This is a genomic window from Flavobacterium qiangtangense (genome assembly GCF_042658345.1).
GTDB classification, from domain to species: Bacteria; Bacteroidota; Bacteroidia; order Flavobacteriales; family Flavobacteriaceae; genus Flavobacterium; species Flavobacterium qiangtangense.
Window position 1 is genome coordinate 170,865 of sequence record NZ_JBHSQB010000005.1, and the last position, 57,671, is coordinate 228,535.

Sequence of the window (57,671 nt, forward strand, 5' to 3'; positions counted from 1 at the left end):
GCGATAAACTTACACTTGATGTAAATCTTAGACCGTCATATAGTAATAGAAGAAGATCGTCAATTTCATATTCAGATTTAACGCGTTCTTTAGGATTTATGCCGTCAAGACACAACGAATATACTTCAGCGTTGACGGGTTATCCGGTTGGTGAATACGCTCACGGAAGACATTTTAACAACGTGACTTTCAATTATGTTGATGAAAACGGCGAACAGCAAAATTTCACGACTTCATTATGGGGAACCAACAATAACAGCCCGATTTCAAGAATGGAAAACGAGACGAGAATCATTCATGATTATAGAATGTTAACCAATTTTGCTTTAGAATATAAAATTAATAAGCAGTTTACATTCAAATCTTCGGGTGGAGCAAACGTCGATTATTCAAATTATGAGCGTTTCAGAAATTCGCAAGCAGACCAAACTGGGCAAGCGATTGGTGAAGATGACAGTACTTTAAAAACCGATCTTCTTACAGAAAATACCTTAAATTTCAAGTGGAAAAACGACAACCACAGCATTGATGCATTGGGCGGAATCACGTACCAAAAAACAAATATTAAAGGAACCGGAATTTATGGAACGCAATTTCCATCAGATTATATCGAAACTATAAACGGTGCCAATGTAATTGACGCCAACGAAACCTTCACGAGAAAAGAACAAATCGGATTGCTTTCGTTTTTGGCAAGAGTAAATTATGCTTACAAAGACAAATATTTGGTTTCTATCGCGGCGCGTGCTGACGGTTCGTCTTTATTCGGACCTGAAAATAAATACGGAATTTTCCCTTCGGCGTCTGTGGGATGGAATGTAAGCGAAGAAAATTTCTGGAAAGAAAACATCGAGTGGGTAAACAGATTTAAGTTGAGAACCAGCTTTGGGGTTACCGGAAACAATGATATTACCAATTATTCTTTCACCAATTTATTATATTCTTCAAACTATTCTTTAGGTCAAGGCGCGGGAAGCGTGACTTCTGGTTTGGGAGAAACTGGGGATGTATTAGGAAATCCAGGAATCGGTTGGGAACAAACTTTAGAATACGATTCAGGTGCTGATTTGAGTTTCTTCGGAAATAAATTGAATGTGACTTTTGATTATTATTACTCAATTACCGATAAATTATTGTTGCAACAAAACGTTTCGTACATCACAGGTCATAACCAATTTTTCAACAACATCGGAAAAATACAAAACAAAGGTTTTGAGATTGAAATCTCAGGAAATGTTCGTGCCAAAAACTTCACTTGGAAACCAGGATTTAATATTTCTGCTAACCAAAACAAGTTGATTTCTCTTGGTGGAGAAGCACAATTCATCAGTCAAGGTGAAAGAAATGAAGAATATATTGCCAAAGTAGGCGAGGAAGCAGTTCAATTTTATGGTTATCAAATGATCGGAGTTTGGCAAAATGCTGAAGAATTGGCCAACAATCCACATTCTGCAGATGACGCTGTCGGAGGAATTAGAGTCGCAGATATCAACGGCGACGGAATTATCAACGCTTCAGATAGAACAACGCTTGGAAGTCCGTTTCCAGATTTTACTTGGGGATTTTATAACGCGTTCACTTACAAAGGTTTTGATATGAATTTCTTGGTTCAAGGTTCTGTTGGAGGCGAAGTTTTCTTCGGAGACGGATACTACAACGAGATGCGTTATTTATACAAAGATTTTGCCGAAGGAAGATGGTTCAGCGAAGGAACTCCTGCAACAAAACCTCGTGAAAACAACGGTAGAGCTTGGCAAAACACTTCTTATTTGGTTCAAGACGCAACATACATGTCATTACGAAACGTGACTTTAGGTTTCACCGCTCCAGAGTCGTTTATCAAACAAATAGGCATCACAAAAGCAAGATTTTATATGTCTGGAGAAAACCTTCTTTATGTAAAATCATCAGGTTTCTGGGGATTAAATCCAGAAGGAATCACAAATTCAGGAGTTTACAGCTCGCCATTGATTTCAGGTTACCAAAGAGGTGCTTTCCCAGTTCAACGAACAATTTCTTTCGGAATTGACATTAATTTCTAATAAAATAAAGGTTATGAAAAAATATAAATTGTCTATCAAAAGCTTAAAAGTCTTATTCTTAAGCACCGCTTTTCTTTTCGCAAGCTGTGATGAGACGCTTGATTTGCAACCGATTTCTGAAATTGGTGTAGGCGAATTTTACACAACTCCGGCAGAAGTAAATTTGGCTGTAATTTCAATTTACAACAGCCTTTACGGAATGCAAAACAGAGAATGGTTGCTGACAGAAATTCGTTCTGACAACACTTATATGAACCCAAATTCTACCGAAACAAAGGATTTGGCCATCAGAGAAGTGGATCGTTTTGTGCAAAGTTCGCAAAATATTTACCTTCAAGAATATTGGAAAGCGTGTTACAGAACCATCAATCTTTCAAATGTGGTACTTCAAAATTTAGGCGTAGTTGCTGATGAAGAACTTAGAAATCAATATGAAGGAGAAGCCCGTTTTTTAAGAGCGCACGCTTATTTTAACTTGGTGCGTCTTTGGGGTGGTGTTTTCATCGTTGAAACCCCAGTTTCTGGAACTCAAGCTAAAACAATGGACAGAAGTCCGCAAAGCGAAGTGTATGAATTTATTGCAAATGACCTTCGTTTGGCTTCAGAAATGTTGCCTCCGTCGCAATCAGGTGCAAATTTAGGCAGAGTTGCTTCTGACGCTGCAAAAACATTGCTTGGAAAAGTATTGCTTACCACAGGAAATGATGCAGATTTAGCCGAAGCAAAAACAGTTTTGACAGAAGTTGTCAGCGGAAATTTCAGTTTGCAAGCAACATACGGAGCGGTTTTTAATATCGGAAATGAATACAATAACGAAATCATGTTTGCAGTTCGTTACCAATCCGGAAGCGTTGGTTTAGGTTCGCCACATCCCAACTTTTTTGCGCCTTTGCAAAGTGATAATTACGTGGTTTTTGGAAACGGAGACGGTTTGAATGTGCCAACAGATAATATGTCGCAAGCTTACACAACTGGCGATCCACGAAAAGCGGCTTCAATGGCTGACACTTGGTTGGGCTTCAACGGAGCGGTTCGTCAAGACAAACACGTTACAAAATACAACTCGACTTTTAACGCAGTTGACGATGGCGGAAACGACTGGATTATCCTTCGTTATGCTGATGCTTTATTGTTATTATCAGAAGCAATTAACGAGCAAAGTGGTCCAAATGCAGAAGCTTTGGGATATTTAAACCAAGTGAGAACTCGTTCGTTAGGTGCAGATTCTGCTTTAGAATTGGCAAATGTTTCTACTTATTTTGATTTCAAAATTGCCTTAGAAAATGAAAGAAGATTAGAATTTGGTTTTGAAAACCACCGCTGGTTTGACTTGGTTAGAACCGGAAGAGCAGAAGTGGTTATGACACAGCATTTTGCTACAGAATTTCAATATAATGATCCAGCGCATCCTTCGTTAAACACAGGTCCGCTGCAACATTACCAAATTTTCTTGCCGATTCCGCAGTATGAAATCGACTTGAACCCAAACATTGCACAAAACACAGGATACTAATTTTTTAAGTATATGAAAAGTTTAAAATATTCAGTAACAGCTTATTTATGCTTGCTTTTTTTGGCCAATGCCAATGCCACGGAAATTAAAGTTTCTAACGGAGAAGAATTGACAGAAGCCATTTCAAAAGTAAAACCGGGCGACAAAATTGTAATGTCAAACGGAATTTGGAAAGATACAGCAATTGATTTCAATGCAAATGGTGCTTCAAAAGATTCTATTTTCTTAGAAGCTGAAACAGCCGGAAAAGTAATTCTTTCTGGAAATTCTTCCTTGAAATTATCAGGCGATTATTTAGTTGCAAAAGGGCTTTGGTTCAAAGACGGTTACAGCAAATTCGTAATTTCTTTTATGAGCAAAAGCAAAGTGGCTAATAATTCAAGAGTAACCAATTGTGCAATAACAGATTACAACCCAGAAACCAAGGCAGAATCAAACCATTGGGTTGAATTATGGGGAAAAAATAATCGTTTCGACAATAATTATATCGCAGGAAAAACAAACGACGGATGTACGTTAGTCGTTTGGTTGAAAGGCGAAGAAAACCACCAAAATCATCACAGAATTGATCATAATTATTTCGGAGAGCGTCCGCCGTTAGGTTCAAATGGTGGCGAAACTATTAGAATCGGAACAAGCCATAATTCTATGTTTCAGTCGAATACAATCGTGGAGTGGAACAAATTTGAAAAATGCAACGGCGAAGTGGAAATCGTTTCAAACAAATCTTGCAATAACATTTTCAGAAACAATTTATTCTTAGAATCGCAAGGTTCGATGGTTTTCCGTCACGGAAACGATTGCTTGGTGGAGAACAACGTTTTCCTTGGAAATAACCAACCATACACTGGCGGCGTTCGAATTATAAACGAAGGTCACACGGTAAAAAACAATTATTTCTACGGCTTGACCGGGCAAGATTTCAGAGGTTCTTTGGTCGTGATGAATGGCGTTCCAAACAGTCCGTTGAATCGTTACAATCAAGTGAAAAATGCTAAAGTGACGAACAATGTTTTTTACAATTCAAGTTCCTTTCAATTAGGAGCTGGAAAAGATGAAGAACGTTCATTAGCACCTATTACTTCTGTGATTTCAGACAATATTATTTACAATGAAAGTGATGCAGAAGCGGTAACTTTCTTTGATGACATGAAAGGAATTACGTTCAAAAATAATAGTATCGACAGCAAAAATTCTAAGAAAATTGAAGGTTTTACACCAAAGAAATTAACTTGGAAAAAAGAAGGGGAAATTTTTGTTCCAAATGAAAAAAGCGGCATTGATTTTTCAGTTTTTCCAAAGGTAATCGCCAACAAAACCGGAACTTCTTGGAACCCAAAAACGCCAAAAGTAGCCGTTCAAGAACAAACAATCAATGTAGAACCAGGAACAGGAACGCTTGAAAAAGCAGTTAAAAAAGCAAAAGGAAAAACAAAATTTGTTTTGGCTCCCGGAACTTATTTGTTAGATCGTTCGGTTGTGGTTGCTGACAATATTTCTTTCGTAGGTTCAACTGCTGAAAATACAATCATCAGTTTTAATCCTGATGCTGAAAAAATCTCAAATTATTTGTTCAGAGTGGAATCAGGAGCGAGATTGTCTTTTGAAAATGTGAGTCTTACGGCAAAAAATACTTCGGCAGTAAAATACGCGATTGTTTCTCCAAAGGAAGATACTCCGGGTTCTTACAGCATTTTTGTAAACAAATCAATCATCTCAGATTTCACAAATGCAGAAGGCGGTTCGGTAATCAAAGCTTCAAAAGGAACTTTCGCCGACACGATCAAAATCAGCAATTCGATCCTGAGAAATAATTTTCGAGGAATCAATCTTTCTTCAGAAAAAGATGATACCGGAAAATATAATTCAGAGAATGTAATCCTTGAAAACACGGTATTCACAGACTTTTCACAATGGGTTTTGCATTATTACAGAGGCGGAAATGACGAATCAACCGTGGGTGGAAATTTAGTGGTTGACCATTGCGTTTTCACTAAAATCGGAGCGACAGAAAAAGATATTGTTTTCCAAAATAAAGGAATCGTAAACGTGAAAATCACGAACAGCGTTTTCTTCGACAATTCAAAAGTCACAAATCCAGTCCGTTTGAACGGAAAAAATAACTCGATTAAAAATTCAGTAATCTATAATTCTGGCGAATTGAAATTAGCAGGAAAAGCGGTTTCTGAAAATATCATCGACAAAAATCCAGGTTATCAAGACGCCAAGAATTTTATCCCAAAAGATAAATCGCCATTAAAAGCAGCAGGAACAGATAAAAAAGACATCGGAATTTTAGTTGTTAAATAATTAAAACAAAAATTATGAAAAGCACAATACTTAAAAATATTTTCAAGTCGATCTGCCTGATTCTTGCAGTTGCGATTTTTGCCTGCGATGCTGAAACAGAAGTGGATAAAACTTTTGAAGAAATCTTAGGCGCTCAACCAACAGTCGAATCATTTTCGCCATCGTCTGCACCAATTCAAAGCTTGGTCACCATCACCGGAACCAACTTAAATTTTGTAACGCACGCATACATCGGCGACATTGAAGCTGAAATTTATTCTCGTGAAAATCAGCATACTTTGATCATCAAAGTTCCTGCAAACGCAACTGGCGGCATTATCAGATTGACAACAGATTCTGACAAAGAAGCGTCGTCTGTGGAAAGTTTGACAATCACGTATCCGGTTCCAGAAATTGAATCCGAAATCCCAACAATGTCTGTTGTAAACGAAGTAATTACCATCACAGGACAAAATCTTCAGGTAATTACCAGAGTAACTTTTGCAACTGTTGATGGCGTGATCGAATACCAAGATGATAGAACTTTAATCGTGAGAACGCCAAACACAGGACCAAGTCCATTAGCGTTGACTTACAGTTATAACACGGTTTCAGGCGAAGTTACGGTTCCGTTAGAAAGCAATTATACAATTGATATTCCAACTCCAGAGGTTTCTGGTTTCCCAAAAGCTGTCTTGAAAAACACACAAGTTGTTATTGGCGGAACAGATATGAATTTGGTTACAGCAATCACTTTTGGAGGAACTGCAATTGCAACTTTTGATGTAACACCAACAAGCGTTTCATTCGCACCGCCGGCTGATTTACCAACGGGTTTTTACGTAATTAATTTGGTTTATGGCGACGGAATGCAAGTTGCAAGTCCGCCGGTAGCTTACATAAATCGGGAGGTACAAACTTATTTCAACTTCGAAGCACAAGGAATGGAAGTAATCACAGCTGGTCAAGCAGCACAAATCACGGCAAACCAATTAAATGGAACTGTGGATCAAGCGCCGTTTCCAAGCAGCACAAATTACCATCATTTGCAAATGCTTTCGCCAACGGCAAACGGAAGCAGCATCGCTTACATGAGATTTTCTTTCGCCACAAATACCACTTGGAAAACCGCTTTTGACAACGGTGCTTTTAATAACAATCCGGTATTGCACTTTTGGTTAAATACAAATAATACAACGCCAACATTAAGATTATATGCAACTTCTGCAGCAAGCAAAAAATTGGTTCACTATAACACAAACGGCGAGTGGGTTTTGGTTGCAGTTCGTTTGAGAGATATGTTTCCAACGGTTACAGCTTCTGATTTTGTAAGCGGAAACTATATGAGAATGAATTACTTGACAGATAATCAAGCAAATGTGCCATTAGAAGTAAATGCAGATTGGTTCATTATAACTGACGAAGTTTTAACAGGAGTTGGTGCAGTCGATTTGACAAACTCATTTAATTAAAAAATACAAGAATGAAATTTAAAACAATAAAAGCATTTGGTCTAACAGCACTTTTTTTAGTGCTGTCAGATGCTGCTTTTGCCCAACAATATGAGCCTCTTTTGCTTTTGTCTAAGTCAGAAGCAAAGAATATCAGCCAACATTTAGGTGACTATAAAATTTTAGAAAAATCTTTTTCCAAAGTAAAAAAAGGCGCTGACAAAGCTTTAGAAAGTAAAATCGAAGTTCCAGTTCCGGTGGATAACGGAGGCGGTTACACGCACGAAAAGCACAAAAAAAATTACAGAGAATTGTATTATGCCGGATTGACTTTTCAAGTTACTGGCGAAAAGAAATATGCCAAGTTCGTTGAAGAAATGCTTCTTGAATATGCCAAAATTTATCCAGGTTTGCCATTGCATCCAAAGAGAAAAGCAGAGCAAAATTCAGGGAAATTATTCTGGCAAGGTTTGAACGATTGCGTTTGGTTAGTCCACGGAATCCAAGCTTATGATTTGGTCAAAGAAAGTATCGACCCAAAAAATCGTGAGATCATCGAAAGAGATGTTTTCAGAAGCATGGCTGCATTTTTAAGCGAAAGCGAAGGAGGGAAAGATACGTTCAACAAAATCCACAACCACGGAACTTGGTCTGTCGCCGCAGTTGGAATGACAGGTTATGTTTTGGGCGACAAAGACATGGTTGATCGCGCACTTTATGGTTCTGCAAAAGACAAAAAAACGGGTTTCTTGAAACAAATTGATATGCTTTTTTCACCTGACGGATATTATTCTGAAGGTCCTTATTATCAACGATATGCGTTGCAACCGTTTATGGTTTTTGCCGAAGCAATTAATAGAAACCAACCCGATTTAAAGATTTTTGACTACAGAAATCAGTTGCTTAAAAAAGCATCCAACACGGTTTTGCAATTGACAGATGCCAACGGTTATTTTTTCCCGATAAACGATGCTTTAAAGGAGAAAAATTACATGACGGAAGAATTGGTTTTTGCCACAAATATTGTTTTTGAAAATTACAACGATGCTTCGGTTTTGCCTGTAATTCAGCAGCAAAATGAAGTTTCAATTACCGGCGCAGGTTTAAAATCTTCAGAAGCTGTAAATGGTTTGAAGAAGCAAGAATTTGTAAAAAATCCGATGATTATCGCAGACGGACCTGAAGGAAAATCTGGCGGATTAGCACTTTTCAGAATGCATACGAAGAAAAAAGACGAACAATTAACCGCGGTTTTCAAATTCGCTTCGCAAGGAATGGGCCACGGACATTTTGATCGTTTGGGAATTCTTCTTTTCAACAATGACAAAGAAATTCTGCAAGATTATGGCGCGGCACGTTTCTTAAATGTAGAATCAAAAAGCGGCGGCAGATATTTGGATGAAAATAAAACTTGGGCACAAACTTCAGTAGCTCACAACACGGTAATTGTTGACGAAAAATCGCATTACGACGGAAACTGGAAAGAAGCAGAAAAGCAAGCGCCAAAAACGATTTTCTCTGATGTTTCGGCTCCAGAAAAAATTCAGATTGCAAGTGCTTCAGAAGCAAATGCTTATCCAGGAGTTGAAATGCAAAGAACGGTTGCTTTAGTTGGAGCTGACACGCCTTTTATCATCGACGTCTTTTCTTTGAAATCGAAAGAAAACCATCAATATGACTTGAATTTTATGTTCAGAGGTCATATTATGGAAACTGATTTTAAATATGAACCGGCATTGACATCGCTTTCTCCTTTAGGAAAAGACAACGGCTACCAGCATTTATGGAAATTGGCTGAAGCCAAAGGAAATCAAGGACTTTCAAAATTTACATGGTTGAACGACAGTCGTTTTTACACAATTTCGACTTTGACGGATGACACAAATAATTTGGTTTTGACAAGATTAGGAGCAAACGATCCAAATTTTAATTTAAGAAATGAATCGGGTTATATGGTGCGAACAAAAGACAAGAAAAATTACACTTTTGTCAGTATTATCGAGCCACACGGAAGCTTTGATCCAAAATTAGAATCGGTTCAAGATCCACATTCAAAAGTAGAAACGATCCAAATTTTAAAACAAGACGAAAATTACACGGTCGTTTTGGTGACTTTCAAAAACAAAAAATCATACACGCTAGCATTTTCAAATAAAGAAGCAAAATCAGATTCAAAACATAAGGTTTCCATCAACGGAAAAAATATGGAATGGAGAGGAAATTATACATTAATTACAAATTAAGACACGATGAATATCAGAACAGAAGCATTTTATGTAGAAAGCGAAAATCCTTGGGAAACAGTTGCCGAAGGTGTAAAACGACAAATCACAGGTTATGACGTCAGTATTATGATGGTAAAAGTAGCCTTTGAAACGGGAGGAATTGGGCCAATTCACCAGCATTATCATTCGCAGACTTCGTATGTTGTTTCAGGAAAATTTGAAGTGACAATCAACAATGAAAAGAAAATTCTTCAAACGGGAGATGCTTTTTACATCGAGCCAAACATTCTTCACGGAGCCATTTGCCTCGAAGCTGGAATGTTAATCGACGTTTTCAGCCCAATCAGAGAAGATTTTTTAAAATAATCCCCGCCTGCTGCAAGACGTTGGAGTAGGTAATAAATCAATACTTAATCGACAGATTTTTTAACTCTTAACTTATTTATTTATGAAAAAAATTACTTTACTCGCTGCGTTTTTTGTAGCATTCGCTTTCGAAGGAAAAGCACAAACTGCAGTAACTCTTGTTTCACCAACAGGTGACGGAGGATTTGAAACAGCAGATACTTTTGAAGGAAACGGTTGGACGCTTTTAAACCACACATATGGTTCAAGAAAGTGGCAAATCGGGACTGGACAAACTGGTTTTTCGGGAACAAGAGCTGCATTTATCGGAAGCAGTGCAACAGCTGTGGGAACAACCGCAGGGAGCAGAACCGTTCATATTTATCGTCCAGTTGTAATTCCAGCGGGAGCCACAAATGTTCAGGTAAAATTTAAATACAAACAAGAAGTTGTTTCAATCGATCCAACAACGGGACCAAATGATTATATGTATTTGTCATTGATGTCGGAAGTTCCTGTGAACGGAACGGCGGCAACGAGATTTTCAGATAAATTTCCATCAGCTGCAGCCGGATATTCAACATTTACAGAAATCACAGCGCCAGTTCCAGCAACTGTTATCGTTGAAGGAACGACGCAGTATTTGGTAGTGACTTTTAGATCAACAAATTTGAATGATGCGGCAACTATCGGCTGGGGAGCGATTGATGATATTGAAATGACATACCAACCAGCTTTGGGGACCGAGGATTTTAACGCTAAAAAAATTGCGGTATATCCAAATCCCGTGAAAGATGTTTTGAATTTTTCTTCCGAAGAAAATATAGATTCGGTAAGCGTTTTCAATTTATTCGGACAAAATCTTTTAAATAAAAATATCAATAATACTCAAGGAACTATTGATATGTCAGGCTTCGCAACAGGAACATATATCGTAAATGTGCAGTCTGAAAATAACGTAAAAACCATTAAAGTGGTCAAATAATAATCGGGCAAATTGCCTTTTTAAAGTAAATTATGAAAGTAAAAGGATTAAGATGGTGGATCATTACCTTAATTGGTATTGCAACAATCATCAATTACATTGACCGTTCTGCATTATCAATTATGTGGCCGGCCATGGGCAAAGATTTGGGAATGAACGATGCAGATTATGCATTGATTTTAAACCTTTTTATGATTGCTTATGCCGTCGGACAGTCTATCTCTGGAAAGCTTTTTGACAAAATCGGAACACGTCTCGGTTTTGTGATTGCCATATTCGTTTGGTCGCTTTCGTCCTTATTTCACTTTGCTGTAAAAGGCGTTTTCTCACTATCATTTGTAAGGGTAACACTCGGAATCTCTGAAGCCGGCAACTGGCCAGGCGCCGTGAAAAGTAATTCTGAGTGGTTTCCTTTAAAAGAAAGAGCAATCGCACAAGGAATTTTCAATGCTGGAGCTTCCATAGGATCAGTAATTGCGCCACTTTTCATCGCTTATATGTTCGCTGGTTATGGCTGGAAAACAACATTTATCATCATCGGTGCGATGGGACTGGTTTGGATTATTCCGTGGTTGATCGTTTACAAAAAACTTCCAAAAGATCATCCTTGGATTACTGAAGAAGAAAGAAGATTGATCCTTGACGGAAAAGCAGCGCCAACAGTCGAAGAAGAAGCTCAAAAAGGAATGTCAATTTCAGAAATTTTATCTTTCAAAGAAAGTTGGGGCGTGATTGTTTGCCGTTTTTTTATGGAACCAATTTGGTGGCTTTTCGTAGGCTGGATGCCATTATATCTTCAAAAAACTTACGGTTTTGATGTAAAACAAATCGGGCTTTTTGCTTGGGTTCCTTATGTTGGAGCCGCTTTGGGAAGTTTAGCTGGAGGTTGGTATTCCGGAATGATTATCGCCAAAACGCAATCGGTTGATAAAGGAAGAAAACAAGCTATCATTATCGCCGGAGTTATCATGTTTTTAGGACTTTTAGCGACAATATTTTACGGAGACACACCATTGAAGTTTGTGATAATTGTTTCTTTCGTATTGTTTGGATTTCAATTTGCAATTGGAAATATCCAAACGCTTCCAAGTGATTTGATGGATAAAAAATCGGTAGGAACTTTGGCAGGTTTAGGAGGTTCCATCGGAGTAATTTCGGTAATCGCAATGAACTTTTTGATTCCGGTAATAACCGAAACATCTTACACGCCAGCTTTCATAATCATCGCCGCATTCGTGCCACTCGGAGTCTTTTCAGTCTTCGCTTTAATTAAAAAAATACAACCAGTTAAATAGTTAGAATTAAAATAAATATTAAATACAATCAAAATGAAATTAAAAGGAAAAACAGCCGTAGTAACAGGAGGAGCAAGAGATATTGGAAGAGAAGTAGCTATCAAATTAGCTAAAGAAGGAGCTAATGTTGTTGTAAATTATTATCTGAGCCAAGAAGACGGTGACGCGACTTTAAAATTAATCGAAGAAGTAGGCGGAAATGCAATCATCGTGCAAGGTGATATGACAAAACAGGCTGATATCGATACATTGGTAAGCGAATCTAAAAAAGCTTTTGGCGAAGAAGTTCACGTTTTGGTGAATGTTGCCGGAGGTTTGATTGCGCGCAAAACCATTGAAGAAATGGATGTAGATTTCTTTGATACAATGATCGACGTAAACTTCAAATCTGTATTTTTGGTTACAAAAGCGTTCAAACCTTTGATGAAATCTGGCGCTTCAATCATCAATTTCGCTTCACAAGCGGGTCGTGATGGTGGTGGTCCTGGAGCTGCACTTTATGCTTCTGCAAAAGGCGCTGTGATGACTTACACAAGAGGTTTGGCAAAAGAATTTGGTCCACAAGGAATCCGTGTGAACGCACTTTGTCCAGGTATGATCGCGACGGCTTTTCACGATACTTTTACAAAACCAGAAGTTCGTACAAATGTGGCAAACGGAACGCCATTGAGAAGAGAAGGAAAAGCGTCTGAAGTGGCTGATTTAGTGGCTTATTTGGCTTCTGATGAATCTTCATTCTTGACAGGAAACAACATCGATATCAACGGTGGTTTGGCATTTAGCTAATAATTTTAGAATAAAAAATAAATGAAGAAAGTAGTCACTTTTGGTGAAATACTGGCAAGATTGACGCCTCCGGGATTTAAAAAAATGTCCCAGACGAATCAGCTTGAAATTTATTATGGAGGGACCGAGACAAACGTTTCGGCTTCCCTTTCCATTTTAGGTTGCAACGCCGTTCACGTCAGCCGAGTTTCAGATGATTTCTTAGGAAACGCAGCTATTTCCAACCTAAAAAGCAACGGAATCGATACTTCTTTTGTGCAAAAAGGTGAAGAACCTTTAGGCTTATATTTTGTAGAACCAGGAGCTGTTGTTCGTTCTGGAGTCATCTCTTACAACCGAAATCATTCGGCTTTCAGGGCTTTAGAACCAAATTCAATTCCGTGGGCTGCAATCTTCAAAGATGCCGATTGGTTTCACTGGACCGGAATTACGCCTGCACATTCTGAGAATAATTTCTTGGCTTTAAAAGAAGGCCTGATGGTGGCAAAAGAGATGGGAATTACCGTTTCTTGCGATCCTGCTTACCGCGCTGGACTTTGGAAATATGGCAGAAAACCTGAAGATGTTTTAAAAGGATTGGTAGCTTTGTCAGATGTTTTTATCGGAGGAGCAGAACAATTTAATGAACTTTTAGATACTGATTTTTCGCTTTCGGATGAAGATTTTAAATTAGGAAGCAAGGCTTTAATGGCAGAATTTCCTAAATTGAAAAAGATTTATGACAAGACCAGAACCGGAAAAAATGCGTCTTGGCACCAAATCGAAGCTAGAATGTGGAACGGCAAAAATATGTTTTCTTGCGAACCAATTGAAATCACGCACATCGTGGACAGAATTGGAACTGGAGATGCTTTTGCTGCCGGAGCTATTTTTGGCGAACTAAATAATTTTGCAGAAAAAGATTCAGTAGCGTTTGCCAATGCGGCTTGCGCCATAAAACACACGATTGAAGGCGATGCAAATTTGGCCGACTTCAACGAAATAAACCAAATTGCGGGAGGTAATACTTCCGGAAGATTAATACGATAAACAATGGCAAGATTTTCAAAATTGCAGGTTTTAAATACAATAAATGAAAACGGAATCGTTCCTGTTTTTTACCACGAAGATGTGAATATGTGCAAAGAAATTCTGAAAGCGGTCTATGATGGCGGTGTCAGAATTTTTGAATTTACAAATAGAGGAGATGGCGCACACAAAGTTTTTGAAGAATTAGTGGCTTTCGCCAAAGAAACGCTTCCTGAATTAATCTTGGGAATTGGTTCTGTAATCGATGCAGGAACCGCGTCATTGTACATTCAAAGTGGTGCTAATTTTATCGTGGCGCCAATTGTCAATTCAGAAGTTGCAACCACTTGCAATAGAAGAAAAATTCCATGGATGCCAGGTTGTGGTTCTTTAACCGAAATTAATTTTGCAGAAAGTCTTGGTGCCGATATCGTAAAGATTTTTCCAGCACAGCAAGTCGGAGGTCCAGAATTTATCAAAGCCGTGAAAGGTCCGTGTCCGTGGTCAAACATTATGCCGACTGGTGGGGTGCAACCCGAGGATGGAAATTTAAAAGAATGGTTTTCTGCCGGAGCACATTGCGTTGGTTTAGGTTCGCAACTTTTTGTAAAAAATCAAGAAGGCAACTTCGATTATGAAGCTATAAAAAATGCAACAAAAGGCGCTGTAGAATCTTTTACGAAATATAAAAAGTAGAAAAAAATCAACATCTAGCTTTGCGAAACTTTGCGAAACCTTATTTTTTCTTCGCGTTTAAATTTTTAACGCAAAGTTTCGCAAAGATTTTTCGCAAAGAAAAATAAAACACCAAGCACATGAAAATACTAAAAATTTCCCTGCTTTTTCTAACCCAGATTTCGTTAGCGCAAGTGACATTATCAGCCGACGGATCCGGAAATACTTACGAATTAATCAACAGCGTTCTCGCGCCAGGTTATGACGTGACAGAAACTCCAGATTGTGTACATAATGGTTTTGGTCGACATATTGAAGAAGTTTGGGACGCGCAATTGAACAAATATGTATTCAAATTTCACATCCACGTTTCTCCGGATAACGATCGTTGCATCAAATTTGACAGACAGCGAAACGAAATTAAAACTTACAATCAATCACCAGATAATTTGATCGGAACGTATGGCGAAACCGTGATTTACAAATGGAAATTCAAATTGGATGCAGGTTTCCAGCCTTCCAATAAATTTACACACATTCACCAGATCAAAGCTTATGGCGGGCCACACGAGAGTATTCCCGTGGTTTCATTGATTCCAAGAGGTGGAAGTAATCAAAAATTACAAGTGATGCATTCTGATAGTTTGGTTTCTAACGAAGTGGCTAGCGCAAGTTTGTCTTCCTTCAAAGGAAATTGGGTGGAAGTAACTGAAACGATTACCTATGCAGAAAATGGTAAATATGCCATAACAATCAAGAAAGTCAGCGATAATGTCACATTAATAAATTATACAAACAATAACATCAGAACTTGGCGCGATAATGCCGACGGAATCCGCCCAAAATGGGGAATTTACAGAAGCCTTTTGAGCCAGGAACAGTTGCGTGATGAAGAGATTTTATTTGCTGATTTTTCAATTCAAGAGCTTGCCACCACAGCACTTTCTGTTAAAGATAACCAAGAAGAAGTTGCATTTGTATTTCCAAATCCTGTAAAAGACACACTGAATTTTAATAAGCAAAGGCAATTTGAATACGTCACAATTATTGATATTCAAGGTAAGAAAGTCTATGAAAAGAAAGACAGTAGCATGAGCTCAATTGATGTTTCCAATCTTGAAGAAGGCACGTATATTTTAAAATTTAAGACAGATAAAAAGTCATTTACAGAACGATTTATCAAGAAAAAATAAAACTTTTATAGCAAACAAAAAGGACAGCATCGCTGTCCTTTTTGTTTTTTATAGATTTTAAAATAAATTATGCAGTTTGAAGTTTAAGCGTGTTTTTTCTGTTTTGGATAAAAATAAATACCAAAACAACTCCCAATAAAGCCATTCCAACACCCACTAAATTTGGCGAAGCAAAGCTAAAACCAGCAACTAAAGGCAATCCGCCAAGAAAAGCACCCAAAGCGTTTCCGATATTAAAAGCCGCTTGAATTGCCGCCGAAGCAATCATTTCAGCACCAACTGCCGTTTGAATCATCAACATTTGAATTGGCGCAACGGCTGCAAAAGCAACGGCTCCGGTAAAGAAAACCAACGCTAATGAAACGATTTGGATCGAAGAAAATAAATACACGCAAACCAAATCTAAAGCCATAACTAATAAGATATAAATGACGGTTTTTGCGGCAGAAAATTTATCCGCCAATTTACCGCCGATAAAGTTTCCGACCACCATTCCAAGTCCGGCTAAAATCAATATGTATGGAACATCTTCCGCTGAAAATTTAGAAATATCTGTCAATAAAGGCGCGATGTAACTGATCCAACAAAACAATCCGCCGAAGCCGAAAGAAGTGATGGCAATGATCAACCAAGCTTCTCTCTTCTTAAAAAATTGCAACTGGCTTTTGATGGTCTCTTTTGCTTTTGCTTCCAAAACGGGCATCCAAAAATAAATCGAAATAACGGTCAGCAAACCGACAGCAGCAATAATTATAAAAGTATAACGCCAATCATAATGATGGCCCACATAAGTCCCAATCGGAACTCCGGCTAAATTTGCAATCGTCAAACCAGAAAACATTATAGAAATCGCCTGCGCTTCTTTTCCTTTGTCAGCCAAACGGCTTGCGACGACAGCTCCAACGCCAAAAAACGCGCCGTGTGGCAATCCAGAAAGCAATCTTGAAGCAAATAATATTTCATAACTCGGGGCGATAATTGACAACGCGTTGAAAATTGTCAGCATTAAAGCCAAAAGTAAAAGCATCTTTTTTGGCGGATAATTTCTGCCGAGAATTACCAATAAAGGCGCTCCGATAACGACTCCCAAAGCATAAGCAGAAATCAAATATCCCGCAACCGGAATCGAAACTTTCATATCTTGCGCGATGTCAGGCAACAAACCCATCATCACGAATTCTGTAATTCCAATAGTTAAACCGCCCAATGAGAGCGCGATAAGACTTTTTTTCATTGTGTTTTATAAAAAGAAAATAATAATAATTTAAAAAGGACAATGTGTTTTTCTGATGAATTATGCTATGACTTGTTTTTGTAAGAGTAAAATGCCACGGCAAATGCAATTGCGCTCCACAGAATCAACTGCCAAGTCACCAAATCCCAACCGCCATATTTCCAGCATAGCACGCCGACAAACGTCCCAACCGCGCCACCGATAAAATAAGAAGTCATGTAAATGGTGTTAATTCGGCTGTTCGCTTTTTCGTCCAAAGTGTAAATTGTGGCTATATTAATCAGTTGCGTTGCTTGAACTCCTACGTCTAAAAGCAAAACCGCAATAATTATCGCCCAAACAGAATGCGGAAAAATGTGCAGCAAAATCACGCTGACAAGCAACATTCCGACAGAAAACAATTGTGATTTGGTAGCATTTCCTCCGTCAACTAATCTTCCGAAATAAGGTGCCAGCAAGGCTCCGGCAATGGCCAAAATTCCAAATAATCCAATCGTATCAGTTCCATAATTAAACGGAGCGCCACTTAAATGAAACGTCAAAGTGGTCCAAAAAGAACAAAAAGCTCCGAAAATTAAAGCGCCCAAAAGTGTGCTTCGTCTCAAAATCGCAAAACGCTGAATTTGTTGCAACGCTGATTTTAAAAGCGAAATATAATTTCCTGTAAATTCTTGTTTCACGTTTGGAAGCGAAAGATGAACCATCACGGCGGTTCCCAAAACCATCACGGCAGAAATTGCATAGACATAATGCCAGCCAAACCATTCGGCGATTGTTCCTGCGAAAACACGCGCGGCCAAAATCCCGATTAAAATTCCCGAGAAAATAAAGCTGATGGTTTTTGCTTTGTTGACTTTTTCAAGACTTGCCGCCATTGGCAAAATGACTTGCGCGGCGACACTGCAAATTCCTATAATTAAGCTCATTGCGAAGATTCCGAAACGACTTTGAAGAAAAACCATTCCTAATAATGCAATAATCAAAAGACCTTGCAAACCTAAAATTAATTTTTTCCTATTGATTTTATCTCCAAGCGGCGTGATGAAGAATAATCCGAAACCATAACCGGCTTGCGCCAAGACAGAAATCAAGCCGACGTTGGCTTCTGTGGTGCCTAACGATCTTGCGATGTCTTTTAAAACGGGCTGGTTGTAATAAATATTGGCTACGCAAACTCCGGCGGCGATGGCCATAATTGTGATTTGCGACTTTGAAAGTGATTGGGATTCCATTCTGCAAATTTACGTTGAAGGAAAATAAAATAAGTTGTACTTTTGCGATATAAACTTGCAATTATAAGTTATGCCTAAATTAAATCAGTTCGAAACTTTATTGATAGATGAATTTGAGGAAGAAAAATTTCATCTTCCTGTGCACAGTCATACGTATTATGAAATAATTTACATCAAAAAAGGTTGTGGCATTCATCATTTGAACAACAATTTGCTTTCTTACAAAGCAGGCGATTTATTCGTAATTTCTCCAGATGACGAACATTATTTTGACATCAAAAAAAGCACTCGATTTGTCTTTATAAAATTCACTGATAATTATTTCAATTCGAATAAAAAACTGTCTTGTGACGAATTTTTACTGAATACGCCAGAAAATTTTATGCGCGATAAATTATTAAAAGAAACTGTCTTGAAATTAGATGATCCGTGCCGAACGATTTTAAAAAATACGATAGAAAATATCACGGCTTACAATTGCAAAATCGATGTTTCGAATTCGGCGATTGTTTTTTATCAGATACTTTCAATTTTTGGATTAATAAAGGAAACGATGCGTTCTCAAAATCTTCAGATGAACGGAAATTATATTGATAACGAACAGATTACGTCTTATATTCACCAAAATATTTACAATCCGAAGTTGGTTCAAATTAAAGCGATTTCTGAACATTTTAATATTGCTCAAACGTATTTCAGTGCTTATTTTAAAAGAAGTTTTTCAATAACTTATCGCGATTATATCAACAATTTGCGCCTAAAATTAATTGAAAAACGAATCTCAAATAATCAAATGCCGATCAAACAGATTGCTTATGAATTTGGATTTACTGATGAAAGTCATCTTTCAAATTACTTTAAAAAACGTAAAAATATTAATCCGAGTGAGTTTAAGAAGCTGTAATTATTGCAGTAAAATTTCTTCAATAACTTTATAATTCCCTTTTTTCGGATTCATTTTTAAAACGGTAATTCGGTCGCAAATCCACTCGTTTTTATAGTTGAAAGCATTTAAATCTGTACCAATTTTATCGAAATCAGCAACCGGAAGATTTTGTTCAATTGTCAAATGTGGCAAAATTTCTTTCTTGAATTTAAATTCTTCTCCGATAGTTTCAAACATCGCTTGAATCGGTTTTGGATTGTCGATTTTTAAGTACAGTGTTTTTTTAGTTGTTCCGTGTGAAAAAGCATCGGCTTCACTGACAGAAATAGTAAAAGGTTTTATGTCGGCCAACGATTTTTTGAGTTTTTCAAGCAAGTGATTATCCATTTCATATTTTGTTTTGAACAACGAAATATGCGCTACAGAATACTCATTTTCAGTTTTTCTTCCGATGATTTTGTATAATTTATTTTTAAGTTTTTTGGTTTCGCTTTTCACTTCTTCGGTCGGAGAAATTAATACGAAATATTCTTGCAACTCTGGCAATTTGAATAATGTGGGCTGTTTGTATTTTACTTTTGCCATTGTTTTTGGTAATTTTAATAGTTTGTATTGGATTTTACCAACCTTCTTTGAATCCGTTTTTTAGTGCTAAGTTGTATTTTTCCAAATTGAATTTATACAAATTTGGAGCTTTGTGCGCGCCACCTTTTCGTGATTCTTCTAATTTATCCAAAATATCATAACCGGTCATTTTTCGATAAAAATTACCTCGATTCAATTTTTTCCCTAAGATAATTTCATAAAGTCGTTGCAATTCAGGCATGGTAAATTCTTCTGGAAGCAAACTGTAACCAATTGGCTTATAGTTCAATTGCTTCCTTAAAGTCACCAACGCGTGGTTGAAAATATTTCTGTGGTCCATCATGAACTCGGGAAGTTCGTCGATGCTGATCCATTCGCACGCATTTGATAGATCGTCAACCATCAATTGCACTTGCGAATAATCGACCAAGGCATAAAATCCCATCGAAATAAAACGCTGTTTGTGCCAAAGCGTGTCGTCATATCCATTAAAAAAACCTTCAGATCGGTTCAGTTCTCCAAAAACTCTAAACTGCTGTAAATAAATATCTTTGGCGCCAGTTCTGTCTTTTAAAATTCTTGAAGCGGCTTCTTTTAAGCTTTCTTGCTTTTTAATATAGCCACCGGGTAAGCCCCAAAAGTCTTGACCTTTTATTTTTACCATCAAAATTTTAAGCATTCCATCGTGAAATCCAAAAACGGCACAATCAATTGAAAAACCGGGTAGATAAATTTCCCAGGCTTCTTTAGATTTTTTCTCTAATAAATTTTCAAGATTATCTTCCATAAGCATTTTCATTCGAGACAAATGTACTGAAATTGGGTATTATATGCCAACTCGACTACGAAATTTATCGTTTCAAATCAGTTGAAATTTCATTTTTGATTGTATCTAGACTCAAATCTGGTGGGAAAATAAAAAAAGATAAAAATGGCACACTTGGGAAATATCTAAACAATGATTCATTATGAAGCAATAAAAATATTGTTTAATTTTACCTCAAAAAACTATATATTTATTCTAGAGGAAATTATATGAAAAATAACAGAAGAAATTTTTTAAAAAATACCGTAGCTGCGGGTAGTTTGGGCGTGATCCTTCCATCAGAAGTATTCTCTATTCGCAGCAGAGAAAATGAAATTGTTTTAAATGAATCAAGACCTAAAATTTTGTTTTTTGATATCAATGAGACAATCTTAGATTTAGAGCCATTGAAAAAGAGCATTAGCACGGTGTTGCACAATCGCGCAGAATTAGCCACTTTGTGGTTTACCACGATGTTGCAATATTCTTTAGTGGTCACTGTTGCCAGCCAATATGAGGATTTTGGAGCCATTGGAGTGGCCACGCTTCAGATGGTAGCTAAAAACAACAATATTGAAATCAGCAAGGAAAAAGCACAGGAATCAGTCAAGCCAATCTTGAGTTTAAAGCCACATACTGACGTCATTGAAAGTTTAAAAAAATTAAAAAATAACGGATACCGACTTGTTTCTTTTACAAATTCGTCTAATTATGCTGTGAAGACGCAACTGAAAAACGCGGCGATTGACAGCTATTTTGAGGAACAATTGAGCATAGAAGATATAGGAAAGTTTAAACCTCACGCTGATGCTTACAATTGGGCAGCTCGAAAAATGAATGTTAAAAATAATGAATGTATGTTGATTGCTGCGCATGGTTGGGATATTGCGGGTGCTCTTTATGCTGGCTGGAGAGGTGCTTTTATTGGCAGACCAGGACAACAATTGTTTTCGCTTGCGCCAAACCCTGAGTTGAACGAGGTGTCTCTTTTGACGATTGCAAACAAGCTTTGTGCTTTGAAATGATTAAATTTGTTTTCAATAGGTTGGCATTGTGTGTGTTGCTGATAAAGGACATTTTATAATACGTGAAAACGAAAAGAAATTTTTTATTTTAAACAGTAAATTTATTAAGCGAAAACCATAAGCCTAAAATAATCCAAAAATTGAAGCGTAAATTAAGAGAGAAAGTGGATTTCAATTCTTAATTTGCGCTTTTAAATTATAACCAGTTTATGAATAACACGAATACTACCAATCAAGCGCGCCCAAACTACACGGTGCCGTTGATTACTATTACGTTACTGTTTTTTATGTGGGGATTTATTACCTGCATGAACGACATTTTGATTCCGTACTTAAAGAAATTATTTGACCTGACTTTTGTCGAATCGATGCTGGTTCAGTTCTGTTTCTTCGGAGCTTACTTCCTTGGTTCCTTGGCATATTTCGCTATTTCATATTACAAAGGCGACCCGATTAACAAAGTAGGTTATAAAAAAGGAATTCTTGCAGGAATCGTTTTATCTTCTATCGGATGCATCCTGTTTTATCCAGCGGCGACTTTTTCTGTCTATGGATTGTTCCTGGGAGCTTTGTTCGTTTTGGGTCTTGGATTTACTATTTTACAGATTACGGCGAATGCTTATGTTTCGTTATTGGGAACAGAAGACAGCGCTTCAGGACGATTGAATATGACACAGGCGTTTAACGCGTTTGGAACTACAATCGCTCCAATATTAGGAGGTTACCTAGTTTTCGGACCTGGAGGCGACCACAACATTACGGCAGAAGCTACACGAATTCCATATCTTGTATTTGCAGGAATCTTGCTTTTGGTAGCCGTTTTGATTTACAACGTAAAATTGCCTTCGTTCCAAACGGAAGAAACCGAACAAGGCGGATTAGGCGCCTTAAAATTCCCACAATTGCGTTTGGGCGTTCTCGGAATTTTCTGCTATGTCGGTGGGGAAGTTGCCGTGGGAAGTTTCATCATCAGCTTTTTAGAACTGCCAAGCGTGACAGGATTATCCGAAGCGGTGAGCAAGAATTATCTGGCGATGTATTGGGGCGGCGCGATGATCGGCCGTTTCTTGGGAGCCATTTCCTTGAACCACAGCATCAGCGCTTCTAAAAAAGCAGTCTATATGATCTTGACGGCTGCGGCGGTATTTTTACTGATTTACAGCATCGTAGATTTGAGTTTTAGCCAAATGAGTTTCTTTATAATATTTTTGGTACTGAACTTTGCCGCTTTTATGGTAGGGAAATCAGCACCGGCAAGAACATTGGCGATTTTTGCGTCAATTAATGTGATTTTATTGCTTTCCACTATGTTCAGCACAGGATATATGGCGATGTATAGCGTTCTTGGAATTGGAATCTTCAACTCGATCATGTTCTCGAATATTTACACTTTAGGTATCGCTGGATTAGGAAAATATACCAGCCAAGGTTCTTCTTTATTGGTTATGGCAATTTTAGGAGGTGCTTTGGTACCATTAATCCAAGGAGCGCTTGCCGATTCTGACTTTGGCGTACAGAAATCGTTTATCGTTCCGGTATTCTGTTATTTGTACATCCTTTTCTTCGGATTGTATTGTGCCAAGAAATTGAAGTTTGTGGAACACAGCAAAAATGTTTCCGGACATTAAGCTATTTTAAATCTATAGGAAAAGGCAGTTGTGATAAGCAACTGCCTTTTTTGTTTAATTTCATTGCTTCTCCCTAAGTATCGGTAAAAGCGATGGCGTTATCTGAATTGAAAATTTAGATCAATTTACCAAATCACAATTTTTGCCACCAATCCACATCAAGTTTCAGAATTATAGAACAAATATCCTCCACATTTCGTAAGAAATTTTATCTTTAACCGAAATTTACATTCTTTGATTTTTTCTTTCAAGAAACAAATTTTACCACAGACCAGAAACTCAATACTACTTAAAGCAAATGCCAATGGATATTGATAATTTATTGATTATTGTCACAACGATTTCGCTGTTCATTTCGTTGCTTCTTGCTTTTTTTCTGGTTACCATCAAAACAAAACATAAAGTCAGCAATTTGCTTTTCGCTGTCTTTTTGACTTTGACCGCAATTGACGTTAGCGATCCGTTGTTTAGTTTGGTGTCAGATGGACCTTCAAATATGGCTATGTTGCGCAATTCTTTGGCTTTTTTACAACTTCCTGTTTTTTATCTTTATGTGCTTTCTGTGTGCTATTCTGATTTTAGGTTGCAACCCAAGCATTTACTTCATGCGCTTCCATTTTTGGTTGTAAACTTAATGGTACTGCCACGTTTTTATATGGTGGACGCGGCCTCAAAGATTGATTTTATAATGAATCGCCAGACTCGGGTAGAGCTTCAGTTCACACATATTCTATTCCATTTTCAAGTGATACTCTATTGCATTACCGTTTTTATGCTCTTGCGAAAAGCAAAGAAACTGTACCTTGAAAATTATGCGGGCAAGAGCATTCAATCTTATAATTGGCTGTTTCAAATTGCAGTGGTCTTGACTGTTTTGTACCTGATTACGCTGTTTAAAAACATCTTCAAATTTTCTGACTATCCAAATATTTCTGAATATATAAAAATCGCAATCTTACTGTTGCAGCTGTTTATCGTTTGCTGGTATTTATTTAAGGCGCTGTATAATCCTGGTTTGTTTCAAAATGTTGATTCTAAATTAAAACTGGTTGCTGACATCATATCCGAAGAAAAAAATAGCGGACATTTTGCCGAAAATACTAAAGAAGATACCAAAGAACTGTCAAAATTAAGACACTATATGACTGCGGAAAAGCCTTTTTTAAATCCTTCCTTGACCATTCTGGAAGTGTCGAATGCCATTCAAATTCCGGTTCGCGACTTATCTGTTTTGATAAATCACACATTAGGACAGCATTTTTATGACTTTGTAAATATCTATCGCATAGAAAGTGCCATGCAAATTTTAAAAGATCCTGCAAAAAACAAGCTGACGGTACTTGAAATTTTATATGAAGTAGGGTTTAATTCAAAATCATCTTTCAACACAGCTTTTAAAAAACATACCGGAAATACTCCAACTGCGTATCGCAAAGTGTTGTAATACAGTTATTTGTAATTACTCGTACGTTTTATTACTATTATCCGAACTTATTTTTTAAAACAAATGCGTTCGAATACTTTCATTCGGTCGCGTGCCTTTAAGTTCCGCCACATCTTTGCATCGAAATAATTCTTTAACCAATTTTCGATACAATGAAAAAATCATTACAATTTTTAGCGGTGCTTTTGACAGTGAGCACATTTACCTTTGGACAAGACGTTACCAAAAGGATTGATTCCATTATAAAAGACAGCTACCAGAAAAATCCAGACGTTGGAATCAGTGTCGGTTTTATCCAAAATAATAAAGAACACTTTATCTCTTTTGGAAAATTAGGCAAGGAAAGCAAAACAGATATCAATGAAAATTCCCTTTTTGAAATTGCGTCCATTACTAAAATTCTAACATCCAATCTAATTGCTCAAGCGGTTGTTGAAAACAAAATAAAACTAAGCGATTATATAGACAATTATCTTCCAAAACAATATGTCTTGCATCAAAATATTAGGAACAAAATTAAAATATCAGACTTGGCTTCTCACCAATCGGGTCTGCCAGATTTTGATTTTGGAAAGCTAATCGAACTCAATCCGCAACAGCCTGTCAGTGGCGTAACTGAACAAACATTGGCAACAATGATAAATAATTGCAACGAATTGATAGATTATGGAAAATACCGTTATTCAACGATCAGTTATACTTTGCTTGGACAAATTTTAGAAAAAATATACGGTCAGTCTTACGACCAAATTATTACGAATAAAATCATCAAGCCTTTAAGATTGAAAAACACACTGACTAAAGAATTCAACGTAAAAAACAGAACAGTTGCCCACAACCCGGAAGGAGGCATCCAAGAATTTTTTAACTGGAATGTAACTGCTCCGGCAGGTTTGGTAAAATCTACAACATTTGATATGGTTGCCTATTTAAAAGCAGTTTTGGATAAAGAAACGGCAGTTGGAAAAGCCGCATTACTTACGGAGAAACTCTTTTACAAAGACGAAAAAAGAGAAATGGGATTAGGCCTAAGCATTGTAACCGACGAAAAAAATATCATTTATTCAAAATCAGGAGATTCCATGGGACAGTCCTCCATTTTATGCTACAACAGAGCAGAAGGTTGGGGAATCATCATTTTGCTCAATCAGCGAAATTCAAAAATGAGGCAGGTGCTTTTGAATGAAATCTATGAATCGATTCTTAAATAGCGAAAGGAATCATTGAAATGCAGCTTCAAAAATCTGGCATATTGGAAAAGTGTAAAACTTTGAATAAATAGTATAAGAGAAATTGCAATAGTTATCACCAACTTTAGGCAAATAACTGCTTATTAAAATTGTTTCATGGGCTAAAACGAACTATCATGATATTTGAAATTTACAGCAAGAACCCCCAACAGCTACTCAAAAATATCTTTAAAGCAATTGAGGAAAACTCGTCCCGCCACATGGAACATTGGGAAATCGTTTCTGAAAAAGGAGTAGATTATCTCACCCAGCGCGACATCAAATATTTTTATAAAGTTTTATTGAAACCAGAAATAATTGACGACCTCAAGATTCGTTTTCATTTTATGTTTCACGAATATTCAGAACCCACGCATTATGTGCAGTGTGAATATTCCGGACAGCTGGCGGAGTGCATACTGTATAATTTTGGAGACGTAATCACAGGGTTGCAGATTTATCCTTAGCTCAGTATTTAAGATAATTAAAGGCGGTTGTTATTTGCAACTGCCTTTTTTGTTTTAAAAATTTGCTATAGTGCCGTTTTCGTTGCACTCGATTTTTAAGTTTTTGAAAGTGAAAAAATTTTAACGCAAATTGGACTAAGTTTTTCGCAAAGATGCGCTGACTTTTTAGCAGCGTTTTAAAGTTGCTTCTTGGTTTATAGGTTGCGATCGCTTTCTTTGTCTTGCTCAATAATGATGCGTATCTTTGGATTATAACTACAAATCACGCTAGCTATGAAGAAAATAGGATTTTTATCGTTCGGACATTGGTCTGAACATCCTGCTTATCAGGCCCGCACGGCAAGCGATACACTGCTTCAGTCTATTGACTTGGCGGTTGCTGCTGAGGAGATTGGCATTGATGGTGCTTACTTTCGCGTGCACCATTTTGCCCGACAGCTGGCTTCGCCTTTTCCGTTATTGGCCGCGATTGGAGCCAAGACGAACAAGATTGAGATTGGCACGGGAGTCATCGACATGCGCTATGAAAACCCGCTGTATATGGTGGAAGATGCTGGCGCGGCCGACTTAATTTCAGAAGGCCGACTGCAATTGGGAATCAGCAGAGGTTCACCAGAACAGGTAATCGACGGCTGGCGTTCTTTCGGCTATGCGCCAAAGGAAGGCGAAACGGATGCCGATATGGGACGCCAAAAGGCGTTGGAATTTTTAGAACGCCTTAACGGTGTGGGGTTTGCTGAACCGAATCCGTATCCTATGTTTCCAAATCCACCGGGATTATTGCGCTTGGAGCCTTATTCTAAAGGGTTGCGGGAGCGTATCTGGTGGGGTGCCGCGTCTAATGCCACTGCCATCTGGGCTGCTGAAAACGGAATGCACCTGCAAAGCTCCACGCTGAAATATGACGAAAACGGAAAGCCTTTCCACGTGCAGCAGGCAGAGCAGATTCGTTTGTATAAAGAAGCTTGGAAGAAAGCCGGGCATGCCCACGAACCGCGCGTTTCGGTAAGCCGTTCCATTTTTGCTTTGGTCAACGACCGAGACCGCTATTATTTTGGCGCTCAGGGTAATGACGGCGATAGCTTTGGCAATATTGAACGCGACAAACGGGCTATCTTTGGAAAAAGCTATGCTGCCGAACCAGAAAAGCTTATCGCTGAACTGGCACAAGACGAAGCAATCCAAGAAGCAGATACCATTTTGCTGACTGTACCCAATACATTGGGCGTTGATTACAACGTACACGTTTTGGAATCGATTTTAAAATATGTCGCTCCAGAACTCGGATGGCGTTAAGCGTCTGACTAAAAATAATAAGCCTCCTGAGTAACAAGGGGGCTTTTTTTTGTATTGTGTTTGAAGAGCGGTTGTCAAAAGTTAACAAGATTTAGTTGGTTTTTAACCTAAAAAACTACTGCGTTTTTTTGCAACGAGGCGCGAAACTTTTTGTTTTGTTGAGGTGAACTTCGGTCTGGGGTCGATAAGCATGGTTAGCTTTTTCGAGTTGTCCTTAAAATTATATTAAATCTTGCGTGCCGTAAGTAATTCCAAAATGGCTTTTTGTAAATTTACAGTGGCGGGTAGTTTCGCCTATAATTAAAGAAATAATGGTATTAAAATATGGAAAATCTTAAAAAAGCATATATCGCCGGGGGCTGTTTTTGGGGAATGGAAGATTTGTTTAGAGTTTTGCCGGGAATAATCGCTACCGAAGTAGGCTACCTGGGCGGTCAAAACGAAAATCCCACTTATGAAAATCATCCGGGTCACGCGGAAGGCCTTGAAATAACTTATGATCCTCAAATAATTACGTATAAAGAATTATTGGATTTTTTCTTTCGTGTTCACGATCCAACAACTGTTGACAGACAAGGCAATGACCGCGGTTCCAGTTACCGTTCTGCGCTGTTTATACAGAATGTGGAAGAGGAAGAGCAGGCGAAAGAGGTAATCGAAATTGTGGATGAATCAAAACGATGGCCGGGCAAGGTGGTAACTACGTTTGAACCATTCACAAAATTCTGGAGAGCAGAGGAATACCATCAAGATTATCTTGTCAAAAATCCTAATGGCTATACGTGCCATTTCGAGAGGTTCGGGACGTTTTTATAACTGTTGCAGTATTTTAGAAGGTGCAATAGTAACTTGATTACAACTTTTGTACATAAAAAAGCGAGGCAATCCTTTCGAAATTGCCTCGCTACAAACAACAAACTCCTAGAAAATATTAATAGCCTTGGTTTTGTATAAATCCTCTGCTGACGTCCATGGTCTCTTGAGGAATTGGAAATATTCTTCGGTATGGCTCTGTTGCCGGTTTTGCAGAATCTGGAAGCGCTTGGTCTATTTTTCCAAAGCGAACCATTTGCGGTCTTCTCCACATTTCCCAGTACATTTCAAACCCTAATTCTCTGTACAATGTGTTCGCATCGATTGAAGCAATCGGCAGTCCCGGAACGTTTCCGTACAACGATTCGCGTGTTCTGCTTGTGCGAAGCATGTTGATATCAGCCAATGCATTTCCAAGATCGCCTTTTCTGAAATAGGCCTCCGCTCTCATCGTATAAACACCTCCTAAACGAAATAAAGGAATATCTGAGTTGCTTGATCCGTTTCCTTCTTCTGGATCAAATTCAAACTTGAAACATCTTGCACCGCGATTGATCTGGTTTTGTGCCAAAACTGCCTGTGAAGCATTGTCAAAGTTTAATTCTGGCGTAAAGATCATCGGGGTAGTACTGCTTTTTTCCATAAACAATTGTGATACTTTTATTCGGTTGTCTGGTGTCATTTCAAAAGCACCCGCTGCCGTTAATTTAGGTCCATATTGCTGTCCGGCCATAATCCCGTAGTTAAAGTGAAACCAAGGATTTGATGTACCGGGAACAATATCTGTAGCAGGAACGCTTGCAGTGGTTCCGTCGTTCATGAACCAAGTTCCGTCCGCATATTGCACATATCTGTGAAACCTTGGATCGTCGTGATTCCCGTTCCAACTCGCATAAAATTCTGGAGTAATGCAAGAAGCATTGGTACCTCTGTTTGCAGCAGAAACTCTTTGGTTTCTTTCCATCGAAGTATAAGCAAGGTCGTTGTCTCCGTTTCTAATCATGTCGATTTTTTGAGTTACCACAAAAATAAGCTCTGAACCCGCTTCGTTGTGAATGGCAAAATTGTCGAAATAATTGCTTTCCAAACTAAACATGCCTGAATTGATCACCAGGTTTGAATAATAAATTACTCTGTCCATATCGGTGCCACCGCCACTCAAAGCTTCTTCACTAAAGTTAAAAGAAGATGATGCGTTGTAACGGTCTTTGTATACCGAACGGTTCAGGTACATTTGTGCCAAAAGTGCATACGCAGCCTGTTTTGTAAAACGTCCGTTGTGTGTGGATTGTGAGCCAAGATCTGCCAAATTTGGGATAATTTCTTCCATTTCCAAAATCAAGTCGTCGATTGCGTCACCGGCTTGCAAAATTTCTAATGGCGCATTTTCAACAAGCGGATCACGGTATGGCGCCTGTCCATAAAGGTCTAAAGTTGTGTATGTGTAAAAGGCCAGCAGTCCTTTTGCTTCTGCTAAAAAAAGTTCTTTTTCAGAGATATCGCTGGCGTTGATACTTTTGATGGCTGTTAGCGAACGCGTGATTCCGTTGGTCAGTAAATTCCAGTTGTCTGTAACCACTGCATTGTCTGGAGTCCAAGTAAATTCGTGCATGGCGCGCCACTTTCCTCCGTCTCCCCAGTCGCTTCCTCTTGTTGGCAAAATAGCGATGTCGCTGGCATATTCTTGCATGGCAAACATACCGCCGTTGTCCACAAAAGTTCTGTCTCCCAATCGGTCATAGGCCGCAGCCAAAGCGCCTTGGGCATTTCCAGAATCTTCTCCCAATACTTCGTCCAAAACTTTTTCGTCAAGGTCGGTACATCCCACAAATGCTACGGCAACGAATGCAGCAAGTATATTTTTTACGATAAATGTCTTATTCAGTTTCATGTTTTATAATTTTAAGGTTGCACCTAAGATGAAAGTTCTTGCAGTTGGATAACTAGCGTAATCAATTCCCACAGACTGGTTTCCGCCACTTGATTTTGGGCTGTTGATCAATGGATCATAACCGGTGTAATCTGTGATTGTAAACAAGTTTTGTCCGGTAACGTATAAATTCAGCGATTGCATCCATTTTAATTTGTCGGTCTTAAAAGTGTATCCTAAACGTGCGGTGTTCAAGCGCAGGAAATCTGATTTCTCCATGTATAAAGTAGAAATCTGCGGTGCGTTTGAAGAATTTGCTCCTGAGTTATAATAACCCTCTGCTACATTTCTGTCAGATGCCAGGTTGTTGATGTTTAGCGCGTTTAGTCCGGTATTGTTCAATAGGTAACCGCCGCTCTGTCCGATAATTGAGAATGAGAAGTCGAAGTTTTTATAACGCATCATACTGTTTAAACCATAAGTAAAGTTGGGCAGCGCACCCTCAAAAATTTGTCTGTCATCACCACTGATTATACCATCGCCATTGGTGTCTCTATAAATGTCAGCGCCTTCTTCGTCAAAGCCGATATGTTCCAAAAGGTAGAACGAACCTGCCTCATAACCGCTTTTATAAATATTAGCCAACACGCCAGACTGTCCCGGACCAGAAATTGTTCCCGAAAGTATTTCTGAAACCGGAAGGTCTTCAATTTTGTTGTTCAAAGTAGCTCCGTTGACATCCATTGACCACGTAAAATCATCGGTGTCCACGATTTTAGATCCAATCATAAACTCGATTCCTTTGTTTACAATTTTTCCGTCTATATTTCCCCAAACCGTAGTCGTTGGGCTTAAAACAGGTGCTGGCGTATTTAAGATCGCATCGGTTGTCGTTTTGTTGTAATAATCCACAGAACCATACAATTTATCATTCCAAAAGCTGAAATCAAGACCGATGTTGTACTGCGTCACCACTTCCCATTTTAAGTCTGGATTTGGCGTTCTAGCCACAGAAATACCGTTAACCAATTCCAAATCATCATACAGGTAATAGCCGTCTGCGCCAGAAAGGGCATACGCTGCCTGCGTGATTTTGTTCTGAACCTCTTGGTTTCCAGTTTGTCCCCAGCTTCCTCTTAATTTCAGTTCGTTGATGGCCGTTGCTTCTGCCAAGAAATTTTCTTTCGCAATATTCCAACCCACCGCAAACGAAGGGAAGTAGCCGTATTTGTTATTTTCTCCAAAACGAGTGGAACCGTCTGCTCTCAAGGAAGCCGTCAAAAGGTATTTTGAATCGTATGAATAATTGGCTCTACCAAAATATGACTGCAATTCATTTTCTTGTGAAAATCCCGAAACGCCTGACTGAACTCCTGCAAAGCCAGGGTTGTTTCCGGGAGAAACGCCTGTACCTTGGTCCGCAATTTGGTCAATGCTGAAGCTGTTTCCCGACCTTTCAAATTTCTGGTATGAGAAACCTCCCAAGATTTCCACCTTGTGTTTGTTTGCCTCAAGATTATAAGTCAAGTAATGTTCGATAAGCGAGTTTTTTGACTCAATATTGTTCTGCACATAACGGCCATTTGGGTTCAAGTCGGTGATGTTTGGGTAAATAGTCGTGTTTCTTTCTGCGATCGAACGGTCCACGCCCACATTCATTCGGTACTCTAAACCGTCAATGATTCTGAAAGAAGCTTCCAGATTTCCTAAAACGCGTAACGTGCGCGTCTGGTCTTCATAAATGCTCAGCAAATACGCCGGATTGTAATGCGCATTCATGTTAAAGTTGGTATATTCTCCATTTTCATCAAACACAGAGCGCGTTGGATTGGCCATCAGCGTGTGTACGATCAACTGTCCGTTTGAGCCTCCGTCATCACTCGTCGGCACGCCGTTGTCTTCTGTTTCACTGGCCGTCAAGTTCATTTTTAATTTTAATCTTTTGTTGTCTAAAAATGATTCTTCCGCATTTATTCTTCCCGAAGTTCTTTTAAAGCTGCTCTTGTTGATGATACCGTCTTGGTCCATCTGCGAAAGCGAAACATAGTAGTTTCCGGTTTCGGTAGCTTTTGCAAAAGACAGCGAGTTGTTTCGGGTTACCGCTTCTCTGTAAATCACGTCCTGCCAGTCGGTATTGCCACCGTGGTCAAACAACGGATCTGAAATGGCTGTTCTGTATTTTGAAGCCGAAAGCACATCTAATTTGTTCGCTACTTTTGAAAATCCCAAGTACGAATCAAAATTAAAAGACGCCTGCCCTTTATTCCCTTTTTTAGTAGTCACAATCACCACACCGTTGGAACCTCTGGCGCCATAAATGGCCGAAGCCGAAGCATCTTTTAAAACCGTGATCGATTCGATATCGCTGGTGTTCAAAAAGTTCAGCGGGTTTTTTGGAGCCGAAGCACCAAACCCTACGTTTGAACCACCGGGACTCACATCATCATTTGACAATGGCACACCGTCCACTACAAACAATGGCGTACTGCCGCTTCTGATGGAGCCAACCCCACGGATGGATACGTTTACACCCGCGCCAGGCTCGCCACTTGTGGGAACAATGCGCACGCCGGCTACTTTTCCCTGCAATAAATTATCGACAGAAATATTTACCCCTTGCTTAAATTGTTCGGCGTTTAATTGTGTCACGGCTCCGGTAACGTCTGCTTTTGACTGTTTACCATACGCCACAACCAATACTTCGTCAAGCGATTCTGCGTCGCTTTGCATTTTTACCGTCATAGAGGCGCTTGCCGGTACTATTTGTTTTTTATAACCCATGAAATAGATTTCGATCATGCTGCCCTCGGCTGCATTTAATTGAAACCTTCCGTCCATATCGGTTACCGTTGTGTTTTGTGTTCCTACTTCCACGATGGTCGCACCCGGAAGCGGTAATCCCTGTTCGTCCACGACCTGACCTTTAATAGGAATAGGAAGGACCGTTTTTACATTTAAGGCCGTGCGAAGAGAACCTAAAGGTGTCATTGCGTTGGTAGCCGCAAAACCAGTTTCCATCGAGAACAAAGCTGCCGCGATACAGCTGGCATTTTTTAGTCTTGAAAAATTAGTCATTACATACTTAGTTTAATGGTGTTGTTTTTGAATTTCAAAGAGCAGTCACATTCAAGGCCTCACAATTTCCTGCGACTGCTGCTTTTATTTTGGTGATGCGAAGTAACGGAATGACATCCCTAAAGTGTTTTCCTAAAAGTTATTTTTAAATTAAGCGAAGTCAATGAAATCAGGTGTTGTTGACTTTTTGTTTACCCAAAAATGATATTTTAATTGCATTTTGTTTTCGAAAAACTAACATTCGACTGCCTGCCAGAGTTTATATTTGAGTGCCAAGCTAGAAGCATTTTCTGGTTCTTTATACCTTTAAAAACTACACTTTTATGAAAACTCCACTTGCGGCACTCGCCGTTTTTATGTCGGGTACTGCTTTTTTCCAAGCCAATGCCCAAAATGATTCGCAGCCCATCAACACGCTTCAGGTCATCGGATCGCACAACAGTTATAAAAATGCAATCGAACCCGCGCTTTTTGCTTATCTGGACAGCAAAGATGCCACGCACGGCGTGAGAGGACTGCAATACGAGCATATTTCAATTCCAGCACAGTTGGACCTTGGACTTCGCAATCTTGAAATTGATATTTATGCCGACAGCAAAGGAGGGAAGTTTGCAAACCCCAAAGGATTGGAACTCGCCAAGCCAGAACAGGCCTATGATCCAAAGGGAGCCATGAAGCAACCCGGATTTAAGGTATTGCACGTTCCGGATATTGACTTCAGAAGTTCTGTAGCTACTTTTGAGGCGTGCCTGCAAATGCTCAAACAGTGGTCAGACGCGCATCCAGACCATGAACCTATTTTCATCACGCTGGAACCCAAAGACGGAACTGCCAATACCTTTGGAACTGCTCCAGAACCTTTTACCGAAGCGCTTTTTGACGAAATGGATGCCGTATTGAAAAACCAACTTGGTACTGAAAAATTGATTACGCCGGATGACGTTCGCGGCAAGTATGCCACGCTGGAACAAGCGGTGCTGCGCGGCAATTGGCCGAAGCTAAAAGACGCTCGCGGGAAGTTTTTAATCGTATTAGACAATAGCGGCGAGAAAAGAGACCTGTATAAAAAAGGGCATCCGTCTTTAAAAGGAAGGATGGTATTTATCAATGCCTCGCCTGGCACTCCAGAGGCAGCCACGCTTTTTAGAAACAATCCAGAAGACCCAACGATTGCCGGATTGGTAAAACAAGGCTATCTGATCAGAACAAGAGCCGATGCCGATACCAAGGAAGCCCGCGCCAATGATACCAAACATTTCCAAAAGGCACAGGCGTCTGGAGCGCAGATTATCACGACCGACTACTACCAGCCGAGCCGCTTTTTTGATTCGCCTTACAAGGTGCAATTTGAAGACGGAAGTTATGTGCGAAACAATCCCGTGAACGGAGCCAAGAAATAATAACCTCTGTATTTGACTAGAAAAGGCTCCGTAGTGGAGCCTTTTTTATTTGCCTTCGATGGCGTTTACCGTTCCCGTCTTGAGATCTACCAAGAAATGATCTGCAGGAGCGCCTTCCAAAAATTTCTTTAGGATCGTGAAGAACAAGCGGCATTGCTTCTGCTTCAAATCTTCGTTTGGTTTTTCAACTGAAAAAAGGGCGCCCAGTATTTTATACGATTGAATCCTTTCGCTGCCGATGTATTTTTCCGCCAGGCCGTCACCGCTCCTGATTCGGTAGAAATCATTGATGAGGTCTGCGCCCGTCCAATTTTTAAAATTACTCTTCTTGAAGATGTCTTGTTTCAAGATTTCTTTTTTTCTTTTGGGCGTAACATTTTTTAAAGTTTCGTTCCCTTGTAGTTGTGCCATTACCGCTAATTCGGAAGCTGTTTTTTGTTTCAGGAAAGCACCAAACCCTTCCGGCCAATCTTCTGGCAGAAAACGCAGGCGTACCAATTCTTTCAGATGCGAATCGGTAAAATCGAGATAGCTGTTGGTCTTCAGAATGGTTTTGTCCCAAATTCTTTCCGGATGTTCTTTCTTCAGATGTTCATATTCCATTTCATAAAGCGGTACCAGTTCCTGGGCTCTGGCCACGTTTTTTAATGCTACGGTTTCCACTTCAATGATTTCGTTCGGTCGAAGCGTCGCTATTTTATAAGCCGGGATATAAGCCGCCAAGGAAGGCGTCTGGATGTTGACCAGCACATTTCCTGCCACTTCGTGAATGCCAGTATCGTTGATGTGCATGTGGCCGCCAAAATGAATTTTTAAGCCCGAAGCCGCCAGTGCATCCGCCATTTCTTTAGAAGGCACTCGGCTGAGCTGCCATTTTTTGGGACCCATAAATGCGGCAATGGCCTCAGAAGCGCCATCGTTAAAATCACACATCGGATAGTGGCTGAAGGCAAGCAGCGTCTTGTTTCTTTTTTTGGCTTCTGTGGCAATTTTTGTGATCCAAGGCAGCAGGTGTTTTTTGAGAGGCATGTTGTTATAGCCCAAATCAGCGCCTTTGTAATTGGTCGGGTCTTTTGCATCGGCATTTGGCTTTGCCACCAAAGGATAACTGTTTCCGTCAATCGCCAAAAGCCATACGCCCGGCACGGGTTCCACGACATAACTCGCATCGGGCACTTGATAGCCGGGGGCGGTTTCGTAAATTCTATTTTTGAGCAGGCTGCTGGTCTGGGCTGATTCCATCGTGTAGTTTTCGGGATCGTAGTCGCTGAATGGGGTGGCCCAAAAAAGGTCGCTTTCTTTTGGAAAAAAACCAAAAGGGCGCAAGCTCTCCATGATGGCCGCATAGCCCATTTTAGAAATATCTTTGGTGATCACGGGTGGCAGGCTGTTCTGCGGCAATTGTTTTGGAAGTTCGCTGTAGATCGGCTGAGTTTGGCCTCCTGTTCCTAAAAAATCATCTTTTCCAGATTCCTGCGCAAAAGGTCCCACTGGGTCATGGTTTCCCGTGGTGATGAAAAATTGGATGCTGTATTTTTTGGAGTACTCCTCCAATATTTTAGAAAGGCCCCGAACGTGCAACGGCTGTCCGTCGTCGGTATAATCGCCCGGAAGCGCCACAATCTTGATGTCCCTGGCCACAATATCGTCTAGCGCTGCAAAAAGCGCAAAGTAGTTTTCATTAAACAGGCGGGTGGAGCGCAGCTGCGATTCCATGGTGCGGAGTAATGTATATTTTCCGTTTACCGGATTTTTAACACCGCTGTAATCACTGTCGGAGAGCTTTCCGTAGAGGTCTTGAAAATGAATGTCTGCCAGAAAGGCGATCTGAATCTTTGGCTTTTCGGATTGTGCAAAAACGGGATACGTGCAAAGGAGCAAAAGCGCGTAAAAGCGGGAGCGGTAGCTTGGCATTTTTTTTTGGTACAAAAATCGGGGAATGGTGGGGGAGGGCGGTTATTGGAATGTGAAGGAATTGTTAGATTTATGATTTTAGGTTTTAGATTGAGGGTTTGGGATTGCAGGAGTGAATTGTTGTTTTTTGGCTTGTTTTGTTTTTGGGAGGGTTTTTGCGTTTTTTTTCCAACCCGCCTGCGTGCACCCTCCAGAGGAGGGGAATGTGAGTGCCTATTTAAACGTATTTTTTAGAGTTCGGGAGCATTGTCGGCTTCTGCTTGCGTGAATGGATATACCAGTACTCCACCGTTGGGAAGTAGGTCGGGGGTGGAGAAATTAAGCAACGTACCGCGTCCCTGAATCCAAGCGCCGCTGTAAAAACCGTCGGTGCGGTCGAGTACATAATAGCCTCTTCCAGAATCTCCAAAAGTCACGGCCAGCGAATCGGTGTTGTTCTCGAATCCCGGGTAGATGACCGGTATTTGTTCTAACGACGTCATCAGTGTCACGTCTTGCGGGTTGCTTTGCGCGCCAGCCGGCAGGCTGATCGTGTGCAACAAAAGTGGTGTTGCCAATACATTGCCGGTGGCCAAGTCGCGGGTGCGGTAGCCTTCTATCTTGAGCGGTACGTCAGATCGGTTTTCGATGGCGAATCGGTAGTAGTAAAATGGTCCGTCACCGCCGTCATCTGGATCGCAGGAAGCCACCATTCCAGATAGTGCCACTGCAAATAGTACTTGTAATCTTATTATGTTTTTCATGCTAAAGAAGTCAGTTTGTTGGTACTGCGTTTTTTAAAAGATGCCTGAGTAGGAAAAAGGTTGCTTTGTTGGAAGTAAAGAAAATCAAAAAAAGATCTCATTTCAAGTAATTCTGTTAAACATGAACGCTTTACTATACAAAAATAAGGTTTTTGAGATCTACTTGTCTAAATAAAGACTTTGTCTTGGCACACTGTTAGTCAACGTTACGGACTTTTCAAGTAACTTATTCTGAAATAAAAGCCCACTTTGTCCCGAGGGCGACTTTAATAGCCTACCTTTCGCAGACTCAAACTCTCTCATTTATAATTATTTACCTCGTTTTAAGGCAGACTTATCGCAACGAAAACCGTGTCCAATTTAGAAGAGCGCAGTAACGCTGAACCCAAAGCTTGATGCGATTGGAAAAGTCTGCTTTAGGAATTATGAGCTACAATAGCATGAAACGCATCCAAAGGAATTAAAACTCGCACCGTCATTGGAGTGAGCTTAAAAATAATTCTTTACAGAAACAAAATTTTTGTTACCAATTTAAATTAGCTGACATGGATAAGAATGCAAGAGACAGAGGAAAAATCTTAAAACAATGGAGAAGTTTCCAGCAGGCACTAGCTGTATTTGAAGGAGACGCTGCCTATAATGAATTGATTCGGGGCAAGGGCTTTGAAGTAAAACACATGTCCTTTGAAAATGAGACAATCCTATTCACTATTTTGACCAACAACGAGATCTTGATTCCCTATGCAATTTTGCCAGGAGGCTACAAGAGCTGTATGTCTTTTATTAGTGATGAAATCAACGCACTCGAAGCTTCGCTAGATTGATTTATTTTGAACGCAGCTGATTTATTGAGGAGCCGCTTACTTTTATAATCCCTATTTATTTAGTAGATTTACTTAAAACTATTATTACAATGGAAAAGCACAGCGCGCCGATGCAACCCAATATGGCATCAACCCATGCCGACAGCATGGTGTTCTTGAACAGCGACGCTACCCGGCTTTACGGAAAAATGATCGAGGAAGTTCGCGACTATGCCATCCTTCTTTTGGATGCTGAGGGCAATTTACTGAACTGGAATGCAGGCGCCGCTGCCATAAAAGGATATGCCGCCACAGACATCATCGGAAAACACTTCAGCACTTTTTATACTATTGAAGATAACGAAGTGGGGCTTCCTGCACTGCTTATGAGCGTTGCAGTTAATGAAGGGCGTGCGATGCAAGAGGGTTGGCGCGTCAAAAAAGACGGAAGCAGGTTCTGGGCCTCAGTGGTCATTAACGCCCTGCATGATACAGATGGCACTGTCATCGGCTTTTCGAAACTTACCCGAGATCTTACCGAACGCAAGCTCGCCGAGCAACAGTTGCAACAGCATACCGAGGCATTGCGCCAGCGGACCGAGGAACTTCGAAAAAGCGAGGAACGGTACCACCGAATGATTGCTGAAGTGGAAGACTATGCGATTATTCTTTTGGACACCCAAGGCAACATACTCAATTGGAATAAGGGCGCCGAAAAGATCAAGGGCTATTCCGAGCACGAGATTGTCGGTAAAAATTTCAGGCAGTTTTATCGCAAGGAAGACTGCGCCAAACAGCTTCCAGAACAACTTTTGCAACAGGCAGCACTGTCTAACAAGGCCAACCATGAGGGATGGAGAGTCCGCAAGGACGGAACTGAATTTTGGGGCAGCATCGTCATCACCGCACTACATGATGATCATGGTGCCGTTATTGGCTATTCTAAAGTAACCCGAGATCGAACACAAACCAAACAGTTTGAGGATTTTATCCTTACGCAAAATAAACAACTTCACGAGTTCGCCTATATTGCCTCGCACGACCTGCAGGAACCGCTCCGCAAAATCATGATTTTTTCCAGCAGGCTACAGGAAGAGATCCGCAACAATGTGGTTGCCAGAGGATACCTCGATAAAGTGGCCGCATCGGCAGACCGAATGTCGAAGTTGATTACTGCCGTGCTAGATTATTCTCGCTTGGAAGAGGGTACCTTGGCACATCTTCCAGTCGATCTTAACCAAATGCTGGGCGATATCACAGCCGACTTTGAAATCCATCTCCATGAAAAAGACGGCACCATTGTATTGAATAGATTGCCCACCATCAGCGGTATTCCGGTACAACTTCGTCAGCTGTTTGCCAACCTCATCGGGAATGCCATTAAGTTTTCGGATACCTCGGTTGTCATAACAATAACTTCAGAAATACTACCGGCTAACAGCAATACGGAAACAGCAATGGTAAAGATTAGTGTGGCAGATAACGGCCCAGGCTTTCCCAACGAATATGCCGAGCAGATTTTTAAAATCTTCAGCAGGCTTCAAGATAAAAGCTCTGGAACGGGCATAGGCTTGGCGCTGTGCCGAAAAATTGCGGAACTCCATGGTGGGACAATTACTGCTGCCAGCCAGCCCGGCATCGGCACGACCTTTGAGATCCTGTTGCCTTATCAGCCTTAAAGCGCTGCAATCGCTTTCGCAAAAGCATCGGTTTTTTACTTAAATTATACTATTTCGGCATTGCTGCCAACATTGACAGTGTTCTTTCATCGCGCTTTCCTGCAAAGTATTTATCCAGCACTTGCTCAAATACCTCATCTGCATTTTCCACTTGAGAGAACAGCGTCATGGACGAGCGTAACTTTTGGCTGTCAGTACTCCCAAATATCGCTTCTGCTGACTTGTCTTTTACTGACAGCAGGGTTGTCGCTGCTTCCAATAGATTTTTTCGAAGTGACGGTTGCGCCAAGTATTCCTTTGCTTCTTCAAGGGTGTCGATTCCATAATAGTGCGCGTTGTGGCTTTGGCCAAGGCCTTTAAGCTGCGGGAAAATGAACCACATCCAATGCGAGGTTTTTTTTCCGTCTCTTACTTCTGAAAGTGCTCTTTTGTAGGTATGCTGTTGCGCTTCTAAAAAGCGGTCTAGTACGTTGCTGTAATGCATTTTTAGGCAATTTTGGCGTTTTATTTTTGTCCGATTCTTGTCTTGAAGAGCATATTGTTCCGCTACACATTGTTGTTGCAGTGTCGTTCCGTAAAAATACATCTACTGAACCAACAGTGCGTTATACGCACAGCTGGCAATTGTTATATTTTATTTGTTTTTGCTTATTATTGTCGTTTTCAAAGTGGTTATGTCGCAAGATATAAGACAGTTGCATAATTGTATAAGGGTTGTTCCCTTTTAAAAGGCTTCCTTTATAAAGCAATTTAAAACACACACCATGGAAAAAAATAACGCATCAGACTTCAACAAGCAGGAAGCGAAACAGGAAGATTTGGGCCTGAACAAGTCAGACGGAACCAATAAGTTTCTGACGACCAACCAAGGGGTCAAGATTAACGACGACAACAACTCCCTAAAGGCAGGAGAACGAGGACCTTCGCTACTTGAAGACTTTATCTTACGGGAAAAAATAACGCATTTTGATCACGAGCGAATTCCAGAACGCATCGTGCATGCTCGCGGGTCTGGTGCGCACGGATTTTTTGAGGTGACCAATCCGATTCCGCAGTTTACCAAGGCCGGATTTCTGCAGCACCTGGGCCAGAAGACACCGGTTTTTACGAGGTTTTCTACCGTAGCGGGCTCGCGTGGCTCCACTGATCTTGCCCGCGATGTGCGTGGCTTCTCTGTGAAATTCTATACCGAAGAAGGCATTTATGATTTTGTAGGAAATAACGTCCCGGTGTTTTTTATCCAAGATGCCAATAAATTCCCAGACCTGATCCACGCGGTCAAGCCAGAGCCCCATAACGAAATGCCGCAGGCTGCGTCTGCCCACGATACCTTTTGGGATTTTATCTCCCTGATGCCTGAATCCATGCACATGATCATGTGGGTCATGTCTGACCGCGCGATTCCGAGGAGCTACCGCATGCAGGAAGGTTTTGGCGTGCACACTTTCCGATTCATCAACGAGGCCGGCGAATCCCATTTCGTAAAAATCCATTGGAAGCCAAAGCTTGGCACGCATGCCGTCGTATGGGACGAAGCGCAGAAAATTTCTGGGAAGAATCCTGATTTCCACAGGGAAGACCTTTGGGAAGCTATCGAAATGGGGAATTTTCCAGAATGGGAGATGGGCGTGCAGGTGATCCCGGAAGCCGACGAACACAAATTTGATTTCGATCTTTTAGACCCCACCAAGCTGGTGCCGGAAGAACTGGTTCCTGTGACCATCGTAGGACGCATGGTGCTGAATCGCAACCCAGACAACTTTTTTGCAGAGACCGAACAGGTCGCTTTTCATCCGGGGCATGTGGTACCGGGCATTGATTTTTCAAACGATCCGCTGTTGCAGGGAAGGCTTTTTTCCTACACCGATACGCAACTCTCGCGCCTTGGCAGCCCTAATTTTCATGAAATACCGATTAACAGGAGTATTTCGCCCACCCATAACAACCAGCGCGACGGCCATATGAGGCAGGAAATCAACAAGGGGCGCGTGAGCTACCATCCTAATTCGCTGGGCGGAGGCTGTCCTTACCAAGCCATGATTTCAGAAGGTGGCTTTGCCAGCTTCGGCGAACGCATCGAAGCGCACAAGGTACGCGAGCGCAGCGACAGTTTTACCGACCATTTCAGCCAGGCGAGGCTTTTTTTTGACAGCCAAACGGCTATTGAGCAGCGCCACATCATCAAGGCACTCCGCTTTGAACTGGGAAAAGTAGAAAGCGCGCCAGTACGTTCCCGAATGCTGGGACTGCTGTTACAGGTCAGCGAAATGCTAGCAGACCAAGTAGCGGCTGGACTCGGTATGAAAGTTCCCGCGCAGCCCGAAAAGCCGATGAATCACGGGGTAGGTGCCGACGCTGTGGGGACCAAAGAGCCGAAGGAACCATCAAAAAGCAATAGCACCTCTGATGCCTTGAGCATGATTAAAAATCCGACCGTGACGTCAACCATAGCCACTCGAAAAATTGCATTCCTCTGTAACGATGGTGTCAGCGAAGCTTCCGTGGCAGCAATGAAAAAGGCGCTTGTTGAGCGGGATGCCAAGGCCTGTATTATCGCTCCCCATCTTGGTGCCGTGCCTACGGCTGAAGGTGGCGCGCTTGCTGCTGACTTTAGTTTTTTTACCGCCTCGTCGGTACTGTTCGATGCTATTTTTATTCCAGAAGGAAATGTCCAGACCGAGCTGGCCGGGAATCTTGATGCCATGGAATTCATCAACGATGCCTTCAGGCACTGCAAGATCATTGGAGCTGCCGGAGCGGGTGCTGCCGTGCTCACTGCACCGCAATGCCTTGCCAAAGACAAGAGCGACGGCGGTATTATCACGGCGGACGCCTCCGATGCGCCCGAATTCATTTCCAACTTCCTCACGGCAGTTGCCGGACATCGTTTCTGGGAACGTGAAGAAGCACTAGAAGCAAGCATCAGTCCATCTAAAAATAACCGTTAAAAAAAATAACCGAAGAAATGAAGAAAGCAAATACAACAAAAAACACGGCTTCCGAACACAAGACTAACAGCCGTTTTACACCTCCCGGTGCTGGCGCCGCTTCCAACTTGAGAGCACTTTTTATCGCTAGCCTGAAAGATATCTATTGGGCCGAGAATGCACTGGTGAAAGCACTGCCAAAGATGGCGGCTAATGCTACCGATGCGCTATTGCGATCCAGCATCCACGACCACCTTGCGGTAACCGAAAACCAGATTGCGCGTCTTAAAAAGGTATTTGAGATGCTTGGGGAAAAAGCCGAAGGTAAAAAATGCGACGCCATGGCGGGACTGATTGAAGAGGGGAACGGCCTTCTTGAAGAAACCGAGCCGGGGCCTGTGAGAGATGCCGGTATCATCGCCGCATCGCAGAAAATTGAGCACTATGAGATCGCTACCTACGGCACGCTATTTTCGTTTGCCAAAGTCTTAGGGGAAAACGACGCGGCGCAACTGCTGCAACAGACCCTTGCCGAAGAGATAGAGGCAGACAAGATACTGACCGACGTGGCAGTTTCCTCGATCAATGCCGCAGCCGATAAAGCCTAGACGAGGGCTTTTAGATAACAGAAAGAAAGTGCATCAGGTGCAGCGTGCCAGACACTTTCAGCCACAAAGCAAAGGGGCGTCCACTTCGGACGCCTCTTTTTTTCTGTATTTCAAGAATTGCTATTGTAATGCTGTCTTATTTTTATTTGAAGTCTGGTGCAACGGGAGCGTAATTGCAGTGCTTCTATTTGGATGCGGTGCTATTCTTTTGGGAGCCTGTTTTTTATCATTTGGATCTGGCCCATGTGGTTGGACTGGTGCTCCATGACGTGGAACCACGCGAAGTAGTTGTTCATGTCGCCGTCCTTGATCAGGGTGTCGAACCACTTGTCGTCTTTGGTTTTCAATAAGCGCAGGGTTTCCTTGCGGACGCCGTCCCAAAGGTCGAGGTAGTAGGTGATGGGACGACCCACCAGTGCCGTGCGCGCGGGATCACCCAGCTCCAGCGCCACGTCCCACTTGGCTTTTTCCGCCTCGCTAAGTTCGCGGTTCTCCAAGGTGTACACCTGATAGTATTTTTCTGTGGCGGCAAGGTGATAGATCATCGCGCCGATGCGGTTCGCGTCGGGTACCAAAAGATAATCGGTTTGTGCCGGCGTCAGCTTCTGCACGTTTTTAGTAATTCGTGTTTTTAGGTTCTCCAACATAAATACCGTGGTGCCGATGTTCTGCGAATAGCCTTTTTCGGGTCTCAGTTCGTACTGCGCCTGCATCGAAAGGCTCATGCAACAAACCAGTAGCACTGATGAAAGGGTAGTTTTTAAATTCATGGTACTATTTTTAAGATTGACACGTAAATTTAAGTATTTAAGTGTTTGAAAATTAAATAAGTAGGTGTTTTTTGCTATGCTTTATATTTTAGCAAAAAAACTCCCGACCAATCGTTAGGGAGTGAAGCTATTTTTTGATTTGTGTTCTATTGCTGGCGCACCTCATTTTAATTAGTTGCCTTGATGTATTGCGTATGGCATTGCACGCATTGCCATTGCGGACTTAAATTAGAAATGATGCATCCACCAAGCACCAGCTTGCCCTCTTCCGCCATTTGCATCACCCATTCTGTGGGATCGCCATACGAAATTTCTACAACGGTTGTATTGTTGCAGATTTGGCATTTTCTGGGTTTGCGTGGGACTTGGATTGGGTTCATTTTGTAATCGTAGCTATTGATACTTGCGTATTTTCAAAATGCTTAAGAATGTGTTCCATGTTTAAAATTTTTACACAATATTCACGAATACTTTATCTGTTAATTTGCCCTTACAATAAGTAGGTAAACTTTAGGTTAAAGAAACACCAACTTGAGAAATGAAATCGTCCCATATTATCTCCGCTACGTGGTGTGCATTATATTGATCATTAAATTGACCGCTATAATCAAACATATCTTTATTTTTAATCCAAAACTGGTTATAATCGTCATTTCCAATTTTGAAAACCTTACCCATCTGTATTGAGTTTGTGCTAATCTGATCTGAAAAAGAGTAACTTAAGTCGCCAAAATGTCTTTGCCCGTCACTTCCAATTTGAACTGTAACAAAACTACTTTGATTGTTGGATCTATTTGAAATCAAACAAGTAAAAAAACCTTTGCCGTCATTAGTAAAACGGGCCTGTAAATTTTCTACAGAATTTAATTCTGAAATGGAAGCCTGAAAATATTTTTTAATTGTTTCATAACTATCCTCCTTAAAATTAAAAATATCTACCTCACTAAATAATTTTTTTACCTTGTAATTTCTTGTCAATTTTTCTTCTGATTGAGGCTGTTGCGCTATTTCAGACGATAACGATACATTATTGTGAGTTAAGCGTCTCAGTTCATCAACTACATTTAAAAAAGCAACATTCTGATTTGTATATTCACTCACAGGCTTTCCATCTTTTGGGATAGCCTTTAATTTTCCAAAAGGTGTTTTTTGCCACTCACACGGTTCAACAATTATTGGCACAATTATCAGTTTTCCTTCTTCTTGCATTTGTAAAGCCGTTTCAAACTCTTTTTCATAACAGTAATTAGAGGCTAAATAATCAGGACTAACTAATGCAAGGAATAATTCTGAGGATGTTAATGCTTCTGAAATATTTTGATCCAAGTTAGCTCCAGCATCAATCTTTTGATCTGTCCATTCGGAAATTAAGCTATCTCTTCGAGCTTGTGCTAAATGAACTTGCAATCTTTCTAAATACTGTGAATCCCTATGACTGTATGATATAAACGCCTTCATAATTTATTGGTTAATTTTTTTCTTCACTATTTTCTAACTCACTCACAATCTCTCTGAAACTTGCCAATCCAGCCTCAATATTATCAATAATCTCCAGTGCCAAAACATCAGGGTCTGGTAGATTATCCAAATCTGTCAAGCTTTTGTCTTTTACCCAAAAGATATCCAAACTGGTTTTATCTCTGCCAATGATTTCATCATAACTGTATTTTCTCCAGCGACCGTCTGGGTTTTCTTCGCTCCAGGTTTCCCTTCTCTTGTTGATGTTCGATGAATTGTAGCATTCTACAAAATCTGATAAGTCAGATTCTGCTAAAGGCTTTTTCTTTAGGGTGTGATGAACGTTGGTTCTGTAATCATAAAACCAAACATCTTTTGTCCAGGCCTCTTTATTGGCAGGTTTGTTATTAAAGAACAAAACATTCGCTTTTACACCATTGGCGTAGAAAATACCTGTCGGCAAACGTAGAATCGTATGCAATTCTGTTGTTTTTAATAATTGCTTTCTGATTTCCTCTCCCGCTCCGCCTTCAAACAAAACATTGTCAGGTAGAACAACTGCCGCTTCGCCATCAATCTTCATCAAAGATTTAATGTGCTGCAAAAAGTTCAACTGTTTATTGCTGGTTGTTTCCCAAAAATCCTGACGGTTGTAGCTAATATCTTCTTTCTCAATATCTCCATCTTCGTTGGTAACGGTCATTCCGCTTTTTTTACCGAATGGCGGATTCGCTAAAATATAATCGTAAGTCTGGCTTTCAGCTGCAATCAATGCGTCGTTTGATTTTACCAATGGTTCTGCATCTATTTCTCCGATGCCGTGTAGGTATAAATTCATTAGGCACATTCTGCGTGTGCTGGCTACAATTTCATTGCCGTGAAAAGTACTGTTCTTTAAGAACATCTTTTCGTCTTTATCCAATTTATTGTTTTCTGTTAACCAGTCGTAAGCTGCCAAAAAGAAACCGCCCGAACCACAAGCTGGGTCTATTACGGTTTTCATTGGTTTAGGCTGTACACAGGCTACCATTGTTCTGATTAATGCTCTTGGTGTAAAATATTGTCCTGCTCCCGATTTGGTATCTTCCGCATTTTTTTCCAACAAACCTTCGTAGATGGTTCCTTTCACATCGGCACCCATCAAACTCCAGTCTTCTTTGCCAATCATGGTGATGATGCGTTGCAGGTTGGATGGGTCTTGTATCTTGTTTTGGCTCTTCACATAAATTTGCCCCAACATCCCTTTTTCTGTACCTAACGAACGCAATGCCTGAATGTAAAAAGACTCCAGTTCTGCACCGTTTTTTGAAACTAAGTTCTCCCAAGAGCAAACTTCTGCACCTTCCACTTCTTTGCCTTCTACATCTTTCAGTCTTGGTAATTTCAGGTTTCTGTTGTAAGGTGGTTTATTTAATTCATCCACCATTTTAAGAAATAGCAGATAGGTGATTTGTTCCAAATAATCTCCATAACCAACTCCATCGTGGCGCATTACGTTCGCCAGATTCCATATTTTTGATACTATTGCTGCTTCTGTCATATACTTAAATTGCAAACAAAGTTTTTATTTTCCCTTCCATCCAATTGGATCTGTCTTGGATTTTCTCAATTGTCCATTCCGTATTATCTTCAAGAATAGCTTTAGTGATTTCAAATGATGTTTTACCATCTATACCTTTTCCGTTATAAACTTCTCTTTTGCCAGAAAAATTTCTATTGCTCGCTTGGATATTTTTAACTCCTGAAAGTAATGTCAAATTTCCTAGTGAATTAAGGTACTTTGAAGAATCTTCGATTGTGAAACTATCTTTCCAGTTTAAATCTTCTCTATTCCATTCTTTGGGTAAAATATGTTCAGTGTGTAAATCGCGAGTAATGGGAATATATTCTCTGTCATCCTGCTGAAAATATTCAACGGCAAGTAAAAGAGGTTTATGCCAGTTCATCCAATATATATTCTCATTTTTCAAGAAATCTGTATAGAATTGATATTTATCAAGATTCTCTTTAACCACAGATTTAATATTCTCAAGTGGCTCATTATTTTTTACTTTTCTTATAATATTAAAAGATGTCTGCTTTATTCTGTTTAAAGTTCCACCAGCTATCCAGCTTTGATAATAGTATTTTCTCAACAAGAGTTTTAGCCCATCAAAATCATTATAATTTGTATGGATAGCTGAAGCTAAAATTGTTTTCCAATAAATGCTGTGATTCACATATCTCAATAAAGAAATGTCTTTGTCTTTTGTATTGGAATTTATTTCCAGTACTACCTTCGCATATTTTTCAACATCTAAAATAATTTGTTGAGCATTTTTTCCTTTAAATTGTTCTTTTAATTCATCTTGCAAAGATTTTCTTGGGTTTTCCGCTTTTAGGAAATACAGGTAAAGGTTAAAAATACTTTGAACCGACTCCCCAGAAAGCGATGCTGTATTTTCAATTCTCTTCCACACCTCAATAAAACTTTCACGCTTTGTCTCATCCAAATGCTGAAGAAGATATGCTTTAATTATATCTGCAGGCGTTAAGTCTAGACCTCTGTCATTCAAGACTGAAAAAAGCTTAATTGCAAAGCCTTCATCAAAACAGACAATTCTAATAAGCGTCACATTATTAAAGAAGTATTCTACAAAGGCATTTATATCATTAATAAAATATTCTGAATCTGTTTTTAAAGACTGATGAATAACATCTTTAAAAAATAATGCATTTTGCAGAAATCTATTATTTTCAAGTTCTTTCTTTGATGCACTAAGATTTACTCCATTTAAAACTGTTTCTTCAAAATTAGCTTGATTGTTTAAATGTGTTGTTAATACTAATCTTTCTTTATCTTCAATAGCGTCTTTTATACAAGCGTCGATTAACGCTTTGTATTTTGGCGCAATATCCAGCCCCATATCTCTTAACGTGCAAAACAATATAGTCAAGGTAGTTAAACGTTGTTGACCATCTACAACTTCAAAACCTTTTGCATTTTTAACCACCACGATAGAACCCAAAAAGTAATTGCTATCTAAAGTCGAATCTTCTTGATTATTTTTAAAAGCTTCTACTATATCAAACCATAATTGTTCAACTCTTTCTTTATCCCAAGAATAAGGACGTTGGTAAATAGGCATATGGTAGAATGCATCACTATCACGAAATATTTGATTAATAGTCTTATTATCAGGTTTAAATATATCTTTAACTTCACTCATTGTTTAGTTGTTATTATTAGTTTTTTACTTCTTCTTTTTCGGGAAAGGAACTACCGCCCCATATCCTGTTGGTACTATTTCATTTTTGCGCATCCATTCAATCGCTTTGAAAAAGCGTTCTCTTGCAATCTTTAACTTTCGTTCAGACCAGTTTTCTCTTGATTCATAAACAATTTCTTCATCTGATGGATTTGCATTTCCATTAAGAATCAAATTATTCCAGCCTGCGTACGTGGTGGCGATAATTTCTGAGACTTCTAAGTCAAACTTTAGAAACAAAGCAATTAAATCATCTAAATGTTTATTCTTATCATCTGAAAGTGTGGCTTGGAATTTATCAATAACTTTATCAGAATTATTGGCAGATGAATAAGAATAGCCAACATCTTTCTTTTGTATGGCAAAATAGTTCGCCATTTTTGCACGGTGTTCTATTTTCTTCAAGTGCGGATAATCATCCGGACCTGCGGCATCTTTTACAGGCTGTCTGCCCAATGGAATCTGCAAATGGTATTCAACTAAATGCGCAATTTTTTCACATTTGATGTGACTTAAGTTATCAATTGATGCAGGATTTTCTTCGTGAATTTTAATCACTTTAGCTATTAAACCTGCGTGAATATCTGACGATATTTTTACAACCGGAGTTTCTGTTTCAGCCACAACTAAAGGTTCAGCCACTTTCTTTTTACTTGGCTTAGCTGCTGCTTTGTTCTGCTCCGCTTTTATACGCTCCAATAACACACTTGCAGGTTCATAATCCTTTTCCAACTTACACTCTGCCAATTCCTGTGCGGTTAACAAATTACCTTCAAATGCTTTTTTAAGAATGCTTTGGCGCAAGGCTTCGGCTTTTAATAAACTTTCTTTGATGTTTTGTTCTATGGAATCACAAACGGATAAGCGGGATTCGATTTGTTTGACGATTTGTTGTTGTTCTTCATAGGGCGGAACAGATAATTCAAATTGTTTTATGTCATTTTGAAACAAATGGGGCGTCGCACTTCCCGTAATTCTATCCATTACTATCGTTTGAAGTTTCGGTCCACTAAATAGATAGAAAATAAAATCTTGGTTTAGAATTTCAAGACCTCGTATTACTAATATTGAAGAATTTACGGTTGCTTTACTTTTTAAATCCTTTATTACACCTAATTTACCAATTCCTGCACCGTCTTTGCATAGGAGAACGTCACCTTCAAGTAATTGAATTTCCGGACTTTCCTTATATCTGTCTTCTGTAATATGATAAGCTTCATTGTAATTGACATATTTCCCATAATTCAAAGAATGAACACTTAAAAACATTGGACCAAAATCTGTATATTCATCTTTTTTCAAGCCCCGCCATCCAATTCTAGCTGCTATGTAAATCAAATTATCCAACTTTGCCTTTGACCAACTCGGAATATTTTCATCTATTTTAAATTCAAACTGATGAGAAATTTTTTTATAATAAATTGACTTTTTTTGAATATCAATTGCTCTTTTCGCAGAAATGCTTTTCAAGAAATCAAACGAAGTTTGTACGTCATTATTTTTTAACCTCCATTCCTTTGTCAAATCCCCCTCAAAAGCCTTTTTCAAAACCGCTTGTCTGTAAATTTTTAATTGCTGTTGTGCTTTTTTTAAATCGGCAACACCGGCATCTAAACTGCTAAATAAACTTTCTAATTTTTTAACAATGGCTCGTTGTTCGGGAAATGGTGATAAAGGGAATCTAACTTTAGAAAAGTTTGTTTTATTAACAAGAGAAACAGTAACCGCTGTACTTAATTCTTCTAACTGATTTCTAAAGTTACTTGATTGTGCCTTGTAATAAATATATTTAGGATAGACGAACTTATTAGGCTTTAAAGCATTTATTTGCTGATTAAATGCAACTTCAAATTTAGAGTTCATTGCTACCCTACCCAAGTTGCCAATACAGGTAATTAATACAGAATATTTAGGTAAAATCCTTGCAACTTTAGCTCCCTCTTCTGTTATAAATTCTGATGCATCTTCTACCTCTTTATTATTAATTTCTGGTGGTTTTATAAAGGGGATATTCCCGCCATATAGTAATGGATTTGCTTTTGATGGAGTATTTCCAGTTACTACGTCAAAAACATCTCCAATTTCACATTCTATCCAATCTTCTCTCATTATGCAGCTAATGCTTCATTTAATTCATTAATAATACTATCCATTTCGTTACCAAATAATTGGTACATCTTTCCTTTTCCGCCTTTGCTGTCAAACGGGTTATAATCTAAATCGTCCAGCTCAATATGGTACGAACTTACAATGTGGTCCTTTATCATTCGCAACCATTCCATTTGCTCGGTGCTAAAGCGGTTGTGCTGTCCGGCATTTTGTGCAAATATCCAACGCTTAAAATTCTCATCAATGGTTTTGTCAAAAGGTTTCAGTTCTTCATCTATGCCACACACTTTTCTAATCAAAGAGACCAATGCCGTGAGTTCATCTTTTGGGCAATCGCTTTTCACTTCTTCTACACCCGCATAAGCATTCCAAACGTGAGCCGGAGCCAACAGCGGTTTTTCAAGTTTCAGTTTATCCATTACTTCTTTTATCATTTTAAAAGTAATGTTGCGGCGGTTGTAAGGTTGGTCGTAGAAAATACTCAGTGCCTGTATCTCGTCTTTATTGGCTTTCAGGTATTCGCTGAAATCGTTAATCAAGGCTTTGGCTTTGTCCACAGATTCAGTGTCCCATTCTGCTTTGGTCACTTCATCCAGATTAATATGGTCGATAATCTGGTCGTGCTGTTTGCGCACATTATCAATATGGTCGTTAAGTTTACCATTAAAGGTAAGTGATGCTGTTTTTAGCAAAGCTTCCTGTGCTTCGGCTCTTGCTTCTGCTTCTTTTGCAGGTGTACGTTCATTAATTGGTATTTGTGCGATGATGGCGTTTGCTTTATCGGCAATTACATCCGCATCAAAAGCTTCAATCAGTTCGCGGGTCATCTGCTTTAAGCTTTTGCCTTTTGCCAGTTCCTGTATTTTCTCTTTTTCGGCATCGGTCAGTTGTTTTTCCAAACGGATGAGCCGGTTTGCCAAAGAAAGATACACATCTTCTTCCTGCACACCCATGGTAACGGCCTGCAACAAATCTTTTAAGGGAATGGTTGGCGCACGTTCCAGCGGACGGCTGTCGGTCTTTTTAGATTTGGTGGCACCCACTGCATCTACAATCACAAAGTGTGTTTTAGCATCGGCAGTTTTGGTCACGAGTTTTAATTTATCTGCAGAAATGGTACGGGTACCACGTCCTTTCATCTGTTCAAAATAATTGATGCTTCTCACATCCCGCATAAACAGCAACACCTCCAAAGGTTTCACATCGGTTCCGGTCGCAATCATATCTACCGTAACGGCAATACGCGGATAGTAGTCGTTTCTAAAACGGTTCAGCACCGATTTTGGGTCTTCTTCTATTTTATAGGTTACCTTTTTACAGAAATCATTGCCTTCATCAAATACTTCTCTGATGATGTTGATAATGTCATCGGCGTGGCTGTCTGTTTTGGCAAAGACCAACGTTTTAGGCACTTCATACTCACCATTTTCATCAAAACGATTGGGAAAAATGTCTTTTCTTAACGCGTCTTTGTAAGCCGTAATAATCGTTCTGATTTGGCTGATGTTGACTACTTTTTTATCTAAATCATTGCGCAGATAAGCGGTGTCTTCATCTTCCTGTTGCCAGCGTTTGGCTCTTGAAAGTTTATCTCTTCTGTCTACAAACCAGCCTTTTTCTATCAAAGCACCTTTGGTGGAAATATCGGTTTCGATTAAATATACATCGTAAGGAACGTTCACGCCATCAATCACAGATTCTTCGTAAGTATATTGGCTCACTACATTTTCATTAAAGAAACCAAAAGTTCTTTTATCAGGCGTAGCGGTTAAGCCTACCAAAAAAGCATCGTAATAATCCAACACCTGTTTCCAAAGGTTGTAAATGGAACGGTGGCATTCATCAATAATAATAAAATCAAATTGCTCAATAGGAACTTTTGAATTGTAAGCAACGGGTGTGGCATCTTTTTTTGCTAACTGTTTTTCTATCCAGGAAGAATTTTCATTAGGATTAAGCACATCTGCATCTTCATCCATTTCTTCGCCCTGCAAAATAGAATACATCCGCTGAATGGTAGAAATGCAAATGTGACTTTCTGGAGCAATATAACTAGAAGAAAGCCTTTGTACATTATATAGTTCCGTAAGCTTGCGATTATCATCCTGGGGCTGATAGGCTCTAAACTCCTGTTCGGCTTGTTCGCCCAAGTTTTTGGTATCGACTAAAAACAGAATGCGTTTTGCTTTTGCAAACCTTAATAAGCGATAGATAAAAGTAGCCGCAGTAAATGTTTTACCCGCACCTGTCGCCATTTGAATTAATGCTTTTGGTCGGTTACCTTTAAAAGATTTTTCTAAATTATTGATGGCAATAATCTGTGCCGGACGCAAATTCGTTTCATCCAATACAGGATAATCTGAAAATCTACCTCTTAAACTCTTTTCTCTTTTAGACCATTCCAACAAAGTCTCCGGCTTATGGAAACTGAAAACATTTCTCCCTCTCGGTTTGGGGTCAGTATAATCGGTAAATCGGGTAACAACGCCCGTGCTTTCGTAGATGTATTTTAATCCTTCTGTATTTTTAAAAAACTTAAGCGAAGCATTGGCATATTCCGCAGATTGTTCCTCCACCATAGTTAACCGATGCCCTTCATCTTCCTTTTTGGCTTCAATTAAACCCAAAGGTTTTTGATTGACAAAAAGCACATAATCTGCGGGACCAACACTGGTTTGGTACTCACGAATAGCAACACCCAATCCTACGCTGAAATCAGTATTTTTTTTAGATTGTACGTGCCACCCTGCCAAACGTAACATAGCGTCAATTTGGTCACGGGCTTTTTGTTCAGGATTCTGGTTAGGCGCTGTCAAATTCAAATAATTTTATTAGAAATAGGAAACAAATCACGTTGTTGCAAACATACAATTTTTGTACGAATCCGTTTTCAAACGTAATATTTATTTTAAATGGCTAATTACGGTTTTCCACATTTCAATAAATATTTTTAAAAGAAATCAAAAATAAAGTCTCAAAAAATAACCTGAAAAACTTAAAACCAACAGCAAACGAAAATTTTAATCAGAAAATTAACAACATTTAAAAATATTTATTATTTTTACGATGTGATTGATGCGAATCAGGCACTATTACAACGTTCATTATCTACCACACCGTTCCCCATTTTTTGTCAGTTTTTTAATTATTAATTTTAATACTATGCAAGAATGATGAAGTACACCGAAAAAGAGCTCTTAAAAGTTATGATTAGAGCGCGTAAGATTGAGACCATTTACTTGGACAACTCGCACCTGAAAAAGTTGTTTAACGTGTGTGACCGCACCTTGTTCCGCTGGAGGAAGTCCGGCAAATTGCCATTTGAACAGAAAGAGAAGAACGGCAAGATTTTTTATCGACTGCATGAAATTTTGAACAGCATGCAATCGCCCTCTAAAAACTAGCAAATTATACTACAACCGTCTGTCGCACAGGCGGTTTTTTTTATGGCCTTTTTTAAAATAATGCGAGGTGGCAACACGTTCCTTGCGCTATTTTGAACGCCGCAACAAACCGCTTTTTACATAGTGCCGGTTGCAGGTTTGTTCGAGGTTTGTTCGAGAAAAGGGCCTTTTTCTCGAACAAACCCCAAACGATCCTCGAACAAACCTCGAACAGTCGGACACTTTTCTCGAAGAAAAAAGGCTTCGGAAAGCCATTTTATTACAAAGCCTGCCACCACTGCACAAATTCGGACATTTGCAGACACCTTTGGACATGGCGCTTGCCGATTCAAAAACTGCTTTTATATTCGCCTTACCAATGACCGCAAACGGCATCGGAAAACAAATAATAACTTTAAATCTTACAGTTATGGGTACGTATGAACAAGGAATTTTAGGCGCATTTTCAGGGTTGGTTGGACCGGTAGTGGGTGCCAACTTCAGAGGCAAAAACGTGATGCGCGGGCGTCCGAAAAAGACCAAAAAGCTGGCTACGGAAAACCAGTTGGCACAGCGCGGCAAATTTACGGCGGTAACGGCTTTCTTGACACCGGCCAACAGCATTCTGTCGAGTTATTTTGCGAACCAAACCGGAGCCAAGTCACGTTACAACCTGGCCACCTCGTATCACCTGCAGGAAGCGGTGGAATGGGATGGGGTGGAAGCCACAATCTTATTTGACAAGGCGCTGTTTTCAAAAGGGTCGCTGTTGGCACCGCAGAACTTGGCGGCCACGGCGGTTGCGGGTAGCCAACTGCAACTGGACTGGGTCAACAACTCGTATGGCAACGCCATGGCCACAGACCAGCTGCAGGTGGTGGTGTATGAACCAATCGGCGGTTTTTATGAGTTTTTCTTGAATGTCGCCACGCGCGCTGATGTTACGGCAAGCATCACGCTGCCACCTTACATGGCGGGCGCACAGGTGCAGTGCTGGGGATTTATGGTAAGTGCCAATTCAAAATTGAAGAGCACGAGCCAGTATTTGGGGGCGATTACGGTGGTTTAAAAGATACCGCTGAGATGTTCAAAAACCTTATGGAGTGTTCTGTAAGGTTTTTTTTTTATTTTTTTAGTAGCTTATGGAAAACCGTAATTTTTATAAGGTAATTTTTAGTAGTATTGTGGGGTTATATATCTAGTGATACAAATACAATTATAGGGTGGGCGGCTATGTATGATTTTATTGGATATATAAATAAGTTGGTGGCAATTTTACCGAACCAACCGCAGACACAGACATACATAAATATTAAAAAGTTTTTAGAACATAAATGAGGAGCAAACTTTACATTATTCAAACCATTCTATTTTTAGTTTCTATTGGTTGTCAATCAAGTAAAAACACACAAAACTTAGAAACTGAAAAAGACTATATTTTTTTTATTCATAATAAATTTTTAGAAGAAAATCCAGACGGAACTCTTGCTAAAGAATATAATGTAAAAGTAGAATACAATCAAATCTTAAAGTCATTTAGCAAAGACGAATTTGTGGTTTTTAGCGAAAAAAGAAAACCAAATACTAACGGAATAGAATATGCAAAAAAAGTTGTACTCCAAATTGACAGTTTAATTCAGAAAGGTATAAAACCTAATAAGATTACAGTTATCGGAACTTCCAAAGGCGGTTATATTGCTCAATTTGTTTCCACTTTTTCGAAAAATTCGAACTTAAACTTTGTATTTATTGGTAGTTTTCAAGACACGGATATTGAAGAAATACCGACAATTAATTTCTGTGGAAATATTTTAACTATTTATGAAGAATCTGATGTTTTTGGAGTTACAGCAATTAAAAGAAAAGAAACATCAAAATTAAAAATCAATCAATTCAAAGAAATTGAATTAAACACAGGATTAAAACACGGCTTTTTATATATCGCATCGGACGAATGGATAAAACCTTGCAAAATGTGGGCTAAACGAAACTATGAAATGACAGAATAAAAAAACTGCCACCAACAAGGGTTTTGCGTCAGGCGGGCTGAAGTGCAAAATTCAACGACAGTTTTTCAATTAAACATTAGTAATAAAACCAGCTTTTGTGCTTCGATTTCCCGCCCGAACGCAAAGCCCCAAACCGTTAGTGGCAATTATCCCGCAGAATCAAGAAAATATCTCAATATTAACCAAAATAGTACCTAAATTAAATGAGTGCAGATGTAACACGGATTGAATTAGCAAAAGCATTAAAAGCGATAAAAGCTGTTGCAACAGAAGAACAGTTCGAAAAAACAAAAGAAATTTATATTCAAGAAGGTGGTGAAGAAAGTGTTATGAGTGCAGTAAACGGACTTTCAGAAGAAGATGAATTTGCTATGCTTACAAAATTAATGGGAACCGCAACTCACATCATCGGACAAGAACAACGACCAATTATTGAGGGTAAATACATTGTGCCAGATTTTTTTCTTAATCTTAAAATGGGTAATTCTGTTAATGGTAAATCCGTAAAAGATTTTTCAGAATTTAAATGTTTGATGGAAGTTAAATCTACTGAAAAAGACACTTTTAAAATTGGAGGAAGTCGATTACAGAGATTGAGAAATATTTCAGATTTGATGGGATTTCCTCTTTTATTTGCAATACGCTTTTTAAGAGCAAAACAAAATGCGTTATGGGCAATTGTAGAAGACGATTTAAGTTCTACCTCATTAAACATAACATATCAACATATAATTGATGGAGTTAGAAACGTAATATGGAATGAATATATTTTATCACCAAATCCAAATTTGATAGTAATATGCGAATTTTCAAAATCATCAACAATTAATTCTGTTACTCATCCTGTTTATGGAACGCAAATTAGCGCAACATTTACAGATGGGAAAAACACTGTAAAACAAAATGATTACGAAGCTGTTATGACTTGTGGTTTACTCGAAACTTACAATCTAGAAGAATTTAAAGTTGAGGAAATCGATAATGACAAAACAATTCAATATTTAAAACCTACCTATTTTACAGCTTTTCTTGCTGATATTATTTATAAAATGAATAACCTAATCGTTGATGAGTTTGGGAACGTAGTTTATGACGCATCCAAACTTATAGTACGCTCTGATACAGATGCACATAGCTTATTAATAAACAGACAAATAATTGAAGTAATAGCATCACCATTGTTTGATAAGCAATTGATTTTTATTGGTAGTATTGGAGAAGAAA

At 39.5% G+C, this 57,671-nt stretch carries 44 protein-coding genes (2 of these 44 cut by a window edge); 28 read left to right on the plus strand and 16 right to left on the minus strand.

All coding sequences use genetic code 11. The features are described 5' to 3' along the window. The 12 genes from ACFPVY_RS06465 to ACFPVY_RS06520 all read left to right on the plus strand — a co-directional run. Positions 1-2,042, plus strand: the 3' portion of a protein-coding gene (locus ACFPVY_RS06465; protein ID WP_379791154.1) for a SusC/RagA family TonB-linked outer membrane protein. The gene continues 1,099 nt to the left of window position 1, outside the view; the window shows 2,042 of its 3,141 coding nt (coding positions 1,100-3,141); its start codon lies beyond the left edge, outside the window; its stop codon occupies positions 2,040-2,042. Positions 2,043-2,055: 13 nt separating this feature from the next. After that, on the plus strand, positions 2,056-3,555 hold the full coding sequence (locus ACFPVY_RS06470) for a RagB/SusD family nutrient uptake outer membrane protein (protein WP_379791155.1): 1,500 nt from the start codon (positions 2,056-2,058) through the stop codon (positions 3,553-3,555). 12 nt (positions 3,556-3,567) lie between these two features. Then, the gene (locus tag ACFPVY_RS06475; protein WP_379791156.1) at positions 3,568-5,865 is read left to right on the plus strand and encodes a polysaccharide lyase 6 family protein; all 2,298 of its coding nucleotides are present in this window, start codon (positions 3,568-3,570) and stop codon (positions 5,863-5,865) included. A 14-nt stretch (positions 5,866-5,879) separates the two neighbouring features. Beyond that, positions 5,880-7,316 (plus strand): IPT/TIG domain-containing protein, encoded by a 1,437-nt coding sequence (locus ACFPVY_RS06480; protein WP_379791157.1) that lies wholly within the window; start codon positions 5,880-5,882, stop codon positions 7,314-7,316. Positions 7,317-7,327: 11 nt separating this feature from the next. Further along, positions 7,328-9,538: an alginate lyase family protein gene (locus tag ACFPVY_RS06485; RefSeq protein WP_379791158.1), complete on the plus strand. Its 2,211-nt coding sequence runs from the start codon at positions 7,328-7,330 to the stop codon at positions 9,536-9,538. A 6-nt stretch (positions 9,539-9,544) separates the two neighbouring features. Next, on the plus strand, positions 9,545-9,886 hold the full coding sequence (locus ACFPVY_RS06490; RefSeq protein ID WP_379791159.1) for a cupin domain-containing protein: 342 nt from the start codon (positions 9,545-9,547) through the stop codon (positions 9,884-9,886). 82 nt (positions 9,887-9,968) lie between these two features. Further along, positions 9,969-10,850 (plus strand): T9SS type A sorting domain-containing protein, encoded by an 882-nt coding sequence (locus ACFPVY_RS06495; protein ID WP_379791160.1) that lies wholly within the window; start codon positions 9,969-9,971, stop codon positions 10,848-10,850. Positions 10,851-10,882: 32 nt separating this feature from the next. Beyond that, entirely contained in the window at positions 10,883-12,145 is a 1,263-nt protein-coding gene (locus tag ACFPVY_RS06500; RefSeq protein WP_379791161.1) for an MFS transporter, read from the plus strand. Between the two features lie 33 nt (positions 12,146-12,178). Further along, a complete protein-coding gene (locus ACFPVY_RS06505; RefSeq protein ID WP_379791162.1) occupies positions 12,179-12,931 on the plus strand; it encodes an SDR family NAD(P)-dependent oxidoreductase in 753 nt (250 codons plus the stop codon). Positions 12,932-12,952: 21 nt separating this feature from the next. Then, the gene (locus ACFPVY_RS06510; protein WP_379791163.1) at positions 12,953-13,960 is read left to right on the plus strand and encodes a sugar kinase; all 1,008 of its coding nucleotides are present in this window, start codon (positions 12,953-12,955) and stop codon (positions 13,958-13,960) included. A 3-nt stretch (positions 13,961-13,963) separates the two neighbouring features. Continuing rightward, positions 13,964-14,635, plus strand: coding sequence for a bifunctional 4-hydroxy-2-oxoglutarate aldolase/2-dehydro-3-deoxy-phosphogluconate aldolase (locus ACFPVY_RS06515; RefSeq protein WP_379791164.1), 672 nt, complete (start codon positions 13,964-13,966; stop codon positions 14,633-14,635). 119 nt (positions 14,636-14,754) lie between these two features. Further along, positions 14,755-15,807 carry a T9SS type A sorting domain-containing protein gene (locus ACFPVY_RS06520; RefSeq protein WP_379791165.1) on the plus strand — a complete coding sequence of 351 codons (1,053 nt, stop codon included), beginning with the start codon at positions 14,755-14,757 and terminating at the stop codon, positions 15,805-15,807. Positions 15,808-15,874: 67 nt separating this feature from the next. Here ACFPVY_RS06520 and ACFPVY_RS06525 read toward each other — a convergent pair whose 3' ends face one another. After that, positions 15,875-17,041: an MFS transporter gene (locus tag ACFPVY_RS06525; RefSeq protein ID WP_379791166.1), complete on the minus strand. Its 1,167-nt coding sequence runs from the start codon at positions 17,039-17,041 to the stop codon at positions 15,875-15,877. 65 nt (positions 17,042-17,106) lie between these two features. Continuing rightward, on the minus strand, positions 17,107-18,273 hold the full coding sequence (locus tag ACFPVY_RS06530) for an MFS transporter (RefSeq protein WP_379791167.1): 1,167 nt from the start codon (positions 18,271-18,273) through the stop codon (positions 17,107-17,109). Positions 18,274-18,343: 70 nt separating this feature from the next. Between ACFPVY_RS06530 and ACFPVY_RS06535 the strand changes: the two genes are divergently transcribed. Beyond that, a complete protein-coding gene (locus ACFPVY_RS06535; protein WP_379791168.1) occupies positions 18,344-19,177 on the plus strand; it encodes an AraC family transcriptional regulator in 834 nt (277 codons plus the stop codon). On the opposite strand, the gene ACFPVY_RS06540 is transcribed toward ACFPVY_RS06535, so the two are convergent. Both ACFPVY_RS06540 and ACFPVY_RS06545 read right to left on the minus strand, forming a co-directional pair. Beyond that, a complete protein-coding gene (locus tag ACFPVY_RS06540) occupies positions 19,178-19,744 on the minus strand; it encodes a 2'-5' RNA ligase family protein (protein WP_379791169.1) in 567 nt (188 codons plus the stop codon). Between the two features lie 34 nt (positions 19,745-19,778). After that, entirely contained in the window at positions 19,779-20,531 is a 753-nt protein-coding gene (locus tag ACFPVY_RS06545) for an NUDIX domain-containing protein (RefSeq protein WP_379791170.1), read from the minus strand. Positions 20,532-20,779: 248 nt separating this feature from the next. Between ACFPVY_RS06545 and ACFPVY_RS06550 the strand changes: the two genes are divergently transcribed. The 7 genes from ACFPVY_RS06550 to msrA all read left to right on the plus strand — a co-directional run bounded on the left by ACFPVY_RS06550 (position 20,780) and on the right by msrA (position 28,454). Next, positions 20,780-21,574, plus strand: a complete 795-nt coding sequence (locus tag ACFPVY_RS06550) for a haloacid dehalogenase type II (RefSeq protein ID WP_379791171.1) — start codon at positions 20,780-20,782, stop codon at positions 21,572-21,574. 209 nt (positions 21,575-21,783) lie between these two features. Beyond that, positions 21,784-23,202, plus strand: a complete 1,419-nt coding sequence (locus ACFPVY_RS06555) for a sugar MFS transporter (protein WP_379791172.1) — start codon at positions 21,784-21,786, stop codon at positions 23,200-23,202. 304 nt (positions 23,203-23,506) lie between these two features. Then, positions 23,507-24,646, plus strand: a complete 1,140-nt coding sequence (locus ACFPVY_RS06560) for a helix-turn-helix domain-containing protein (protein ID WP_379791173.1) — start codon at positions 23,507-23,509, stop codon at positions 24,644-24,646. Positions 24,647-24,798: 152 nt separating this feature from the next. Continuing rightward, positions 24,799-25,857 carry a serine hydrolase domain-containing protein gene (locus ACFPVY_RS06565; RefSeq protein ID WP_379791174.1) on the plus strand — a complete coding sequence of 353 codons (1,059 nt, stop codon included), beginning with the start codon at positions 24,799-24,801 and terminating at the stop codon, positions 25,855-25,857. Between the two features lie 155 nt (positions 25,858-26,012). Further along, positions 26,013-26,342, plus strand: coding sequence for a hypothetical protein (locus tag ACFPVY_RS06570; protein ID WP_379791175.1), 330 nt, complete (start codon positions 26,013-26,015; stop codon positions 26,340-26,342). Between the two features lie 273 nt (positions 26,343-26,615). Further along, positions 26,616-27,638 (plus strand): LLM class flavin-dependent oxidoreductase, encoded by a 1,023-nt coding sequence (locus ACFPVY_RS06575; protein WP_379791176.1) that lies wholly within the window; start codon positions 26,616-26,618, stop codon positions 27,636-27,638. A gap of 324 nt (positions 27,639-27,962) precedes the next feature. Then, complete coding sequence (gene msrA, locus ACFPVY_RS06580) at positions 27,963-28,454, plus strand: peptide-methionine (S)-S-oxide reductase MsrA (protein ID WP_379791177.1); 492 nt, start codon at positions 27,963-27,965, stop codon at positions 28,452-28,454. 115 nt (positions 28,455-28,569) lie between these two features. Here the strand turns inward: msrA and ACFPVY_RS06585 are convergent, their stop codons facing one another. Together ACFPVY_RS06585 and ACFPVY_RS06590 are read right to left on the minus strand one after the other, a co-directional pair. After that, entirely contained in the window at positions 28,570-30,342 is a 1,773-nt protein-coding gene (locus ACFPVY_RS06585) for a RagB/SusD family nutrient uptake outer membrane protein (RefSeq protein WP_379791178.1), read from the minus strand. 3 nt (positions 30,343-30,345) lie between these two features. Then, positions 30,346-33,309, minus strand: a complete 2,964-nt coding sequence (locus ACFPVY_RS06590) for a SusC/RagA family TonB-linked outer membrane protein (protein WP_379791317.1) — start codon at positions 33,307-33,309, stop codon at positions 30,346-30,348. 410 nt (positions 33,310-33,719) lie between these two features. Here ACFPVY_RS06590 and ACFPVY_RS06595 point away from each other — a divergent pair, with 410 nt between their 5' ends. After that, positions 33,720-34,796 (plus strand): phosphatidylinositol-specific phospholipase C1-like protein, encoded by a 1,077-nt coding sequence (locus ACFPVY_RS06595; protein WP_379791179.1) that lies wholly within the window; start codon positions 33,720-33,722, stop codon positions 34,794-34,796. Positions 34,797-34,841: 45 nt separating this feature from the next. On the opposite strand, the gene ACFPVY_RS06600 is transcribed toward ACFPVY_RS06595, so the two are convergent. Both ACFPVY_RS06600 and ACFPVY_RS06605 read right to left on the minus strand, forming a co-directional pair. Continuing rightward, complete coding sequence (locus tag ACFPVY_RS06600; RefSeq protein WP_379791180.1) at positions 34,842-36,710, minus strand: metallophosphoesterase; 1,869 nt, start codon at positions 36,708-36,710, stop codon at positions 34,842-34,844. A 230-nt stretch (positions 36,711-36,940) separates the two neighbouring features. Continuing rightward, positions 36,941-37,453: a hypothetical protein gene (locus ACFPVY_RS06605; RefSeq protein ID WP_379791181.1), complete on the minus strand. Its 513-nt coding sequence runs from the start codon at positions 37,451-37,453 to the stop codon at positions 36,941-36,943. A 545-nt stretch (positions 37,454-37,998) separates the two neighbouring features. Here ACFPVY_RS06605 and ACFPVY_RS06610 point away from each other — a divergent pair. Next, entirely contained in the window at positions 37,999-38,277 is a 279-nt protein-coding gene (locus tag ACFPVY_RS06610; protein ID WP_379791182.1) for a hypothetical protein, read from the plus strand. 89 nt (positions 38,278-38,366) lie between these two features. After that, positions 38,367-39,935, plus strand: coding sequence for a sensor histidine kinase (locus tag ACFPVY_RS06615; protein WP_379791183.1), 1,569 nt, complete (start codon positions 38,367-38,369; stop codon positions 39,933-39,935). A gap of 49 nt (positions 39,936-39,984) precedes the next feature. On the opposite strand, the gene ACFPVY_RS06620 is transcribed toward ACFPVY_RS06615, so the two are convergent. Beyond that, entirely contained in the window at positions 39,985-40,419 is a 435-nt protein-coding gene (locus ACFPVY_RS06620) for a DUF1810 domain-containing protein (protein ID WP_379791184.1), read from the minus strand. A 280-nt stretch (positions 40,420-40,699) separates the two neighbouring features. Here ACFPVY_RS06620 and ACFPVY_RS06625 point away from each other — a divergent pair, with 280 nt between their 5' ends. Beyond that, a complete protein-coding gene (locus tag ACFPVY_RS06625; RefSeq protein WP_379791185.1) occupies positions 40,700-42,883 on the plus strand; it encodes a catalase in 2,184 nt (727 codons plus the stop codon). 17 nt (positions 42,884-42,900) lie between these two features. Beyond that, positions 42,901-43,470: a YciE/YciF ferroxidase family protein gene (locus ACFPVY_RS06630; protein ID WP_379791186.1), complete on the plus strand. Its 570-nt coding sequence runs from the start codon at positions 42,901-42,903 to the stop codon at positions 43,468-43,470. A 200-nt stretch (positions 43,471-43,670) separates the two neighbouring features. Here ACFPVY_RS06630 and ACFPVY_RS06635 read toward each other — a convergent pair whose 3' ends face one another. The 7 genes from ACFPVY_RS06635 to ACFPVY_RS06665 all read right to left on the minus strand — a co-directional run bounded on the left by ACFPVY_RS06635 (position 43,671) and on the right by ACFPVY_RS06665 (position 53,871). Further along, on the minus strand, positions 43,671-44,240 hold the full coding sequence (locus ACFPVY_RS06635; RefSeq protein WP_379791187.1) for a DinB family protein: 570 nt from the start codon (positions 44,238-44,240) through the stop codon (positions 43,671-43,673). A gap of 167 nt (positions 44,241-44,407) precedes the next feature. After that, positions 44,408-44,620: a hypothetical protein gene (locus ACFPVY_RS06640; RefSeq protein ID WP_379791188.1), complete on the minus strand. Its 213-nt coding sequence runs from the start codon at positions 44,618-44,620 to the stop codon at positions 44,408-44,410. A gap of 130 nt (positions 44,621-44,750) precedes the next feature. After that, on the minus strand, positions 44,751-45,698 hold the full coding sequence (locus ACFPVY_RS06645) for a toll/interleukin-1 receptor domain-containing protein (protein ID WP_379791189.1): 948 nt from the start codon (positions 45,696-45,698) through the stop codon (positions 44,751-44,753). Between the two features lie 10 nt (positions 45,699-45,708). Further along, complete coding sequence (locus tag ACFPVY_RS06650) at positions 45,709-47,238, minus strand: class I SAM-dependent DNA methyltransferase (RefSeq protein WP_379791190.1); 1,530 nt, start codon at positions 47,236-47,238, stop codon at positions 45,709-45,711. Positions 47,239-47,242: 4 nt separating this feature from the next. Beyond that, positions 47,243-48,907: a DUF262 domain-containing protein gene (locus ACFPVY_RS06655; protein ID WP_379791191.1), complete on the minus strand. Its 1,665-nt coding sequence runs from the start codon at positions 48,905-48,907 to the stop codon at positions 47,243-47,245. A 24-nt stretch (positions 48,908-48,931) separates the two neighbouring features. Beyond that, positions 48,932-51,055, minus strand: coding sequence for a restriction endonuclease subunit S (locus tag ACFPVY_RS06660; RefSeq protein ID WP_379791192.1), 2,124 nt, complete (start codon positions 51,053-51,055; stop codon positions 48,932-48,934). Further along, positions 51,055-53,871 (minus strand): type I restriction endonuclease subunit R, encoded by a 2,817-nt coding sequence (locus tag ACFPVY_RS06665; protein ID WP_379791193.1) that lies wholly within the window; start codon positions 53,869-53,871, stop codon positions 51,055-51,057. Before ACFPVY_RS06665 ends, ACFPVY_RS06660 begins: the two co-directional genes overlap by 1 nt. 718 nt (positions 53,872-54,589) lie before the next feature. Between ACFPVY_RS06665 and ACFPVY_RS06670 the strand changes: the two genes are divergently transcribed. From ACFPVY_RS06670 to ACFPVY_RS06680, 3 genes are all read left to right on the plus strand, one after another. Then, the gene (locus ACFPVY_RS06670; RefSeq protein WP_379791194.1) at positions 54,590-55,507 is read left to right on the plus strand and encodes a DUF6266 family protein; all 918 of its coding nucleotides are present in this window, start codon (positions 54,590-54,592) and stop codon (positions 55,505-55,507) included. Positions 55,508-55,772: 265 nt separating this feature from the next. Then, complete coding sequence (locus ACFPVY_RS06675; protein ID WP_379791195.1) at positions 55,773-56,447, plus strand: alpha/beta hydrolase; 675 nt, start codon at positions 55,773-55,775, stop codon at positions 56,445-56,447. Positions 56,448-56,650: 203 nt separating this feature from the next. Beyond that, positions 56,651-57,671 carry the 5' portion of a hypothetical protein gene (locus ACFPVY_RS06680; RefSeq protein ID WP_379791196.1) on the plus strand. 41 nt of this gene lie beyond the right edge of the window, so 1,021 of the gene's 1,062 nt are visible here — the first part of the coding sequence; the start codon lies at positions 56,651-56,653; the stop codon falls past the right edge of the window.

Bases quoted from the DNA above. Each gene is read 5' to 3' on its own strand.
- ACFPVY_RS06590 (WP_379791317.1), bottom strand. From the start codon at position 33,309: ATGACACCTTTAGGTTCTCTTCGCACGGCCTTAAATGTAAAAACGGTC.
- ACFPVY_RS06560 (WP_379791173.1), top strand. From the start codon at position 23,507: ATGGATATTGATAATTTATTGATTATTGTCACAACGATTTCGCTGTTC.
- ACFPVY_RS06565 (WP_379791174.1), top strand. From the start codon at position 24,799: ATGAAAAAATCATTACAATTTTTAGCGGTGCTTTTGACAGTGAGCACA.
- ACFPVY_RS06650 (WP_379791190.1), bottom strand. From the start codon at position 47,238: ATGACAGAAGCAGCAATAGTATCAAAAATATGGAATCTGGCGAACGTA.
- ACFPVY_RS06490 (WP_379791159.1), top strand. From the start codon at position 9,545: ATGAATATCAGAACAGAAGCATTTTATGTAGAAAGCGAAAATCCTTGG.
- ACFPVY_RS06640 (WP_379791188.1), bottom strand. From the start codon at position 44,620: ATGAACCCAATCCAAGTCCCACGCAAACCCAGAAAATGCCAAATCTGC.
- ACFPVY_RS06510 (WP_379791163.1), top strand. From the start codon at position 12,953: ATGAAGAAAGTAGTCACTTTTGGTGAAATACTGGCAAGATTGACGCCT.
- ACFPVY_RS06515 (WP_379791164.1), top strand. From the start codon at position 13,964: ATGGCAAGATTTTCAAAATTGCAGGTTTTAAATACAATAAATGAAAAC.
- ACFPVY_RS06550 (WP_379791171.1), top strand. From the start codon at position 20,780: ATGAAAAATAACAGAAGAAATTTTTTAAAAAATACCGTAGCTGCGGGT.
- ACFPVY_RS06480 (WP_379791157.1), top strand. From the start codon at position 5,880: ATGAAAAGCACAATACTTAAAAATATTTTCAAGTCGATCTGCCTGATT.
- ACFPVY_RS06595 (WP_379791179.1), top strand. From the start codon at position 33,720: ATGAAAACTCCACTTGCGGCACTCGCCGTTTTTATGTCGGGTACTGCT.
- ACFPVY_RS06570 (WP_379791175.1), top strand. From the start codon at position 26,013: ATGATATTTGAAATTTACAGCAAGAACCCCCAACAGCTACTCAAAAAT.
- ACFPVY_RS06615 (WP_379791183.1), top strand. From the start codon at position 38,367: ATGGAAAAGCACAGCGCGCCGATGCAACCCAATATGGCATCAACCCAT.
- ACFPVY_RS06620 (WP_379791184.1), bottom strand. From the start codon at position 40,419: ATGCATTACAGCAACGTACTAGACCGCTTTTTAGAAGCGCAACAGCAT.
- ACFPVY_RS06675 (WP_379791195.1), top strand. From the start codon at position 55,773: ATGAGGAGCAAACTTTACATTATTCAAACCATTCTATTTTTAGTTTCT.
- ACFPVY_RS06520 (WP_379791165.1), top strand. From the start codon at position 14,755: ATGAAAATACTAAAAATTTCCCTGCTTTTTCTAACCCAGATTTCGTTA.
- ACFPVY_RS06575 (WP_379791176.1), top strand. From the start codon at position 26,616: ATGAAGAAAATAGGATTTTTATCGTTCGGACATTGGTCTGAACATCCT.
- ACFPVY_RS06655 (WP_379791191.1), bottom strand. From the start codon at position 48,907: ATGAGTGAAGTTAAAGATATATTTAAACCTGATAATAAGACTATTAAT.
- ACFPVY_RS06530 (WP_379791167.1), bottom strand. From the start codon at position 18,273: ATGGAATCCCAATCACTTTCAAAGTCGCAAATCACAATTATGGCCATC.
- ACFPVY_RS06470 (WP_379791155.1), top strand. From the start codon at position 2,056: ATGAAAAAATATAAATTGTCTATCAAAAGCTTAAAAGTCTTATTCTTA.
- ACFPVY_RS06625 (WP_379791185.1), top strand. From the start codon at position 40,700: ATGGAAAAAAATAACGCATCAGACTTCAACAAGCAGGAAGCGAAACAG.
- ACFPVY_RS06635 (WP_379791187.1), bottom strand. From the start codon at position 44,240: ATGAATTTAAAAACTACCCTTTCATCAGTGCTACTGGTTTGTTGCATG.
- ACFPVY_RS06630 (WP_379791186.1), top strand. From the start codon at position 42,901: ATGAAGAAAGCAAATACAACAAAAAACACGGCTTCCGAACACAAGACT.
- ACFPVY_RS06525 (WP_379791166.1), bottom strand. From the start codon at position 17,041: ATGAAAAAAAGTCTTATCGCGCTCTCATTGGGCGGTTTAACTATTGGA.
- ACFPVY_RS06505 (WP_379791162.1), top strand. From the start codon at position 12,179: ATGAAATTAAAAGGAAAAACAGCCGTAGTAACAGGAGGAGCAAGAGAT.
- ACFPVY_RS06540 (WP_379791169.1), bottom strand. From the start codon at position 19,744: ATGGCAAAAGTAAAATACAAACAGCCCACATTATTCAAATTGCCAGAG.
- ACFPVY_RS06600 (WP_379791180.1), bottom strand. From the start codon at position 36,710: ATGCCAAGCTACCGCTCCCGCTTTTACGCGCTTTTGCTCCTTTGCACG.
- msrA (WP_379791177.1), top strand. From the start codon at position 27,963: ATGGAAAATCTTAAAAAAGCATATATCGCCGGGGGCTGTTTTTGGGGA.
- ACFPVY_RS06495 (WP_379791160.1), top strand. From the start codon at position 9,969: ATGAAAAAAATTACTTTACTCGCTGCGTTTTTTGTAGCATTCGCTTTC.
- ACFPVY_RS06545 (WP_379791170.1), bottom strand. From the start codon at position 20,531: ATGGAAGATAATCTTGAAAATTTATTAGAGAAAAAATCTAAAGAAGCC.
- ACFPVY_RS06535 (WP_379791168.1), top strand. From the start codon at position 18,344: ATGCCTAAATTAAATCAGTTCGAAACTTTATTGATAGATGAATTTGAG.
- ACFPVY_RS06660 (WP_379791192.1), bottom strand. From the start codon at position 51,055: ATGAGAGAAGATTGGATAGAATGTGAAATTGGAGATGTTTTTGACGTA.
- ACFPVY_RS06645 (WP_379791189.1), bottom strand. From the start codon at position 45,698: ATGAAGGCGTTTATATCATACAGTCATAGGGATTCACAGTATTTAGAA.
- ACFPVY_RS06610 (WP_379791182.1), top strand. From the start codon at position 37,999: ATGGATAAGAATGCAAGAGACAGAGGAAAAATCTTAAAACAATGGAGA.
- ACFPVY_RS06500 (WP_379791161.1), top strand. From the start codon at position 10,883: ATGAAAGTAAAAGGATTAAGATGGTGGATCATTACCTTAATTGGTATT.
- ACFPVY_RS06605 (WP_379791181.1), bottom strand. From the start codon at position 37,453: ATGAAAAACATAATAAGATTACAAGTACTATTTGCAGTGGCACTATCT.
- ACFPVY_RS06585 (WP_379791178.1), bottom strand. From the start codon at position 30,342: ATGAAACTGAATAAGACATTTATCGTAAAAAATATACTTGCTGCATTC.
- ACFPVY_RS06475 (WP_379791156.1), top strand. From the start codon at position 3,568: ATGAAAAGTTTAAAATATTCAGTAACAGCTTATTTATGCTTGCTTTTT.
- ACFPVY_RS06555 (WP_379791172.1), top strand. From the start codon at position 21,784: ATGAATAACACGAATACTACCAATCAAGCGCGCCCAAACTACACGGTG.
- ACFPVY_RS06485 (WP_379791158.1), top strand. From the start codon at position 7,328: ATGAAATTTAAAACAATAAAAGCATTTGGTCTAACAGCACTTTTTTTA.